Below are 57,451 nucleotides of genomic sequence, written 5' to 3'. Positions count from 1 at the left end.
TTGCTTCGACGCGATTTGCGACCATACCATCGATGATCTCGCTTGCCCTGCGGCGAAGGGCGGAGGCGTTCAGTCCGGCGCTTCGGGCAATCTCGTCCCAGTGGCGCGGAGCGACATCGGCTGGCTTGCGCCGTTTACCAGCGATCTTCTGGGCGTGATACTGATTAACGTGATCCCAGTGGAGCACCGAGGAGGCGTCATAAAGCGGAGCCATGGAGGTCTCATTGCCAATGAGAATGGAGTAGTTCTTGGCGTGCGCGTCAGTATTGGCGATGAGGATGTTGAAGATCACCTGGTCATGGAGTGCGAGAGCGTCGGTCGGCGGCAGGTGGTCACCTGTCAGCAGGAGGCCTGCCATGTCGAGGCCCGGAACGGTGCCCTGCTCGTATTTTTGCCCCGGATAGATGCCGCTAGCCTGAGCGAAGTCCTCTTGGTGCAGGCGGCGAAGGGTGCCATCAGAGCGCAGGGTGCGATCATAGCGGGCGACGGCCAGCGCGGTCCGGCCATCAGCTTCAAGTATGGTGCACTCAGCGACTGGCAGGCCGATCAGGCCAGCCAGCGTCAAGCAATATGCCTCGTTTTCCACGATGCCGGGCAAGCGGGGATTGTCGGGCTTTATGATGATGGTTGAGGGCGCTCCATTTTTCGGGATCGCGAGGAGATCTCTCGGTTGCGGCAGGCCAAGCCTTGGCTTCCCCTCATCGTCGAGTGCGGCCAGTGCGGTTTTCTTCTGACCGCCAGCGAGTGACAGGCGCACCCCATCTTCACCAGCCAAAAATGGTCGCTTTCCGAGATCCTCGAAGTGGCGTGCCAGAGCTTCGCTTTCCGTGGTCCTGCCGTAGTGATCCTGCAAGCTCGCGTAGCTCCAGTCCTTTCGGATACTCGGCTCACCAATCGAGATTGCGCCTGCGGTATCTCCGCCGATCTCGCGCAGGATGGCGAGCGCATCTGATGTCGCAAGCCCTAAGGCACGTGACAATGAGACAAGTTGCTCTTCCTCGGGCAGCAAGTTCGCCAACCAGGGCGTGATGATCTTGTGGGCAAAAAGGCCAGGTTGAAGCGGAAGCGTTAACGACAGTGGGAAGTTGCCGCGAGTCCCGAGCCATCGAGAATCATATTCGAAGGAGAGCTCTCCGCTTGCAGAGAGATTAATGCTCCCGATGGCAAATTTCTTGTAGAAGATGATGATCGTTTCGCTCCCCGCCATCAGTCATCCTCCAAGTCGTAGCCGTCCTGCCCAGGATCAGACGAAGTCGTCTTGGCGGACGAGAGCGTGTCGGCCTGGAAGAGAGTTGGAAGCTCGGTCCTGAGCGCAAGCGAAAGAGACACCAGAGTAGATAGTTTAAGGTCTCGTTTGCCGCGCTCGATGTGCGAGAGCGTCGGCACGGTGGAGCCAGAGAGGCGCGACAAATCCTCCAGGCTCAGGCCGAGGCTTCTTCGCCGCGACCTGATACGTGCCCCGATTTTTTCTGCCCATGCCAGAGTTTCAGTCGACTGCTTCATGTCGCCTCCTTATCATGTGGGATAAATAGGGGGCCATTCGGGCGATATCAAGACCATTTTATCGCGCAGGATAAAAATGCTGCTCCTGCGTCTATTATGTGTGAAATTTATCCTTCAGGATATAAAGACCTTTTCACACGCCCGGCTCGTATCCGCCGTTCCAGAGTACGGCGGATGCCGGTGCCAAGCGCGGGGTGACAGCGAAGAAGTTCCTCGTAAACCGCGATTGGCCGTAAGCGCTGTTCTTATGGCCCTGCAACAATCCGACCGAGATTTCCGAATGCAAAGTGAAGGTCATCAAGGCGCCGTTGTCTAATCGACCCCTTCGACGAAGGTTTCCACAAAGGATTTGATCTTTTCAATTACCAGGTCGGCTACGGTCTTGCGTTCACGTAGGGCACGCTAGGGAAACGATCACTTTCTGCAAGGACATCCTATTCTGGAGCAAGCGCCTGACCGAGAGGCTCCAGGCTTCAGGTGGATGCAGCGGTTGATTGGCGTAGGCCAATAGTAGCGATTTCACACCGATGCAGTACTGGAAATCCGCGAAGTTCTGATGTAGGTGTGTCGTAACGGCACATCTGACGACGATACCAACAACCAGCTAATCGCCCCCAGTTAACTGCGGGCGACTGGTGTTCGTCTGCTTGTGTCACATTCCAAAATAGCCAACGTTCACGCTGTCGCTCGCCTTGTTTTTAAGGAGAAATCGACATGCGAAGAAACGAGTTACACAAAAAAAAGTGGTACTGCGCGGATCCTCACTTTGGCCATGATGCCATTGTCGAGTTTTGCAATCGGCCATTCAAAAATGCTGACGAAGCGGATGAAATCATCCTGAGAAACCTTCATGAGCGGGTCGGACCTGAAGACCAATTGTGGTTGTTGGGAGATTTCGCCTTGGGCAGACGCAAGCTGGATAAAAAATGGCTTCGGGAGATGTTTGATCGACTACCGGGGGCTGAACAGCACCTGATTGTCGGCAACCATGATGACGAAATCATCCAATCTCTGCCGTGGGCAAGCGTTTCACATATCGCCGAGGTTCGGGACGGAGCACAGCGGCAGTTCAACACGCTTTTTCATTATCCCATGCACACATGGAACAATTCTCGGCGCGGGGCATACTGCCTGTTCGGTCATGTGCACGACAACTTTCTAGGCACGCGAAACTGCGTCAACGTCGGTCTTGATGTGTGGGATTTCTATCCAGTTTCCTTCGATGAAATTGAGAAGCGCTCCAAGACGCTCCCCGTCAATAAGCATTGGCACGAGGTCGAGCCAGGGACGACCATTTTCGGCGAACAGATTGACTATTACTGAGGGTGTGTGAGGGCAGAAGTCATGGGAAGAAGCAAGAAATCAGATGTCCTGAAAATCGAAGAACTGCTCGACGAACGGACCAAGGATTGGTCTGTCTGGGGCGTATATGGGCTACTCGAATCGCGGATGCGAGAACTCGGTGAAGACCTGCAGGACTTTAATACCAGCGTCGGTCGCAAAGGCTTTGAGGATCGGAACCTGTTGATTTCGTTGCTCGCCGACCGCATGTCGATGTCAGACGTCATCTTGGCTTGCCCGACCCGCGACGAGCGCGAGAAACGCGTAGAACGGAGTTTTAAACAGCATGCTCTGAAGTATCTGGAAGAGAATGCGGGGCATGTCGACCTCATGGAAATTTACGATATCATCAACGCACGGCTGGAGAGCCGAGGTGAGAAACCGTTGCCGGATCCTGATGCTGGGGCGGACCTCTTGCTGCGCAATGAGTGCTACAAAATCATTGTGCACTGTCAACGCCGGAGTAAAATCCAGCCACAGGGCGGCGCAAAAACCGGCCACTTTGGGTTTGGGCGTAACGCGCGGCACGAGGCGGCGGCCAGTCAGCCGCGCTTCCCAAATAGCTGGCGGTTGACTGGCCGCTTTGGCCCGTCAGGGCCAAATCTGGATAGGCTGGATCAGGCGTTGTTGTTGGACTTGCGCGCGCGGCTTTGAGCGAGACGATAGCTCTCGCCGTTCATCTCGAGAATGTTGACGTGGTGCGTCAGCCTGTCGAGGAGCGCGCCGGTCAGGCGCTCGGTGCCGAAGGTTTCGGTCCATTCGTCGAACGGCAGGTTGCTGGTGATCAGCGTGGCACCACGCTCGTAGCGCTGCGAGATCAGCTCGAACAGCAGCTCGGCGCCGGTCTTGGAGAGCGGCACGAAGCCCAGCTCGTCGATGATGAGCAGCTTGACGCTGGCCAGTTGCTTTTGCAGGCGCAGCAGACGGCGCTCGTCGCGGGCCTCCATCAATTCATTGACCAGCGCTGCGGCGGTGGTGAAGCGGACGGGCAACCCCTTCTGGCAGGCCGCCAACCCGAGGCCCAGGGCGATGTGCGTCTTGCCGGTGCCGCTTGGCCCGAGGGCGATGGTGTTCTCGCGCCGCTCGATCCATCCGCAGCGGGCCAATTCCAACACCTGCATCTTGTTGAGCTTCGGGATCGCCTTGAAGTCGAAGCTGTCCAGGCTCTTGGCGGCCGGGAACTTCGCGGCCTTGATGCGACGCTCGATCATCCGCCGTTCGCGGTCGATCATTTCCATTTCGACGAGGCGCGCCAGGAACTGGACGTGATCCAGCCCTTCAGTGGCGCATTGACGTGCCTGCTTCTCGTATTCGCGCAGGAAGGTGGGCAGCTTCAGCGTCTTCAGGTGATGGTTGAGCAGGATCTGCGGAGCCTCCGTCATCCCGTCGCCTCTGTCATCAGGGTCATGTAGCTGGCAGCCGAGGTCGTCCCAACATCGGCACGCGGCAGGTAGGGATAGCTGGCCAAGTCAAGCTTGGGCGGGCGCTTCTCGATCCGACAGAGCAGAATGTGCTTGACCGCATCGAAGCCCGTCGCGCGCAGGCGCAGGGCCTCCTTGACCGCGCCATGCAGGTCGTCGAGGCCGAATGTCTCCAGCAGTCTCAGGACTTGCACATACTCACGCCGTCCCATCTTCAGCATGTGTGCCTCCATGAGGCGGCGCAGGGTCTGGAACTCTTCGGGCAGATCCCACGCTGCCAAGGGCGCAGCCTGATCCAGGGCATTGATCTTGCGTTCGATCAGCGGGAGATAATGAATCGGATCGAAGACCACATCCTCGCGCGCGTAACACCGCGGATGCCGGGCGATCACGTCTCCACGGCAGCCGATCACGACCTGATCGACATAGCCGCGCACCCAGACATTCTGATGACCATAGGCGACGGGAACCGAGTAATCGTTGGTCTCGTAGCGCACGAGCGATTGCGAACTGACCTGGCCGCTGGCTTGCGCGCAAGCCTCGAATGGAGCCCCGGGCAGTGGCTTCATCGCCGCCAGATCGCGCTGCAGCCGTTCGCCAATCGTTTCCTTATGGCCACGCAGGATCTCGTTCTGGCGATTGCGGCACTGGGCCTCCAGATCCGCGTTGAACGCGTCCCAGCTGGCAAAACGCGGGACCGGCACCATGAAGTTCCGGCGGGCGTAACCAACGATGCCCTCGACTTTACCCTTGTCGTTTCCCTTGCCCGGCCGCCCGTAGCGGTCATGGAACAGGTAATGCGACTGCAGGGCACTGAACAGCGTGGCGCGCTGGCGCGTCCCGTCGGCCAGGATCTTCGAGACCAGGCAACGATCGTTGTCATAAAGGATGGAGTGCGGGACGCCGCTGAAGAAGGCAAAGGCGTGGACGTGGCCATCCATCCACGCCTCCGCCGTCGCCGCGGGATAGGCCCGCACAAAGCAGGCGTCGCTGTGCGGCAAATCCAAGACGAAGAAATGGGCCTTCTGCTCGACGCCATCGATGATCACCATGGCTTCGCCGAAATCCGCCTGGGCATCCCCGGGCGGGTGGGCGAGCGGCACGAACATCTCACGTCCACGCCGCTCGCGGTCCCGGATATAGTCCTTGATGATCGTGTAGCCGCCGGTGAAACCGTGCTCCTCGCGCAACCGGTCATATACCCGCTTGGCGGTATGGCGCTGCTTGCGGTGGGTCTCACGATCCCCGTCCAGCCACGCGTCGATAATCTCGGTGAACCCGTCCAGCTTCGGGCGCTTGATCGGCTTCTGGCGCCGGTAACCGGGCGGCGCTGAAAACGCCAGCATCTTGGCTACGCTGTCGCGCGAAACATTGAAATGACGCGCTGCTTCTCGCTGGCTCATGCCTTCGCCACACGCCAGGCGAACCTTCAAATACAAATCCACGGTATGCATCTCCACGCCCCCTCTTGCCGTCACAAGAAGAGCAAAATGGCCGGTTTTTACACCGCCCGCAGCAGGACTATCCCGCCGCTACCGTGGCCGAGTTTTGCACCGCCGTTCTCACCATCGCGCCCGGCATATCGGCGCTGACGAGAACGTCGAAACCTGCCTCCTCCACCGCCCGCTCGAAACTGCGCTGGATCTCGATCCTGTTCTTGCTTTCCGGCCAGCGATAGAGGCTCGACAGAAGCTGGCCTTCGATCTCCTCTGTTTCGATTGCGCCTTCCTCGAGACTGGTGATGTACCGCAAGACATCAAAGTCCGTTGCATACTGACTTCCTATCGCTTCGGAACCCGCAAAGGGCTGAACAACGGTTGGTTCCTGTGAGGCAGCGGTCAGCGGGACCGTGATGAAAAGGACTAGGGCGGCAAAGCGGCTTCGCAGTGACATTCGTTTCTGTCCTTTCTGTTCCCGACAACAGAGGATCTCCAATGATGACCGACTACTACCACAGCAGGGGGCGCGCGCGCCAGCTTGTGCCGGTGTCCCTCCAACGGAAAGACTATATGCGGACTGACCTGAGGTTTGTCTGTCGCCCGCCCGAACGGAAGGTTGGAGTCAAATAGGCGCTGTAGCCTCACCAGGAATGATACGCACGGTAAGACGATTGAGCGCAAGGCAACTAGCGACGGGCGCTCGCTCAAGTTCGATATAACCGTATGGATCGGTTCTCGAGATCCCGGCGAACCTTTACCAGCAAACGGTTCAGGGGGAGAATGACCCGGCCTTGCGCCGCGCATTGGCTGACTTGGTAGGGACTGCAACCGGCCTCCCCTCGACGGCTACGATGCGCGTTCTTGAAGGGGCCTTGACGCCAGATGAAACCTCAACGGCTGAAATACTTTTCGGCTCCAACCCGCTAACCAGATGAGGGCTGTTTCACTGATCTGTCCCAGTTCGCTTTTGGCGAAGTAATGAGTCTTCTTCAGATGGCAGTTGTGGTTGCACAAAAGCGCGCGGTAGGGAATTGACAGCAATCCCGCCGCGCGTTCCTAGCCGTTCTCTCCCCATTACTCCTACATTGCATAACGGAAATGTTGGAGACTCTGTGTTCAACACTTCGGATATTTTTCTCAACAAAATCGTTATGAAACTCAATAAATTTGCCACTACCTAAGGTGATGGGGGCACGGCAGGTTATAAAAAATAGGCCCTCGCCTGTTCTGTCAGCCCATAGCGCTCGATGTATTCAGCGAGGATCGCCATCAGCTTTTCATTTTTTTCCTACAGGCAGCTAGAGCCTCAGCATCGGTCATTTGTGCCTCCTGAAAAGTTTACGGTCGATGTGTGAATTCCGTTGCACTTGGCGTTGTGTCGCGCAATCATAGATAGAACCACAATCAACAATAACATGTGAGGGCAGCATGTTCGCAACGCTCATTTTGAATGCGTACAGTCAGGTTCAAGGCCTGATTGTTGAGGCACACGAGGACGGACAGATCAGCGTATCTGTCGGCGAACGAGTTTTCAAAGGCTGGCCGGTGACCAAGCCCAAAAGCTTGGCTCAGTCTGACAGGAAGCCGGAACTGGAGCACGCCTGAGCAAGGAGAGAACCTGGCTGTGAGGTGGCCGACCAAAGCACTCTTGCTGGTAGTAGTGTGTTGGCTTCCTGCAATAGCGGGCGCTGCAGGCTCAATGTCTGCCGTGCCTTGGGCTTCCCCAGCCGCGCCAAAAAGCTATGTTCAAAAGCTGCTCGACGTCACCAGCAACAGAGAGAGCCAGTACTTCAACGCGGCATGCTGCAAGGTTTGCCGGAAGGGCAAGGCGTGCGGGAACTCGTGCATAAATCGCAGTTACACATGCCGGAAAGGCAAAGGCTGCGCCTGTGATGGGTGAGGATTAGCGGCAGTACGTACAGAACGATCTGAATGTCATACGGCAGACGGCGGCAAAGTATCTCGACACCTTGGCCGAACAGGACTTTTTTGAAAAGCACCGATCCGGAAAGAGCAACTATTACATCAATGTCGCCCTTGTGAGGTTGTTTCTGGACGCGTCAGGTGGAGCCTGATGCGGTGACCAGGACAGTCAGCCTGGATAATTGACGCAGGAAACCAGACGGGGTCGATGATGATCAGCGTTTCGTCTGATCGAATGTTTGCTAGCCTTCTTGGCCGGGTCTTCGGGTTTCCACCTGCGGGCGAGGATGTACGTTGAAGTCACCAAACTCCACCTCGACCATACACCTTGATGGCCTCCTGGGATTACACCAAACGCGTCGGTGAAATTACACCACGGACTGAGACACTGCCCTGCTTGAGTCCAAAAATATCTATCGTCCCGTACTTCTCACTCCAACCGTGCGCGCAACTCCTTCGCACGAGCCGCTGCCACATGGCTGGCAGGAGCAACATCCACGAAGCGGTCGAGCAAGGCCAAGCTTTCTACTACCGAGCCCGACTTAGCCTCTACCACGGCGAGGTGGTAGAGTATGTCAGGGTTCATATTGCCCGAGCGCTTATTGGCCTCGCGCAGCAAAGGCAGGGCCTTGCGATCATCGCCTCTCAGGTGATGGATCCAGCCGATGTTGTCGAGTATACTAGCGTTTCCCGGTTTCAAGCTGTCGGCTTTCTCGGCCAGTTGCAGCGCCTCATCCAGACGGGTTTCACGCTGTACCATGACCCATGCGAGTTGATTGTAGCCAATGAATGATTTCGGGTGGAGCGCAATGAATCGGCGCAATGCGTCTTCGGCGATGGCCGGTTCATCGAGAAAATCGGCAAGCAAGCCCACCTTCATCAACGCGCCACCATCCTCAACGACTGCGACTGCTTTGCGGTAGGCTTCAAGAGCCTCGGTGTGGTAGCCAAGATTAAGCGCCACCTCGCCCAGCAGGTTCTGGGCGGAATAATAGCTTGGCGCTGCAAAGACGGCCTCGGCAAGCCTCGTGCGTGCTGAGGCCAGATTGCCGAGACGCACGTCCGCCAAGGCGGTGAAATAGCGAGCCTGCTGGATGTCGGCATCGGCCAGCAGCCTAGCGAACACGTCGCGCGAGGCCAAATCGTAGCCCCGCAGAAACCACAGCATACCAAGTGCCGCTCGCACTCGGTTCTCGCCATCACTCAGCGCCGCCCAATCGTCTTCGGGCACACCTTCAAAGCGGACGCCCGGCATCATATCGGCCGCCGCACGTGCGGTTTCGGCGGCCGCACCGGCACCTTCGGCGCGACTGCGGCTCAGCGCGTCGAACCAGGCCAAGCGGGCACGTGATTGGCTGTCGGCCGCAAGTACCTCGCGGGATGCTGCCCCCACCGGACTGCCTTGCGCTGCCGCAAGCGCAGCTTCGGCCAGCGCTTGGGCCGGACCGACGGAACCGGATGCCGACATACCCTGTATCTGCGCGAGGGCCGCGGCCGGATCTCCGGTCATGGCCTGTGCAAAGGCGCGTTGAATTCGGGACGGACCGGCGGCGGCGTCCAGCGCGGCGAGCGCCAGATCAGGACGGTTTCTCAACAGATGAATTTCGGCCACCACCGCCGCTGGATCGACCAGAGCCGCAGCATGGCCGGTGGCGGTCTCAAGCGCGGCCTCAAACCGGTTCCCGGCCACCTGAAGCCGGATCAGCTGGACCGCGGCACGCGTGTCGGGCCGGTCGGAGGCCAGGCAGCGCCGCAACAGGTCTTCAGCCTCGCCCAAGCGTTGCCACGCTTCATACACCTGCGCCAGTGCAATCAGCGACACGCAGTCGCTGCCATCCAAATCAAGCGCCTTCTGAAGCCAGTCGGCAGCGGTCTCGATCCGGTCGCCGGCGAAATCTGCAAGTCCCAGATTGCGCCAGAAAATTTTGCTTTCCGGTGCAAGCCGCACAGCTTCGGCAAAGCTGGCTCGCGCCAAGTCCATGTTGCCTTGCTGCGAAGCGATGATACCGGCAAGATTGTGCGCATAAGCGTGATCGGGTGCTCGCGCGATCGCCTGCGCCACGTAATCCGAGGCCGCATCGGCACCGTCGGTGCGCAGCGCCAACATCGCCTGTGCCAAAAGCGGCAGTGGGCTGTCGCCGGTCCGATCTGCCGCCGCGTCGAGTTCCAGCAATTCCGCTGCTTGATCGGTTTCCTGGTTGGCGGCTAGCGCCAGCGCATGGAGCCACAGAATGTGCGGATTTTCAGTCATGACCTGACGGATTTGCGGGGCAAGTTCAAGTATGCTGGCGTAATCTGCGCGCTCGGCCAACTCGCGGCCGAGGATTTCGATGGCTTTCTCAAAATTCTGTTGTGCGATCTGCAGCATGAGATCACGCGGCGACCGCATCAGGTCGAGGCCTTGCGCGCCAAATTTCTGGTTAATCAGATCGCCCGACCCGATCCCTGGCAGGACATCTTCGGAGAAGGTAGCCGCCTGAGGCGCAGTCGCGGCAAGCCAGACGGACAGGAAAGGAATGACGAAGCGCATGGAATTTTCCCTTTCTACCCAATTTTATGGGCAAAGGTAGCGGCAAGACTTGACAAGAAGGGGCGCCAGTAAACTGGCGCCCCGGATTTTTCATACTAAAGCGATGGCATGCCTACGCTTTTGGGCTCAGCTCTTGCGGCGGCGTGCACCAAACAGACCAAGCATCCCAAGACCGCCGAGCAACAGAGGCAAGGCTGCCGGCAGCGGGATGGCAGCGGTCACACCATTGACCGTCACCGTGTCCGTTGCTGACGTGCCGTCGGTGAAAAACGCCGTAACGCTCCAAGTGTTCGGGCCGAGGGCGATGTTGAAGGGCGAGTCTACGGTGAACGCTCCAATGCCGGAGACAGCGTTTGGATCGATAGGGGTGCCATCGGGCAGGGTAACGACGATCTTGTCGATGCCCACCAAGCTGCCCCCCGTTCCGTTGAAGATCGCTTCGAGCGTGCTCAGATCAGTGCCGTCCGACCAGACCCCGTTGCCTGCGGTAGCGATACCCTGCATCGTGGCGTCGTTGGCGCCGGGCAGGCTCACCGCATGAACGTTTTCCACGCCGGCGGCCAGTGCAGCGGCTGCATTGACGGAGGGATCTCCAGAGGTGGAGCCCCGTCCGACAGAACAACCATCTGTTGCGAGCGGCTCGCCGTTGCGCCGGCGCCGGTCAGTATGCCGGTCGCTTCGTCGATGCCGCTACCGATGAAGGTGCCGCCCGACGCATCGACGACATCAATGGCAGCGTTGATCGCTGTGATATTGCTGGCGGGAGTCAGCGGCGTAAGTCCGATCACCAAGTTCGCGTCGCTGTCGAATTCCACGATTGAAACGGATGACGTGGACGTGGGCAGTGACGCGACAAGCGCCTTGGCAGCGGCCCGCTGTGCAGCCGCACGAGAGCCACCCATGGAGCCTGAACTATCCAGCACCAGCACCAGATCGAGACCGTCGCCGGTCGTGCCAGTGATGCTGGCCGAGCCGGTCGGCGTAATGGCTGTATTCACAACCGCCGACGATCCATCGGCAGGGCTATTGAACTGAACGGAGCCTGCCGCGTTGGCGGCAGAACCGCCGAACAGGCCCACGGACAGCATCAGCGCCGCAATGAAAGCCCATGGCCGGGCCCCGAGCGACGCCATGCTGCGTCCGGAGTCGATAGTTGCAGTCGGGTTCATGAGATATCTCCTCTCCCCAGGCAGATTTTAATTATCAGTAAGCCACTCCACACAAATCATGACGGAAAGGCACTGCGCGTTGAATTCAATTATTTTTACGTAAGAATTGATACCACAATCAGGCATTCGCGGCAAGCGGTCGGGAGGGGCGGACATTCAACACATTGTTCTCAAGATGGCTACAATTAGGCGAAATTATGGTCGTATCTCAAACGAGACTAACACAAAACGTGTTCCGTCAAAATCAATTCCTCCTATGGGTGCATTCCGCGTAGCGCCTGATCGGTTCTGACCGGCGAACTTGAACGAATCGGCAACGGCAACACGCTGGTCGTCATGCGCATCGACCGACTGGCGCAGTCACTCTCGCATTTGTTGGAGGTGATAGACGTCTCGGGGCCAAGGGTTCCTTCTTTCGTCTATCATGTTGAATGCTACACTCGCAAAGGTCACCTGGGATGAGACCCAGAGCCGTTCCAACCAAAAAAAGCATGACGGTATTGCCTTCAAAGAAACAGCGCATGTCCCGCGCTATGAGTAACACGGCATTCGCCGCAGGGTTCATGGTCGGTATGGCGCGACCTGCCACCTGCCTTTGGCCATTGGAACAGCCAGTTCCGGCGGTTTCGCCGGTGGGCCAGGTCCGGAGTTTTCGAGAGTCTTTTCAAAGCTATGAGCGAAGACGTCGACCTCGAATATGCATTCACCTACGGAACGATAGTTCAGGTTCACCAGAAGGCGACCGGCTCAAAAGGGGGACTCAGACTCAGGCCATCGGGCGCTCGCGCGGCGGGCTGACAACGAAAATCGTGGCGTTGGTGGATGCGCTCGGCAATCTGGTCCGCTTCCTGCTGCTGCCGGGACAAGCGCATGACATGAAAGGTGTCGCACCGTTGATCAAAGGCGTTTCTTTTGACGCACTGCTCGCGGACAAGGCGTTCGATGCAGACTGGCTGCTGCAAGACCTCGACCAGCGCGGTGCAACCGCTGTGATCCCTCCCAAAGCCAACCGTAAAATACAGCGCAATCATGACGCGGAGATCTACACGTGGCGGCATCTGGTGGAGAATTACTTCGCAAAGATCAAAGAGTTCAGAGGGATAGCCACAAGATACGATAAAACGGATTGTAGCTACGCAGCGTGTTGGAACCTCGTAGCAGCACTCATAGCATCAAGATGATTGTCCATGGGCCCTAAATCAATATTAAAATTTTGCTATACCGCGCTCACCCAAGAACCCGAAATTTCTCGTGGGTTATGACCCCGAAGTTGTCTCACATTTGGCTTCGGAAGGTTTTCCATTCGTTCAGGATGGTTTCGCGAAAGAATTTCAGGATCGCATTGGCGAACTGCTTCTGCGTCGGATAGTGGCGATTGTGGGTCACGCATTGATGCATGACGGCCCATAACCGTTCGATTTGGTTCAGGTGGGGGCAATAGGGCGGTAGTTGGATCAGGTGGATGCAGCAGTCCGGCCGTGCCAGGAAGTCTCGAACGTCTGGCCCTTTGGGGTAAGCGGCGTTGTCCCAGATCACATGGATGAGGCGTTTGTCTGGGTTGCGCGCGGAATGGTGGCTTTCAGTTCGCTAACACGGTCGCCGGACATGCTGCGGAAGCGAAGATAGCAACCAATGACGCCACCGATCACGCGGATGGTGCCGGGGCTACCGCTCAGAGCGGCAGGAGAGGATCTACGACAAGATCACCCAGCGTCGACCGGTCGCCTCCGCAAGGCGCATGCCAGTGTCAGAGACTAAAGCTACAAGCCACCGCAGCTCATCATCCAATCTCTGGCACTCCTTCTGGACCGCATAGATTGCCTCTTTTGGCAAAGGTTGCCGTTCCTGTACTCCGGCCTTCCGGTCGAAGTAGACCCCGCCGAAGGGGTTGGTGATTGAGATGCCCATCTCGCTCGCGGCGAAGTTGGTGACAGAGCGGACGGTGCCAAGGATGCGAGTGATGCTACTGCCTGCGAGGCCACGCTCAATGAGTGCATCGCGGCACTGGTTAGCATCTTTTTTCGTATAGGACCGGAGGTGTTTATCGCCAGTAACGTCGATCACGTAACCACACGACCGCTCTGCGCCCCGATGGAAGGTCAATGGGCGGTCCTTGCCTTGGAGCTTGAGGTAGATGGAGACCGCCTCAGACATCGTTACAGCCTCGCTGAGAGGCCCCTGAGTTTCCGCTGTCTGTCTATAACCAACTGCCATGCGTAGACGTTGATGTTTTTTGAGCTTTCAGGTGATCTCTGAAATCTCTCGCATGTTCTCTGGTGACACAAGAGATAGGGAGGTCTTTCCCAAGTATGTTTAGGAGCTCACGCTCAATGCGGCGCACTCGATTTACTTGGCTTTTGCGTTTAACGGGATCGGGCTCATCCTTCTCGGCTAAGTATAAATCAAAGGCATTCTTGATAGTTGGCTCAGGAACAACCGCTCGGGTGCCTGACTGAAGCGCTTGAATTGTCATCGTGTCTTTCAATGTCAGTCTATCTTGCGCTGGCTACCCAGTTTCTGGGTCCATTGGATAACGTTGTAAGATCCTGTCCACTTCCTCTTGTCTCGCCATTCGCTCGCTCTCAGACCGGCCTGAGGAAAATGAATCAGCTTGAACCTCGGCGAATTGAGCTTCCAACGAAGCCGCAATTTCCAACTTCTCGGAAAGTTCCGATACTGGCGTCGAAGATGAAAGAAGTCGTTCCACATGTGCGTGATACGCGCTGTAGTTTTGCATGGCTTCGGCTTCAGAAGCGCCCAAGCTCTTTACAAACTCCTTTTTTCCGAGCACCGGCTGCAATTCCTGAGGGACTCTGCGCCGATACTTGTAATTTCCGCGCCCGTCGATGCGAACATACTTGGTCATGAATCTTCTAGTCATCGTCTTTGTGGACCCAATCGTGGACCTCACAAGAGCATACACCGTAACTAGACGTTTAATTTCAACGACTTAATGCGTGATGAGTGGTGCCCAGGAGAGGCACCAACCTATTGTTTTACAATGTTTTTATTTGTCCATCCTTGCGTGTATCCCCCTAAAAACATGGGTGCAACTGTCCGAACTTGTCTTGCCCTGCCCGTCTCCATCCACTAACTTAGGGTGGATATTTAGGGGGATGGAAAATGCGGGCAACGAACAGGCTTTCTTCTCAATTCGTGAAAACTGCCCCCGTCGGTAAATATTGCGATGGAGCCGGGCTTTGGCTGGTGAAGCGCGATGATGGCGGGGCGCAATGGGTTCAGCGTGTAACCGTTCACGGGCGACGGCGGGAAATGGGCTTGGGGGGCTATCCTGCGCTCGGGCTGGCGAACGCCCGCAAGCTGTCCGAACGCTGGCGCAATGTGGCATCGGCTGGCCGTGACCCGGTAAAGGAACGTGAAGCCGAAGAGCGGGCCGCGCGACGCGAAGACATAACGCTTGCGATATTAACCGCTGATGCATTTGAATCTCGCAAAGCGGAATTGAAAGGGGATGGAACAGCAGGCCGGTGGCTATCCCCCCTGACCATTCACGTTTTGCCCAAGCTTGGCCGCGTGCCCGTGACTGACCTCGATCAACGCGATATTCGCGACACCCTTGCACCGATCTGGCACACAAAAGCCGACACGGCACGCAAAGCAATGAACAGGCTTTCAATCGTAATGAAGCACGCGGCGGCGCTGGGCTTGGACGTAGATTTACAAGCAACAGAAAAAGCAAAGGCGCTTCTGGGGAAAACCCGACACGTCCCAAAGAACATTCCGGCGATGGCTTGGGCCGATGTGCCGGGCTTCTATGCCAGCCTTGAAGAGCCGACCCTAACCCATCTGGCTTTGCGCCTTTTGATGCTGACCGGCGTACGCTCAAACCCGCTGCGCACTATCCGGCTGGACCAGATCGAGGGCGACGTCTGGACCGTGCCAGCCGAAGCGATGAAGGGCCGCAAAGGCGCAACCGAAGCTTTCCGCGTGCCATTGTCGTGCGAAGCCCAGCGTATGATTGACCTTGCGCGCCCGCACGCCCGCAACGGCTTTCTGTTTTCGAACGCACGGCAAGGCGTGATTAGCGACATGACCCTTTCGCGGATGATGGAACGGCGCGGGCTGGACGCGCGACCGCATGGCTTTCGCACAAGCCTGCGGACATGGCTGGCCGAAACGACCGACGCCCCGCATGAAGTGGCGGAAACCATGCTGGGCCATTTGGTGGATGGCGGAGTGGTGCGCGCCTATCGCCGCACGGATTATCTGGAACAGCGCGCCAAGCTGATGGACCGCTGGGCCGACCATGTGACCGGCGGCGCTGGGCAGGTGGTGAAGCTGGCGGGGGCGCGCTGATGGCTCGGGACAAAACCGACAAAACTGACTTAACCCCTGCGACACCGACAGCGGAAGCCCCTAGCCGGGCAGAAATCGAAGCGGGCCTTGATAGGAATGTGGCGGGCATACTTACTCATAGCGCGGGGAAGAAGACTGTGCCGGGCCCGCATATCCTTTGGCCGCTTGGGCCGCACATTGTGAGCATAGGGCAGGCCGAAATCCTCACGCTGACCGAAGAAAAGGCGGCGGTGCTGGTTAATCTGGCCGAAACTAATCCCCACGCATTTGACGCTGCATCGTATTTGGCCGGAATGCTATTTGCCATAGGCCACATTCCTGGCGCGCCAGACTGCCCCATATCTTTGCGCAGTTTCGGCGCGCAAGCGCTGACTGGTGAAATCCAACGCCCACCCCAACCGGGCAGACCGCGTGCTGGCGATACCGCTTTACGACTTTGGAAATATTCGCTCTGTCGGTATATGGCAGAATGCACGCCCTTGCCCTTGGGCCGAAATCGCGAAGAAAAACACGACACTACGCTTGGATTCTCTGCTTGCGACGCCGTAGCAGAATCTTTCACGCGATGCGGACATCACGAAACTTATGGGCAGTTGGTTTCGCTTTGTTATGACGTGGGCCACGCCGACCTTAGAGCATTGGCCGAAGCGGTTGGAATGCTGGACTTTAGCGAAGAAGATTGACAGCCGCGCTCCATAAAGAAAAACCCCCACCATTTGTTCTGTATGACTGGGCTAAACAAATTGGGGCACCACTGCACTTATCGAACTCTAAAAGGACGAGGTGCAAGACATGCAAACCTATCTGACCCTGAACGAACTACGCGCCAAGCTTGGCAATCGCTCACGCTCGGCAATCTATTTGGATTTAGAGGCGGGCCGACTGCCCAAGCCAGTGAAACTTGGCGGAAAACTGTATTGGCCGCAAGACGATGTTGACGCCCATTTGCGCAATCTTCGCGAAGAGGCCGCTTAGGATGGGCGGCGGAAAAGAAGAAGCCCGGAACCTGCGCGAACAGGACCCGGGCCGGAATAAGCGCCATGCGATAGCGGCTCACATTCTTGCTATATCAGAAAACCACAACCTGCGCCAAGCCTCACGCCTTCGCTTGGCCTACGGTTTGACCGAAGCGCACGCCTTAGCTTTGGCATCTTTGATTTGGGGGGCAGCATGAAACCCACCGAAGGCCACGCCAAGCGTGCCGATCTGCCCCAGATGCACCATGCAGCCGAGATGGTCGTGGCGTGGGATGTTGCGGACGGGGTTGATTTGGGTGAAGCGCTCAAAGCCCTGCAATTAACCGCTGCGCTCAAGATGGCCAGTCATTGCGGCACCGCTCAGACGGCGGACGCGTTGCGCGAGCTGGCCCATCTCCTCGAACTTCACGGGGGTGCCGTATGACCGACGCACGCACAATGACCGAATCGCTGGGCGGCGACTGGTTTCGAAGCTACGGAACCGCCCCGTGCCCTGTATGCCAACAGGCAGGCCGCAAAGAGCAAAACGCCTTAACTTTGGCAGATGGCGACAACGGTCGGTTGATGGCAAATTGCAAGAAATCCGACTGCACCTTCCGGGACATAATGGCGATGGCGAGCTTGCGCGGCGTTGCCTATCGCGCCCCGGACCCGGCGACGATTGCCCAGCGCGAAACCGAACGGCGGGCCGACGCCCAGCGCCGGGCGGGGCAAGCCGAACGCATCTGGCAGGAAGCTCAACCCATCGCGGGCACGGCGGCGGAAACCTATTTAAGGGCACGGGGCATCACATGCGCATTGCCCCCGGCGCTACGCTTCCATCCCGCTTGCTGGCACGGGCCGACCGCCCAGCGCTATCCGGCGATGGTGGCGGCGGTGGAGGGCGGCAGCTTTGCGGTGCATCGCACCTATCTGCGCCCTGATGGTTCGGGCAAGGCCGGGCTGGAAGGCGGCGACAAGCTGATGCTTGGGGCAACCGCTGGCGGCGCTGTGCGGCTCACTGACGGGCCGGGGCGGCTGGTGGTGGCGGAAGGTATTGAAAGCGGCTTGTCGCTTGCCTGTGGCCTTCTGGATGGCCCCGCAACGATATGGGCCGGGCTTTCGACTTCTGGCCTTCGCGGGCTGCACCTTCCGGCTCGACTGGGGCGGCTGACCATTGCCTGCGATGGCGACACGCCGGGCCTGGCCGCCGCGCACGCCTTGGCCGAACGGGCATCTGCACTGGGCTGGCAAGTGTCCACCTGCGACCCCGGCGACGGGGCCGACTTTAACGACATTTTGACAGGAAAGGCTGTGGCAGCATGACCGCGCACCACGGAATGCCCGGCTTCCCCGCGAAGGTGGCCGTCCACGGAATGCCCAAAGGGCCGCAACTCCATATGAAAGAAACCGCCTTCACCCCTGAGGGGCCGCAACCGCTAGTGCGCGAAATCGCACCCGGTGCAGCCTATCCGGTGGCATCGCTCGGGCCGCTGCGCGACGCGGTGCGCGCGGTGCAGGGCGCGACCCAAGCCCCGGTGGCAATTCCGGCGCAGTCGGCTCTGGCCGTGGCATCGCTGGCGGTGCAGGGCTTTGCAGATGTGGAAACACTGGGCGGCACGCGCCCGTTGTCGCTTTACGCGCTGACCATTGCGCGAAGTGGTGAACGGAAATCAGCCTGTGACAAGCCCTTGATGGCCGGTCTGCGTGCGCATGAAATCGAAGCGGGCCAAGGCCAGCGTGACGCGCTTGGAAGTTGGGAGAACGCGCACGCGCTGTGGAAAAAGGACCGCGACCGAATCGTGACCGGCAAGGGCGAAAAGCGCGCGACGGCGGCGGCGGACCTTGAAGCGCTTGGACCGGAACCGGCGGCCCCGCCCAGCGCTGACAGGACCGTAACGGAACCAACCTTTGAAGGGCTGACCAAACTTTTCGCGCATGGAAGCCCCAGCCTCGGGCTTTTCAGTGATGAAGGCGGGCAATTCCTGGGCGGGCACGCCATGAACTCCGAAAACAGGCAAAAGACGCTGGCGGCGTTCAATGACCTCTGGCAGGGCAACCCTATACGGCGGACGCGGGCAGGCGACGGGCACGCAACGCTATACGGGCGGCGGCTGGCGGTGCACCTGATGGTGCAACCGACCGTGGCGCGGGGCTTCATGGCCGACCCCTTGGCGGCGGACACGGGCTTTCTGCCCCGTTTCCTGATGTGCGAACCGCCCAGCACCATCGGAACCCGGATGCAGGCGAACACCCGGCCTGATGCAGCGGCGCTGGCAGCCTTTGGCGGGCGGCTGCGCGCCATACTCGACGCGGCCATGCCAATGGACCCGGACACCCGCGAACTGCGCCCACGAACGCTGCAACTGGCACCTGACGCCCGCGCGCGGCTGGTGGCCTTTTCGGATGCTATCGAAGCGGCACAGGCCCCCGGTGGGGATCTGGACCATATCACGGGCACGGCATCCAAGGCGGCGGAACAGGCGGCGCGCATCGCGGGCGTGCTGACCCTCTGGCGCGATCTAGCCGCCCCCGAGGTGCAGCCGGGCGATATGGTCGACGCAATCAACCTGGCGCAATTCTACCTGTCCGAAGCTTCACGGCTGGCAAGCGCTGCGCTTGTCTCTGCTGAAATCGACCAGGCCGAAGCGTTGCGGCGCTGGCTGCTACAAGGCTGGCAGGAATCGGACGTGCTGGTGCGCGATGTGGTGCGGCTCGGGCCGAACGCGCTGCGCGAAAGCCCCAAGGCGCGGGCGGCGCTGGGCATCCTCGAAAAACACGGCTGGATTGTGCCGCTCGACCCCGGAACCGTGGTGCGCGGGGCTGCACGCAAGGAAGCGTGGCGCATCGTGAAAGGGTCGGGCGATGTGGTTTGACGCCTTCGCCAAGCTGGTGGAAATCGTGGCACCCCCTTGCGACATCCGCGACAACTGCGACACGGGGCGGCAATTCAGTAATTACTGTGACGTGTCAGTAATTACTGTGTCGCAGTTGTCGCAAGTGTCGCAACGCCCCCCGCGCCAGAAACCGAAACCCGCGCGCGCCGTCCGGGCCGGGGGCTTTCCCTGATGCAGGGAATTTTTACCGACTATTAAAAGGCAGGGACGGGCCGCATCGTGACCTTTGCGGACTGGGAAAAGAACGGGCAGAACGGGCGGCTCTGGAGCGGCATCACAAAACAATGGGAAGATCCATAATCGGCGCAAGCACCTTCTTTGCTTTCAAATATTCCGGTGGCGGTGCAAGAATGTTAGCAGGTTGAACAATCCGGTAGTTGGGGCAGGCTTTTGCAAATTGAGGAATTTATCACCCGCTGGAAGGCATCCGGCGGCAGCGAACGGGCGAACTTTCAGACCTTCGCGAACGAACTGACTGACATTCTGGGCGTGGCGCGCCCCGCACCCGCAACCGAAGCCATGCGCGATAACACCTATTGTTTCGAACATCCCGTGACCTTCATCCACACCACCACCCAATCGCGCGGCTTTATCGACCTTTACCGCGCTGGGCATTTTGTCATGGAAGCCAAGCAAGGCACAGGTGGCACTGGCCCCGAGGATGCGCCCCAGCCCGCCCTTATCCCCGATTTGCCCGCCCCCACCCGCAAAGGCCATGGCGCGCGCGGCACAAGGCGGTGGGATGACACCATGCTGCGCGCCCGCGCTCAAGCCGATGGCTACGCCCGCGCCGTGTCGCGCACCGATGGCTGGCCGCCCTTCCTGATGATTGTGGACGTGGGCCACGTCATCGAACTTTATTCCGATTTCTCGGGCCAAGGCCAAGGCTACACGCAATATCCCGATGGCAACCGCTATCGCATCACCTTGGACGATCTGCGCGATGAAAAGACCCGTGAACGCCTGCGCACAATCTGGACTGATCCGCACGCGCTCGACCCGTCCAAGATCAGCGCCCAAGTCACCCGCGAAGTCGCCGACCGTCTGGCCGCCCTTGGCCGATCCTTTGAGGGCCAAGGCCATGAGCCCGAACAGGTGGCCCGCTTCCTGATGCGCTGCCTGTTCACGATGTTTGCCGAGGATGTGGACCTTATCCCACACGGCTGTTTTTCCGACCTGCTGAAACGCCTGCGCGGGCATCCGGCCCATGCCGCGCCCGCGCTCAAGGCCCTGTGGGAAATCATGAATACTGGCGGCTTTTCCGCCGTTCTGACAACTGACCTCAAACGCTTCAACGGCGGCCTGTTCAAGGAAGCCGACGCACTGCCCCTGTCCGAAGTGCAACTGTCCCTGCTGATCGACGCCGCCACCTGCGATTGGCGCGACGTGGAACCCGCCATTTTCGGCACCCTGCTGGAACGCGCGCTAGACAAGCGGCAACGCCACAAGCTGGGCGCGCATTACACGCCGCGCGCCTATGTCGAACGCCTTGTCGTGCCCACCATCATCGACCCGCTGCGCAGCGATTGGCGCGATGTGCAGGCCGCTGCGGTAGCATTGGCGGCCCAAGGGCGCGAGGACAAAGCCCGCGATACCGTGCGCGCCTTCCATGCCCGACTGTGCGAGGTTCGCGTGCTGGACCCGGCCTGTGGCTCGGGCAATTTCCTTTACGTCGCCCTTGAACTGATGAAACGGCTCGAAGGCGAAGTGACCGCCCTTCTGGCCGATCTGGGCGAAGATCAAGACGCCCTGTCGCTGGCGGGCCATACCGTGGACCCGCACCAATTCCTTGGGCTTGAATTGAACCCGTGGGCGGCGGCGGTGGCCGAACTGGTGCTGTGGATCGGCTTTCTGCAATGGCACTTCCGCACCCATGGCAAGGCCAGCCCGGCCGAACCCGTGCTGCGCGACTTCCGCAATATCGAGAATCGCGACGCGGTGCTGACCTGCCAGGGCACGCGGCCCCGGCTGGATGATGCAGGCGCGCCCGTCACCCGCTGGGATGGCATCACCACCACGACCCACACCGTGACCGGCGAACAGGTGCCCGATGCAGCCGCGCGCACGCCCGTTCTGGATTACCTGAAACCCGCCCCCGCCACATGGCCGCAAGCCGATTTCATCGTGGGCAACCCGCCATTCATCGGGGCCAGCCGGATGCGCGACGCCTTGGGCGATGGCTACGCCGAGGCGCTTTGGAAAGCTTATCCGAAAATGCCGCATAGCGCCGATTTTGTCATGTTCTGGTGGGATAAGGCGGCGCTGGCCACGCGGGGCTGGAAACCGGCGACTGCAAAGACACGGGCCAAGGGCACGCGCCGCTTTGGGCTGATTACCACCAATTCCCTGCGCCAGACCTTCAACCGCAAGGTGCTGGAACCGCATCTGGCCGACCCGAAAACCGGGCTTTCGCTGACCTTCGCTATTCCCGACCACCCTTGGGTGGATGCAGGCGACGGGGCGGCGGTGCGCATTGCCATGACGGTGGCCGAACGTAGCAAGGCGACGGGGCGGCTGCTGACCGTGACCGAGGAAGTAAAAGGCCAGACCGAGGCCGAGGGCCGCACCGTGCGTTTTGATATCCAGAAGGGCAAGATTTTCGCCAATCTGCGCATCGGGGCGGATGTGGCGGGGGCTGTGCCATTGAAGGCGCATGAAGGCCTTTCATCTCGCGGCGTCATGTTGTTCGGGGCTGGATTCATAGTTTCACCAGAGCAAGCGCACACCCTTGGCCTTGGGAGCGTGCCGGGGCTTGAAAACCATATTCGCCACTATCGCAACGGGCGTGACCTCACTGCCAATTCGCGCGGCGCAATGGTCATCGACCTTTTCGGGCTGACTGAAAGCGAAGTGCGCAACCGATATCCTGCTGTCTATCAACACATTTCAGACAATGTTAAGCCGGAACGCGACGAAAACCGTGATCTGTCGATAAAGAAGAATTGGTGGGTTTTTGGCAGACCTAGAAGTGAAATCCGTCCTGCACTTGATGGGCTAAGCCGCTTCATTGTTACTGTAGAAACAACCAAACACCGCAACTTTCAATTTCTCGAAGGCTCGACATTACCGGACAATATGCTTGTCGCTATTGGCCTTGATGATGCAGCCGCACTGGCGGTGCTGTCATCTAGATTTCATGTAACTTGGGCGCTCAACGCGGGCGGGACTCTAGAAGATCGGCCCCGATACAATAAATCCGTGTGCTTCGACCCCTTTCCCTTCCCGGACCCCACCGAAACGCAGAAAACCCACCTGCGCAGCGTTGGCGAACAACTCGACGCGCACCGCAAGGCGCAACAGGCCGCCCACCCCAAGCTGACCCTGACCGCCATGTATAACGTGCTGGAAAAGCTGCGCGCGGGGCAGCGGATCGAAGGGCGCGATAAAGAAATCTATGACCAAGGCCTGATCGGCATCCTGCGCGACTTACACGATCAAATTGATACGGCGGTGGCCGCCGCCTACGGTTGGCCCGCCACCCTGACCGATGATGAAATCCTGCACCATCTGGTGGACCTGAACCGCGAAAGGGCAGCCGAGGAAGCACGCGGCCATATCCGCTGGCTGCGCCCCGACTACCAAAACCCCGCAGGCCATGCCGCCGTGGCCAAGGGCGTTCAATCCACAATGGACATTGGCCCCACCGTGACCACCGCCAAGACCCCATGGCCCAAAACCCTGCCCGAACAAATCGCCGCCGTGCGCGCCACCCTGTCCGACCTTGGCACCGCCACCCCCGAACAAGTGGCCCGCACCTTCCAACGGGGCCGCGCCGGATCGGTGCAACCCCTGTTGGAAAGCCTTGCCGCCCTTGGCCAAGCCCGCATCATCGAAGGCGGGCGCTTTGCCGCCTGACATGCCATAGCGCCCAGCGCACAGATATGTTATACTATAACACATGAGGTGCGCGATGCTAGGTAAACGACTGGCAAGACTGGAAGCAAAGCGCCCAGCGCTGGGCGTATCCCCGCCCCTTGATCTGATAGGGCTCGCCCCTGATGTGGTGGCGCGCGTAATGCAAGCCAAAGCGGATGGCACCTTTCCGCGTAGCCTTTGCGATGCTGACCTCGAAGCGCTGGTGGCTTTGGCGGATGAAGAGGGGGCGATATGACCCGTAAAAGCGGACGCAATACGGATGGCACCTTTGGCCCCGGCAATTCCGGCAAGCCCAAGGGCACGCGTCACAAGGCGACACAAGCGGCGCTGGCGCTTCTGGACGGTGAAGCCGAAGCCCTGACCCGCCAAGCCGTGACAATGGCGCTGGGCGGCGATGCAACGGCGCTGCGCTTGTGCCTTGAACGCATCGCCCCGCCCCGGCGCGACGCCCCGGTGACGTTCGACCTGCCAACGATGGGAACCGCCTGCGATGCTGCAAAGGCCGCTGGTGCGGTGCTGGGCGCAGTGGCCGAAGGGGAATTGACGCCCGGCGAAGGCGCATCGCTGATGGCGCTAGTGGAAGGCTTCCGGCGCACGCTGGAAACAACCGAACTCGAAGCCCGCGTGGCGGCGCTGGAAGGGGCCAGCGATGGCGCTTGAACGGCGACTGGCGCGGCTGGAAGGGGCAAGGGGCGCTGCGTGGACCGTGGCTTGCACTCCCCGCCCTAACTTTTTTGAGGATGACTGCTGACGCAGCATGCCATTGCCCTCGAAGCACTGCGCACCTAGAGTTAGGAGACAAAGGCAAAATCACGCTGCTGAGGAAGTCGCATGCAAACTTTGAACTCTTTTTTGCCATTTATCGGCATCTTGGCACTGATTTGGGCACTAGGGGCGCTAGTATTTGCGATTTTCCCTGGCAATCGGGTGCGCCGAGTTAAGATTGCTGGAATCACCTTTGCAATATTTGTCGTCGCCATTATGGCTAGCCCAGGAGTTGAACGCGCAGCGGAAAACCAAGAGATGACAGATGCGGGGGTGTCTTCTCGCGAAGAGCTTGCGGCGGTGCGGGCGCAACAAGAATCTGATGATGCGGCTGCGGCTGAAGCGGTGGCTGCGGCTGAATCGGCGGCGGCAGTCGTTTCATATGTTGAACTTGTTGAGAGCCAGATTGCTATCGTTCGCGAGCTTTCAGCGCAGGAATTTACAGATAGTATTGATACGATAGCTTCATATCTCTTTTTGATAAATGGATGGGCGCAACTGATCGAAGAAGGGAGGGACTTCGAACTCACACCCGAACAAGAACAAGTGCGTCAGGAATTGCTTCAAACGCTGAGCAGAAATCAGGTTGCTGTTTTCCCTGTCGTTCGGGATGCGTATGGGCCTTTGCTGAGGCAGAGGTTGTGGGAGCACGACGGACATGCGAGCACGATCGGGGCAGGATATCGCCGAATCGAAATCGTGAACGCTTTGTTTGCCGCAAATCGCAACATCGCAGATTTTCACGAGACAGTCAGAGATACACTATTGGAGCTTCGCTTTACGCGGGTTGACTACAAGTGGTTCAGGGAAGATCGCGAATTCTCATACTATACGCTAGAGCCGCCTTCAGATGGCACGGTAGGGCGATGGCAGGGCGCACGCTTTCAGCCAGTAGATTGACTCATGTAACTTATGGGCAAACTGGCGCTACTATTGGGTTTGATGAAAGCCAAGTGAAGGAGACATGGCGCTTGAACGGCGACTGGCGCGGCTGGAAGGGGCAAGGGGCGCTCGACCTGACGCTGACAAGGCTGCGCGCTTCACGGCTCTGGTGACGGCGCTCGACCGGCTGGCGGCGCGCAAGGCTTCGGGGGATGAAACCGCGCAAGCCGAAATCGACATGCTGGCGGGGGCCGCGCGATGAGGGCGACACTTCGCACCCGGCTGGACCGGCTCGAAGCCAAGCATGGCGGCGCTGATGCTGGCCCTACCGTGATTTTCCTTTGCGACGCCACAACGGGCGAACCGGGCGGGGCGCTGGTGATGGGTGGCGGCGGGCTTGTGCGCGAACCGGGCGAATCTGCGGACACCTTCACCGCTCGGGCATCGGATGGCGTATCAGGTGCAGTTTACCTTCCCGACAATGGCCGCGACGCGCTGGCGACCGGCAAAGGGTGTATAATTAGGGGGATAAGCCAACACCTAATGTCGTCTTTATCTATATAATTCAAATACTTACAAGAATTATATGGTGCCCAGGAGAGGACTCGAACCTCCACGGCCTTGCGGCCACTGGCACCTGAAGCCAGCGCGTCTACCATTCCGCCACCTGGGCAGGTGTCGTGAGGCAGGCGTTTAGACGTCGACCGATCCGGTGTCAACGGCGATTTTAGGCGATCTGTCGCAACTGCCTTATCATCTTGTCCAGCGCGGTGTTGGGGGATAGGAAAGGGAGTGAACGCGCGCATTCCGGAGGCCCCACATGTCCAAGCTTGTCACCATCTATGGCGGATCAGGTTTCGTCGGCCGCTACATCGCCCGCCGCATGGCGCAGGCGGGATGGCGGGTGCGGGTCGCGGTGCGACGGCCCAACGAGGCGATGCACGTGAAACCCTATGGCAATGTCGGCCAGGTCGAGCCGGTATTCTGCAACATCCGTGACGATGACAGCGTGCGTGCGGTGATGCACGGGGCAGATGCGGTGGTGAACTGCGTGGGCACATTTGACCGCAAGGGGCGCAACAATTTCCAGGCCGTGCAGGCCGAGGGTGCCACGCGCATCGCGCGTCTTGCCGCAGAGGAGGGGGTGAGCCAACTCGTGCATCTGTCGGCCATCGGGGCAGACGCGCAATCGGACAGTGAATATGCGCAAAGCAAGGCGGCCGGGGAGGCCGGAATTCTCGAGCATTTCCCGCAGGCCGTGATCCTGCGCCCGTCGGTCATCTTTGGCCCCGAGGATCAGTTCTTCAATCGCTTCGCGGCGATGACGCGCTTTGGCCCAGTGTTGCCCGTGGTGGGCGGCGACACGAAGTTTCAGCCGGTCTATGCCGATGACGTGGCCCATGCCGCGGCATTGGGTGCCGAGGGCCGTGCCGGCCCGGGCATCTACGAGCTTGGTGGGCCGGAGGTGGCGACGTTCCGCGACCTGATGAAGGTGATGCTGAAGATCATCCGTAGGCGCCGCCTGATCTTGAATATTCCTTTTGGCATCGCCGCCGCGATGGCCTGGGTGATGGAACTGGTGCAAACGGTGACATTTGGCCTGATCCCGCCACAGATCACTCGTGACCAGGTGCGCAGCCTGCGGGTGGATAACGTGGCGAGCGAGGGGGCCAAGGGTTTCGCTGATCTGGGCATCGAGCCTGCGGCGATCGAGGCGGTGCTGCCCGATTACCTCTGGCGGTTTCGACCTGCCGGGCAATACGAGGCGATCAAGGAATCGGCCAAGAACCTTCGGGTTCTCTGACCATCAGCTATAGGCAATTCCCAGCAGGATCACGCCAAGCACCAGCCGGTAGATTACATACGGTGTGAAGCTGACGCTCTGCAAAAGGCGCATCATCAGGCCAAGCGCGGCGAGGGCTGCCAGAAATGCGAATGTGGCGGCGGTCGCGGCGCTGATGAGGACGGTGGATTCGGCCTCCAGCGCTGCTTCGGCGCCAAGCAGAATACCGCTTGCGGCAATGGTGGGAATCGACATCAGCATTGAGATGCGTGCGGCCTCTTGCCGTCGATATCCCAGAAAGCGCGCGCCGGTGATGGTGATGCCCGAGCGCGACGTGCCCGGGATGAGCGCGATGGCCTGCCAGAGGCCAATGATGATCGCGTCCGAAATCGTCCAGTCCTGGGTGGTTTTAGTGCGTCTGCCGATCTGGTCGGACCAATAAAGAAGCAGGCCGAAGATGATGGTTGTCCAGCCGATCACCGTGATGGAGCGCATGTACTCGTCATAGCCCGAGAGTTTGAGCAAGAGACCGCAGGCCACGACCGGGATCGTCGCGATCAGCAGGAGGAGCGCCAAACGCGCGCCGGGGGTGTCAGCCCGGCCCGAAAGCGCCCGCGGCAGGCCGATCAAAGCGCTCCGCACGTCGGACCAGAAATAGAGGATCACGGCGAAGAGCGTGCCGACATGCACCGCCACGTCGATGACCAGACCCTGATCGGCCATGCCGGTGAGTTTCGGCAAAAGGATGAGATGACCGGAGGAGGAGATCGGCAGAAACTCGGTGATTCCCTGAATGATGGCGACGAGGAAGATATGAAATAACGTCATTCTTGGAGGCCCTGCTTACTACGCGTGCAGCTATAAACCTTTGTGTTTGTGGCGCAATCGGCAATACGGGTCCGAATCGGACCTAGTATTCATGAAATTTTTACTTTTATGAAAACCGCCCGGCGAATAATTTGCATATAGGTCACATGTTCTGACTTTTAATCCCATGAGCGTTGGAGTAGAGACGTGCGGTGCAAAGACTTCGGGAGGGCACGTTGTGGCTAAGCAACCCATGCTGAAATTCGTGAGTGTCGGGCGGGACATGCCTGAGAAACGGAATGCAGAGGCGCGTCGGCAGGATTTCCATGAGATCTATGCCGAGTATGCTGATGCCAAGGCCAAGGAACAGGCCGGGCGGTGCAGCCAATGTGGCGTGCCCTATTGTCAGACCCATTGCCCACTGCACAACAATATCCCCGACTGGCTGCGCCTCACTGCTGAAGGGCGGCTTAAGGAAGCCTATGAAATCAGTCAGTTGACCAATACTTTCCCCGAGATTTGCGGGCGTATCTGCCCGCAGGACCGGCTGTGCGAGGGCAATTGCGTGATCGAGCAATCGGGGCATGGGACGGTCACGATTGGCGCGGTGGAGAAGTACATCACCGACACGGCCTGGGAAGAAGGTTGGGTCGAGCCAATCAAACCGTCGGCGGAACGTATTGAATCTGTTGGGATAATCGGTGCCGGTCCGGGCGGCCTTGCGGCTGCTGACGTGCTGCGGCGGGCGGGCGTTCAGGTAACGGTCTATGACCGCTATGACCGGGGTGGCGGGCTGATGACCTATGGCATTCCCGGCTTCAAGCTGGAGAAGGACGTGGTGATGCGCCGGGTTGATCAACTGGAGCAGGGTGGCGTCGAATTTGTGCTGAACTGTGACGTTGGCACGGACATCACGTTCGAGGAAATTCGTAACAAACACAACGCGGTAATGATCGCGACCGGGGTCTACAAGAGCCGTGATCTGCAAGGGCCGGGATCGGGTGCGGACGGCATCGTGCGGGCGATTGATTACCTGACGGCGAGCAACCGCGTCGGCTTTGGCGACACGGTGCCGGAATATGAGAGCGGCGAGTTGAACGCGACCGGCAAGCGAATTGTTGTGGTTGGCGGTGGCGATACCGCTATGGATTGTGTGCGCACGGCGGTCCGGCAGGGGGCCAAATCGGTGACCTGCCTCTATCGCCGTGACCGTGAGAACATGCCCGGCAGCCAGCGTGAGGTGGCCAATGCCGAGGAAGAAGGCGTTAAGTTTGAATGGCTTAGCGCGCCGATTGGCTTTGCCGGTGACCCGGTGACGAGCGTGAAGGTGCAGAAGATGCGCCTTGGCGCGCCGGATGCGACGGGCCGTCAGAGCCCCGAACCCATCGAAGGCGCCGAGCATGACGAGCCTGCCGATCTGGTGATCAAGGCGCTTGGCTTTGAGGCCGAAAACCTGCCAACCCTTTGGGATCAAAAGGAATTGGAGGTCACCCGCTGGGGCACCGTCAAGGCGGAATTCACCACCGGGCAGACCGCGATGGAGGGTGTTTACGCCGTCGGTGACATCGTGCGGGGCGCATCCCTCGTGGTGTGGGCGATCCGGGACGGGCGCGATTCTGCGGCGGCGATTCTCGACTATCTGGGCGATGCGCAGGCGGTTGCGGCGGAATAGCGGTAAAGCGCCGGTATTACGTCGGTATTCCGGCGGTGCCCCGGCGGAACGCTTTGAGTCGATAAGACAGACAATCTGACCCACCAGGTAAAGGAAGGGTGAAGACCGATGACAGGAGCATTGACAGGACATTGCCTGTGCGGCGCGGTGACACTCACCGTGCTGTCGCATGCCGGTGCCGTCAGTGCCTGTCACTGTGCTATGTGTCGCCGCTGGAGCGGTGCCGCGATGTGGGTTCTGGAGGCTCCTGTGGAATCGGTCGAGGTCGCAGGGCCCGTGCAGCACTATCGTTCATCGTCTTTTGCCGAACGCGCCTGGTGCTCTGCGTGTGGCACGCAACTTTGGATCAAGGATGATGACGGTCCATATGAATTGATGCCGGGGCTGTTCGACGACGCGCGGGGCCTGCCCCTGTCGCACGAGATTTACATCGACCAAGCATTTACCAGCGTAACGCTGGCGGGCGGACACAAGCGCGTGACGCGGGTCGACTACGAGGCGTCCGAGCGCGCCGTGCCGAACCGGTTGTGATGAGGAATAAAACGGATGCGCTGCGGCGCAGGATGAGGAGTGATCGCGATGTCAAACTTCGATAGCACATGGGCAGCACGTGAGGCGGCCAAGCGCGACTGGATGGCCGAGAATGGCATGTATGCCCATGAGGAAGAGCATTCCTCTTGCGGTGTCGGCCTTGTCGTGTCGGTGGATGGCAAGCCGTCGCGCCGGGTGGTCGAGGCGGGGATCAATGCGCTCAAGGCGATCTGGCACCGGGGTGCTGTCGATGCCGATGGCAAGACCGGCGATGGCGCGGGTATCCATGTGCAGATCCCGGTGTCGTTCATCTATGATCAGATCCGCCGCACCGGGCACGAGCCGGATGAAAGCCGTCTGGTCGCGGTCGGGCAGGTGTTTCTGCCGCGCACCAATTTCGGCGCGCAGGAGCAGTGCCGGACCATCGTGGAAACCGAAGTGCTGCGCATGGGGCACACGATCTATGGCTGGCGGCACGTGCCGGTCGATATCACCTGCCTGGGCGAAAAGGCCAATGCGACCCGGCCCGAGATCGAGCAGATCCTGATTTCCGATGCGAAGGGGATGGAGGAAGAGGAGTTCGAGCGCGAGCTTTACGTGATCCGCCGCCGGATCGAAAAGGCCGTGATGGCCGCCGGGATCAACGGTCTCTATATTGCGAGCCTGTCGTGCCGGAGCATCATCTACAAGGGCATGATGCTGGCCGAGCAGGTAGCCGTCTTTTACCCCGACCTGACGGACGAGCGGTTCAAGAGCGCCTTCGCGATCTATCACCAGCGTTATTCGACCAACACATTCCCGCAATGGTGGCTGGCGCAGCCGTTCCGCATGCTGGCGCATAACGGTGAGATCAACACGCTCAAGGGCAACACCAACTGGATGAAGAGCCACGAAATCCGCATGGCGTCGTCGGCGTTTGGCGAGCGGGCCGAGGATATCAAGCCGATCATCCCGCAAGGTTCCTCGGACAGTGCGGCACTCGATGCCGTGTTCGAGGTGCTGGTGCGGGCCGGGCGCAATGCGCCGATGGCGAAAACCATGCTGGTGCCCGAATCGTGGTCCAAACAGCGCGAGGAACTGCCGCAGGCGTGGCGCGACATGTATTCCTACTGCAACTCGGTGATGGAGCCGTGGGACGGACCCGCAGCCCTTGCCATGACCGATGGCCGCTGGGTCTGTGCCGGGCTGGACCGCAACGGGCTGCGCCCGATGCGCTATGTGGTAACGGGCGACGGGCTGCTGATTGCCGGGTCTGAGGCCGGAATGGTGCCGATTGACGAGACCAAGGTGAAGGAAAAGGGCGCGCTTGGCCCCGGTCAGTTGCTGGCCGTGGATATGGCAGAAGGCAAGCTCTATCACGACGCGGAAATGAAGGACAAACTGGCCAATGCGCAGCCGTTTGGCGAGTGGGTCGGCAAGATCAACGAGCTGGATGAAAAGCTCGCCGCCGTGACCGAGGTGCCGATCTACAAGGCGGGCGAGTTGCGCAAGCGTCAGATCGCCGCCGGGTATACCATCGAGGAGCTGGAGCAGATCCTTGCCCCGATGGCCGAGGACGCCAAGGAGGCGATTGCCAGCATGGGCGACGACACGCCGAGTGCCGTGCTCTCCAAGCAGTATCGCCCGCTGAGCCATTATTTCCGGCAGAATTTCAGCCAGGTGACGAACCCGCCGATTGACAGTTTGCGCGAATACCGGGTGATGAGCCTCAAGACGCGGTTCGGCAACCTCAAGAACGTGCTGGACGAGAGCAGCGCGCAGACCGAGATTCTGGTGTTGGAAAGCCCGTTTGTCGGCAATGCGCAATGGGACGAGATGATCCGGCAGTTCAATGCCGATGTGGCGGTGATCGACTGCACCTTTGGCGCGGGCAAGAACGCGCTGCAAAAGGGGCTGGAGCGGATCCGGGCCGAGGCGGAGGATGCCGTGCGTTCGGGCACCGGGCACTTAATCCTGACTGATCAGAACCTTGGCGAAGCCCGTGTCGGCATGCCGATGATTCTGGCGACGAGTGCGGTGCATAGTCATCTGACGCAGAAGGGGCTGCGGACCTTCTGTAGCCTCAACGTGCGCTCTGCCGAGTGCATCGACCCGCATTATTTCGCCGTGCTGATCGGCGCGGGGGCGACCGTGGTCAACGCCTATCTGGCCGAGGACAGCATCAGTGACCGGATCGACCGGGGTCTGATCGAAGGCAGCCTGACCGAGGCGGTGGCGCGCTATCGTTCGGCGATTGATCAGGGTCTGCTCAAGATCATGTCGAAGATGGGGATATCCGTCATTTCGTCCTATCGTGGCGGTTTGAATTTCGAGGCGGTGGGGCTGTCTCGCGCCATGTGCGCCGAGTACTTCCCGGGGCTGACGAGCCGGATTTCGGGCATCGGTGTGTCGGGCATTCAGGCCAAGCTGGAAGATGTGCATGGCCGGGCCTTCAAGGGCGGGCAGGATATCCTGCCCATCGGCGGCTTTTACAAGGCGCGCAAATCGGGTGAGACCCATGCCTGGGGCGCGCAGACCATGCACATGATGCAGATGGCCTGCAACAAGGCGAGTTATGAGTTGTGGAAGCGCTATTCGGCGGCGATGCAGAACAACCCGCCGACGCATCTGCGCGACCTGATGGCGATCAAGCCGATGGGTGAGGCGGTGCCTCTGGAAGAGGTCGAAAGCGTGACCGCGATTCGCAAGCGGTTCGTGACGCCGGGGATGTCGCTGGGGGCGCTGTCGCCTGAGGCGCACAAGACGCTGAACGTGGCGATGAACCGGATCGGCGCGCGCAGTGATAGTGGCGAGGGCGGTGAAGACCCGGCGCATTTCACGCCCGAGGCGAATGGTGACAACCCCTCTGCCAAGATCAAGCAGGTGGCGAGCGGCCGCTTTGGTGTGACGGCGGAATATCTGAACCATTGCGAGGAGTTGGAGATCAAGGTCGCGCAAGGCGCCAAGCCCGGTGAAGGCGGGCAGTTGCCGGGGATGAAGGTGACCAAGCTGATCGCGCGGCTGCGGCATTCGACGGAAGGTGTGACGCTGATTTCCCCGCCGCCGCATCACGATATCTACAGCATCGAGGATCTGGCGCAGCTGATCTATGACCTCAAGCAGATCAACCCCACCGTGAAGGTGACGGTCAAGCTGGTGGCGCAGTCGGGTGTCGGCACGATTGCCGCCGGTGTGGCCAAGGCCAAGGCGGATGTGATCCTGATCTCGGGGCATAATGGCGGCACCGGGGCCTCGCCCGCCACCTCGATCAAATATGCCGGGCTGCCGTGGGAGATGGGCCTCACCGAGGCGCATCAGGTGCTGAGCATGAACAACCTGCGCGAGCGGATCACGCTGCGCACCGATGGCGGGTTGCGCACCGGGCGCGATATCGTCATGGCGGCGATGATGGGGGCCGAGGAATACGGCATCGGCACCGCTGCGCTGATTTCCATGGGCTGTATCATGGTGCGGCAGTGTCAGAGCAACACCTGCCCCGTCGGGGTCTGCACGCAGGACGAGGACTTGCGTGCCAAGTTCACCGGCAATGCCGAAAAGGTGGTGAACCTCATCACCTTTTACGCGCAGGAGGTGCGGGAATTGCTGGCGAGCATCGGGGCGCGCAGTCTTGATGAGGTGATCGGGCGGGCGGATCTGCTGACGCAGGTCAGCCGTGGCTCGGCGCATCTCGATGATCTTGATCTTAACCCGATGCTGATCACCGTGGATGGGGCGAAGGACATTCGCTATGACCGCAACCGCCCGCGCAACGAGGTGCCCGACACGCTGGATGCAGAAATCGTGCGCGATGCGCAGCGGTTCCTGAATGACGGCGAGAAGATGCAGCTGCATTATGCGGTGCAGAACACCGACCGAACGGTGGGCACGCGGGTCTCGAGCCATATCGTGCGGAAATTCGGGATGCGCAATTCGCTGCAACCCGATCACTTGACGGTGAAGCTGACCGGCAGTGCCGGGCAGTCACTGGGCGCGTTCGCGGCACCGGGGCTGAAGATCGAGGTCAGTGGCGACGCCAATGACTATGTCGGCAAGGGCCTGTCGGGCGGCACAATCGTGGTGCGCCCGCCGATGGCGAGCCCGCTGGTGGCGGCCGAGAACACGATCATCGGCAATACGGTGCTCTATGGGGCGACAGCGGGCTATCTCTTTGCCGCCGGGCGTGCCGGGGAACGGTTCGCGGTGCGCAACTCGGGCGCGCATGTTGTGATCGAGGGCTGCGGCTCCAACGGCTGTGAATACATGACCGGGGGGGCTGCGGTGATCCTGGGCGAGATCGGGGCCAATTTCGGCGCGGGCATGACCGGCGGCATGGCCTATGTCTATGATCCCGACGACCGCGCGGAAACGCTGGTCAATGGCGAGACATTGGTGAGTTGCCCCGTATCAGAGCCGCATTGGGAGGCCGAACTCAAGGGTCTGATCGAGCGGCACGTGGCCGAGACCGGATCGCAGCGCGGGCAGGATATCCTGCAATACTGGGATCTCGAAAAGGACCGCTTCGTGCAGTTCTGCCCGAAGGAAATGCTCGACAAGCTGGAGCATCCGCTGGGCACGCGCCCGGAGGCCGTTCCGGCGGAATGAGGCGGAGGCGTTGCGCCTGACAGGCAGGGCCGGGTTTTCCGTCCTTGCCTGCTGCGTTACTCTTGGCTGTGCAGGCACGTGCCGGGGCTGATCCGCCCCGTCTTATCGTGCCGCGCCAAGCCCAGAGGAGAACGATCCCGTGTCTGACCTGCTGATCATTGCCTTCGAGACATCCGACGGGGCCTTTGAGCTTGACGCGCATCTGCGTGGATTGCGCCGCCTGCAAAAGCTGGAGACGCAAGACATAAAGGTGGCGACCCGTGACGAGACCGGCGCGGTGGAGCTTCATGGGCCTGCCAATGTGCCAGCGATGCAGGTGGTCGGCGGCACGATCTGGGGTCTGGTCCTGGGGGCGGCCTTTCTGGTGCCGGTCGCGGGCGCGGTGGCCGGCGCCGCAACGGGCGCGGTGGTGGGACAGTTTCGCGATCCCGGCGTGGACAGCGCATTCCTGAAAGAGATCGCCGACAAATTGCCAAAGGGTGGTTCGGCCCTCTGCCTGCTGGTGCGCGATATGGATACCGATGCTCTGCTGGAGGAGATCGCCGCCTTTCCCCCGAAGGGCCATTTGATCCAGTCGCCGCTTGACGGGGAAGAGGAGGACCGGCTCCGGGGTTTGATTGAGACCGATAAAACCGAGTGATGAAGATCGAATGGGCATGCGCCCAGAGGCTATTGCGGCAGAATAGGGTCTGATTTGGGCTGGATCCTTTCAAGGGATCCGGTTCGTTTTCTTTTCAAGAAAACGGGCCTTAGCGTGCCAAAGCTGTTTTGCCGCGCGCATCGGGCGGCTATAGCTAGGCCATGGCACGGGCGCGCACATCATCCCGATCAACGCGAAAGGATCGCATCCGACCGCTGCGCTGGTTGCGGCGATGGGTGGCGTATTACGTGCTGCTCTCGGCGCTGATCGTGACCGGCGTGATCGCGGCGCACCGGGTGATCGAGCCGCCGCGCACCTATTTCATGGGACAGGAAGAGCGGCGGTTGGGGCAGATCGGCCATGAGTGGGTGCCGATGGCGCGGATCGCGCCGGTGATGGCACGCTCGCTGGTGGCGGCGGAGGATGCCAATTTCTGCCAGCACTGGGGCTTTGACATGGGGGCCATTCGCACCGCGATTGCCGAAGGCTCGGGGCGTGGGGCCTCGACGCTGAGCCAGCAGGTGGTGAAGAATGTCTATCTCTGGCACGGGCGCAACTGGGCGCGCAAGGCGCTGGAGGCGGTGCTGACCCCGGTGGTCGAGACGCTGTGGCCGAAGCGGCGGATCGTCGAGGTCTATCTGAATGTCGCGGAGTTTGACGCGGGCGTGTTCGGCGTCGAGGCGGCGGCGGGGCATTATTTCGGCGTGAGCGCCGCCGATCTGAGCGCGGTGCAGTCGGCACGCCTGGCCGCCGTGCTGCCCGACCCCAAGGATCGCTCGGCCAAATCGCCCGGACCGGGGCTGCGCAAGCGGGCGGCCAGCATCATGGACGGGGCGGCGACGATTGACCGGGACGGGCGCGCGGCCTGTTTCGAGGATTGAAAATCCGGCCCAAAGGGGGCATTGAGGGGCGGTTCCCGTTTTCCAAGGTAGTCTGACGATGGCCAAGCTCTATCACGTCCCGCTCTCACCGTTTTGCCGCAAGGTGCGGCTGAGCCTTGCGGAGAAGAAGATCGAATGCGAACTGGCCGAGGAACGCTATTGGGAACAGGACCCGGATTTCCTGCGGCGTAACCCGGCGGGCAAGGTGCCGGTGCTGAAGATCGACGGCAAGACCATGGCCGAAAGCGCGGCGATCTGCGAATATCTGGAAGAGAAATATTCCGAACCGGCACTGATGCCGAAAAGCGCCGAATCGCGCTATGAGGTGCGGCGGTTGGTGGCGTGGTTCGATGACAAGTTTCATCACGAGGTGACGTCAAAGCTGCTCTATGAGCGGGTCAACAAGAAGGTGATGAAACAGGGCTTTCCCGACAGTCGCCACGTCAAGGATGGGGCGCGAGCGATCAAGTATCACCTCGATTACATGGCCTGGCTGCTGGATCACCGGCGCTGGTTGGCGGGGGATGTGATGACGCTGGCGGATTTCGCCGCCGCCGCGCATCTGTCGGCGCTGGATTATATCTCGGATGTGGACTGGCATCGCAGCGAGGCGGTCAAGGACTGGTATGCCAAGATCAAGTCGCGCCCGGCGTTTCGCGGGATCCTGGCGGATCAGGTTTCGGGGTTTCCGCCGCCGGCGCATTATGCCGATCTGGACTTCTAGTTCAGGTTCAGGGGCGCTGCCCCTCTTGGCCTTCGGCCAATTCACCCCGGGATATTTCTTGGCAAGATGAAGAATGGGCTGAAACAGAGACTGGTTGCGCAGGCGCGGGCCGAGGGGTTCGATGCCTGCCGGCTGTGTCGCCCGTGGGATGTGGGCCATGTGCCGGAGCGGCTGGCGGCGTTTCTGGAGCAGGGCTATCACGGGCAGATGGGCTGGCTCGAGGAGCGCGCGCATTGGCGCGGGGCGCCGGAGGTGCTCTGGCCTGAGGCGCGCACGGTGATCGTGCTGGGTGAAAGCTATACACCCGAAGAGGACCCGCTGGCGGGGCTGGCGCAGCGGGATCGGGGCAATGTCTCGGTCTATGCGCGCGGGCGCGATTATCACGATACGGTCAAGAAGCGGCTGAAGCGGCTGGCGCGCTGGCTGATCAGTGAGGCGGGTGGCGAGGTGAAGGTGTTTGTCGACACGGCCCCCGTGCCCGAGAAGCCGCTGGGTGAGGCGGCGGGGCTCGGGTGGCAGGGCAAGCATACCAATCTGGTGAGCCGTGATCTGGGCAGCTGGTTCTTTATCGGGTCGGTGTTCACGACGCTGGATTTAGAGACTGATCCGGCGGAAATCGACCATTGCGGGTCGTGTCGGGCCTGTCTCGATATCTGCCCGACGGATGCCTTTCCGGCGCCCTACCAACTGGATGCGCGGCGCTGCATTTCCTATCTGACGATCGAGCATAAAGGGCCGGTCGATGAGGCGTTGCGGCCGTTGCTGGGCAATCGGATCTATGGCTGTGACGATTGCCTGGCGGTCTGCCCGTGGAACAAGTTCGCGGTCGAGGCGCGGGAGGTGAAGTATCACGCGCGCGACGATCTGGTGGCGCCGAAGCTGGCGGATCTGGCGGCGCTGGACGATGCCGGGTTTCGGGCGCGGTTTTCGGGCAGTCCGATCAAGCGAATCGGGCGTGATCGGTTTCTGCGCAATGTGCTTTATGCGATCGGCAATTCGGGGGATGCGTCCCTGTGTGCGGTGGCGCAGGGGCATTGCGAAGACGCGGACGAGGCGGTGGCCGATGCGGCGCGTTGGGCGGTCAAGCGACTGGATCGTGACGCAAACGGGCTGGAATAGCGCGGGAAACCCGGTACACCGCTGGCAAGGCGGAACGGGAGTGCGGACGCATGGCATTGGCTCTGGGCGTGGATACGGGCGGCACCTATACGGATGCCGTGCTCATTCGGGATGAGCGCGAGGTGGTGGCGAGCGCCAAGGCGCTGACCACGCGGCATGATCTGGCGGTGGGGATCGGCGCGGCGGTGGAGGCGGTGCTGGCGGCGAGCGGTGTGGATGTGGCCGAGATCGGGCTGGCGTCGCTGTCGACGACGCTGGCGACGAATGCGCTGGTCGAGGGGCAGGGCGGGCGCGCGGGGCTGGTCTATATCGGGTTTCGAGCGGCGGATTTGCAGGCGCATGGGCTGGCCGAGGCACTGGGTGGCGATCCGGCGCTGGTGATCGCGGGCGGGCACAGCCATGCGGGGAGCGAGGCCGCGCTGCTGGATCGAGAGGCGCTTTTGGCATGGTTAGAGACTGATACAGGCGCGTCGGCCTATGCGGTGGCGTCGCTCTTTGCCACCCGTAACCCCGCGCATGAGCTGGCGGTGGCGGAGATGATCCGCGAGGTCACGGGCAAGCCGGTGAGCCTGTCACATCACCTGTCGGCCAAGCTCAATGGGCCGAAGCGGGCGCTGACGGCGCTCTTGAATGCGCGGTTGATTGCGATGATCGCGCGGTTGATCGACCGGGCGGAGGGCAAGCTGCGCGACCTGGGTGTCACTGCACCCTTGATGGTGGTTCGTGGCGATGGGGCCTTGATCAGTGCCGATCAGGCGCGGGAACGTCCCATAGAGACGATCCTGAGCGGGCCTGCGGCGAGTATTGTGTGCGCGCGCTGGATGACCGGGGCGGATCATGCGCTGGTGTCTGATATCGGCGGGACGACGACGGACGTGGCGGTGCTGACCGGCGGGCGGCCCGCGATTGATCCGCAAGGCGCACGGGTAGGGCCGTGGCGCACCATGGTCGAGGCGGTGGCGATGCGCACCTTCGGTCTGGGCGGCGACAGCGAGGTGCATGTGCAGGATGCCGGGCTTACGGGTGGCGTGACCCTTGGCCCGCGCCGGGTGGTGCCGGTGAGCCTGATGGCGCTGGAGGCGGGCGCGGCGGTGCATGCCGCGCTGGAGGATCAGTTGCGCGCGAGCGCGCCGGGAGAGCATGACGCGCGGTTTGTGCGGGCCGTGCCGGGGATCGAGGCCGGAGGGCTGGGCGAGCGGGAAACCACGCTTTTGGGCCGTATCAGAGACGATATCATGCCGGTGGACAAGGTGTTGCGGTCGCGGATGGACCATGCCGCACTGGCGCGGCTGGTGCGGCGGGGGCTGGTGCAGGTAGCGGGCGTCACGCCGTCGGATGCGAGCCATGTTCTGGGGCAGCAAGCGGGATGGGATGCCGAGGCCGCGCGGATGGCGCTGGAGGTGGTGGCGCGCAAGCGGACGGGATCGGGCAATCGGCTGGCGCAGGGGGCGGAGCAACTGGCGCGGATGATCGTGGACCGATTGACGTATCAGACAAGTTTGGCCTTGTTAGAGACTGCTTTTGCCGAAGATGACGTGGAGTTTGGCCTGCCGCCCGAGGCCCTGGCAGCGCATGTTTTGATGCAGAAGGGGCTGGACCGGCATCATGGGCTGGTGCGTCTCGACAGCGGGCTGGGCGTGCCGGTGGTGGGGCTTGGGGCCTCGGCGGCATGTTATTACCCGGCGGTGGGTGCGCGGCTGGGCTGTGACATGATTCTGCCGGAGCATGCCGGGGTGGCCAATGCCATCGGGGCCGTGGTCGGGCGGGTGACGATCCGGCGGGGCGGCACGGTGACCTCGCCATCCGAGGGCAAATACCGGGTGCATCTGGAGAGCGGGCCGGAGGATTATGCAGGCTCTGATACGGCGATGGACGCGTTGGAGGCGGCGCTGAGCGCCGAGGCGCGGGCGGAGGCCGAGGCGGCGGGGGCGGTGGATATCCATGTCACCGCGCGACGCGAGGTGAAGGAGGCGCAGGCCGAGGCGCGGCGGGTGTTTCTGGAGGCCGAGATCGTGGTTGAGGCGAGTGGGCGACCGCGTATCGCGGGCTGAGGGCGCGGTTCAGCCGCCCAGGCGCAGACCGGAACGCCAGACGCGCCGGTCGAAGATGACCTTGGCGAGTGCGATCAGCGCAAGCAGGCAAAGAATGGTCTTGGAGAGTGTCCCCATCGTGCCCTGAATCAGCAGCGCATGCACGACGGTGCCGGTCACGATCACCATTACGGTGGCGGTATGGGCAAGCCGCCAGCTGCGCAGGCGCCACGGCCAGCGACGGCGGACGAGGCCCAGGAGTGCGGCGAGGAACACCATCCACATGGCGATCACGCCCCAAGCGGAGAACGAGGTGGGCGAGGTGAATGTCAGGGCATCGACGACATCGGGCGGGCTGGTGATCCAGAGGCCCGCGACATGGGCGATCACCATGATCAGGAGAAGCGTGCCGACGATTCGATGCAGGCGGCGTCGCCGGGTTTGCGAGAGGCCGGGAAGGTAGCCGCCGATCAGCAGCGGCTGGAGCAGGATGAGAACAAGGCCCACGACCCCGGCGAACCCGGCCGCGATATAGACCGGGCTGCGCCATGCCAGAAGCGGGCTCTGACCGGCGGCGATGAGCGGGATCGCGGTGGCAAGGCCAAGCCCGCCCCAGATCATGAGGGTCCGGATATGCGGCATGCCTTGCAATCCGCCGGATCAGGCGGGTTGCAGGACGAAATGCGCCTCGAGGCTGGTGTCGCTTGCGCTTGGCATCACGGGGCGGAGGAACACCGTCTCGAAGTCGCCACTGTCATAGGCGAGATGGCCGTGCGGCTGGCCGAAGGCGGGCACGATCTGCGGCATTTCGAGCCGGAATTGGCCGTTTTCATCGGTGAGCGTCGCGCCGTGGCTGTGCGGGTCGCGTTCGTGGCCTTCGGTGGTGTGGGCCCAGATCTGGATGCGCTGACCGGAGAGCGGCGCGCCGTCACCGGCGCGGCGCACGGTGCCGGTCATCCAGAAGCCGCCGCCGCCGATCCGGTCGACGATGGGCGCATCGGGGAGGTAGTTGTTGGCGCCGCCGCGCACGGTGCGGGTGGGGTCGAGCCCCGCCGCGCGGGCGGGCACGATCAGGCCGGAGGCCGCGCCCCCGGCGATGGCACATCCGGCGGCGACAAAGGCGCGGCGGGTGAAGAAACTGGTCGGCATGTCGCGTCCTTTCTTGGGTTTGAGACGTACGTGGCATGTCTGTTGCGCAATATAGTGCATCACGCCGCGATTCCGATAGGTTGTCTCACAGGGTGGCGCATGGGCGTCATTTCGCCGGAAATCTGCTCAACCTAAGGGATGTCGGGATTTTTCTGGACAGGTCTTGCGGCTGCCGCTTAGGCTGATCTCCAAAGCTATTTTGAAGTCCTTTGCAAACAGCCGCTTTGTCGCTGACTGGTTGGAGCCCGTGCCTGATTTTGTGAAATCAGTCTTGTCGGAAATGGCGCGGTTCATTGCGCCGCTAAATGCTGCTGTAGAGACCGAAGAGGCGCTTGCGCAGTATCTGCTGAAATTCGGATACGATGTCGATTTCTCGGCCTTGAGCGGATCGGTGCAGAGCCTCGCCCCGCTGGCAAATACAACCTCCTCGAAAAGATCGAGAAGGCAGACGCCCCCGAGGCCCAGCTCGACAAGGACATTGCGGCCGCCGAGGCTCGTGGCGCCTGCCAAGGCGTGAAGGGCCGCTTTTGCCTTTTTGGTATGGGTCCTTCGCAGACGCAGCTAAGGTCCGGTTTCCGCCGCTCCTGCTTGAGCGACGTGAACGGCCCAAACCGGTCACTCGCCGCCTGACCCAAAGCCGCATCGCGCCGCATTTGGAGTGATCGAGCTGCAAAAGCACAAATGTGACTTTACCGCGTAGCGATACTGGAATTGTCCTATTGCCGCCCTGTGATATCGATCGTGCCCTTAACTTTGGCGCCGCTTTCCGTTGCCATCCCCTTGGCTACGACATCAGCCTGAACCTGTGAGGTCGATGCAAGCTTTAGATCGTCGCACTTCACACTGCCAGTGTGGCTGCCTTCAACCGCGATTTTCGTTGCCGACATTGCCCCGTCAACCGAACCGCTCAGCTGAACGGTGATCATCTCAGCGGTGACATCCCCAACCACGCGACCTTTGATGTCGACACTGCCCTCGCTTGATCTGATGTTGCCTTCGATCATCAGATCTTCTTCAATAATTGAGCTCGGCACATTGAAACCCTTTGGCTGAGATATTGGCGACCATAGAATGAAAACTGTGATTTGAACACCGTCGTCGAAGGTGGCCTCGAGCGAGTGCAAGCGCAGGAAGTCACCGTGTGCGTATGTGATGCAGCGTCGGCCCCTCACGGGGCCTGATCAAGGGCGAGGACGGCCCAGAGCTGCCTTCTACCTACCACGCCGATGCCGCGCCGCAGCTTCACCAGACCGGCCATTCGTCCATGGCGCAGCATTTTTGGAGGATGAAGGTCAGTAGAGCGGACAAAACCGACTCTCATGCACACCGAAGCTTGACCTGTCTATGGCTTCACACTTTAGGAATGCCACAACAGCGAAGAATCGGTGTGAATGGACAAGGCGGCGGATGGTGCGGATTTCTGAACTTGCGGAGAGCGTGGGCCTGTCGCGCGCGACGCTGCTCTATTACGAGAAGCTCGGGCTGCTGAAGGGCAAGCGCCAGGCGAATGGCTATCGCGTCTATTCCGATGCCGACCGGCAGCGGCTGCGTTTGATGCAGCAGCTTCAGGCGGGCGGGCTCAGCCTGCAGGAGTGCCAGGCCTGCCTCGATGGCAAGCTCGACCATGACATGCTTGGCCAGCGCCTCGCCGTGCTGGACGCGGAGATCGCCGAGAAGACGCGTTCGCGCGACCTTCTGGCGGCTCTGCTCGGACAGTCCAGCCTCAAGGACTGGCACGAAGAGCTCGAGCGCGTCGCGCCCGATATGCACCGCGCCTGGCTCATGTCGCAGGGATTTTCGAGCGCGGAGGCCGGGCTGGTCGCGCTGGTATCCAAGGACATGAACGCCCACGACGCCTACAGGGCGGGCTTCATGGAGGTCTTTGCCGGTCTCGATTGGTGGGGCCCGGGAACGGCCGAGGCGACACGCCGGGCGCTCGGCATTATGCCCTTTGCACCCGAAACGATCCTCGAGATCGGCTGCGGCCCCGGCATGGCGACGATGACGCTGGCCGAAGCGAGCACGGCCCGGATTACCGCCATCGACACGGCCGAGGTCGCGCTGGAAAAACTGCGCGCGCGGATCGCGGCGGGCGGTTTCACCGACCGGATCGAGGTGCAGAACGTAGACATGGCCGCACTTCCGACCCCCGAGCTCCCCTGGGACGTGATCTGGTCCGAGGGCAGCGCCTATATCTTCGGCGTGGAAAAGGCGCTTGCCGACTGGCGCACGCTCCTGCGCCCCGGCGGCGCGCTCGTGTTCTCCGACATGGTCTGGCGGACAGACACGCCCGACGACGAGATCCGCGCCTTCTGGGACGCAGAATATCCCGCGATGAAGACGTCCGCGACCCGTGTCGCGCAGGCCAAGCGCGCGGGCTACCGCGTTCTCGGCCATTTCGACATCGGGCCGGAGGGGATGGAGACCTACTATCGGCCGCTGGCCGCGCGGCTCGAGGCTTTGGAGCCGCGTCTCGCGGGGAGCCGTGTCCTGGACGACCTTCGCCGCGAGATCGCCGTACTCGAGGCCGAGCGCGGGCAGTTCGGCTACGAGATGTTCGTGCTGGAGCGGGCCTGAGCCCGCCTGGCACCAGAGAGGATTGAGACATGGATTATGTCGAGGATTTCACCCCGCACACCGAGGCCATCGCAGAGCTCTTCGCGTCGACCTTCACCGCCTCTGAAGGCGCGGAGGAAGGCGAGTTGATCCGCGCCCTTACGCGCCGCCTGATCGCCGAGACACCCGCCGAGGATCTGCGCGTGTTCACCGCCTGGGAGGACGGCATGCTCGTCGGCGGCATCTTCTTTACGCGCCTCACATACGAGGGCGATGCGCGCACGGTCTTCATGATGGCTCCCGTGGCGGTGGCGACGGCGCATCAGGGCAAGGGCACAGGGCAGCGGCTGATCGCCCAAGGTCTCGACGCACTCAGGCAGGGGGGCGTCGACATGGCGGTCACCTATGGCGATCCGGCTTTCTACGGACGCGCCGGGTTCAAACCCGTGTTGGAGGCCGATCTTCCCGCGCCGCAACCGCTCCAGCAGCCAGAGGGCTGGATTGCTCAATCCCTGACGGCCGAGCCGTTGACGCCCGTGAGCGGTCCGGTCCGCTGTGTCGCTGCCTTCAACGATCCGGCGCTCTGGTAGGCCGATGGTCCGCGACTACTCCGCCTTCCTGCCGGGTGGCATACCACGACGGAGAGAGCCCACGGCACTGGAAAGCCTCGGCTGGGGCCCGGTTTTCGCCCGGCAGATCGACGCCGACGCGCTGACCGCGACGCCGCCGGTGCGCGTGGTCGCCGTGCATCGAAGCGGTTTGCAGGTGGCGGGCGACGGCATCGACGAGACCATCCCGCCGGGGCCTGAGGCCACGGTGGGCGACTGGCTGCTGTTAGATCGCGCGCGTCCACGTTCAAGCCAGGTGTTGGAGCGCAAGAGCCTGATCAAGCGTCGCGCGCCGGGCACGGGGCGCGAAGTGCAACTGATCGCAGCGAACATCGACACGGTTTTCGTGGTCACCTCCTGCAACACCGATTTCAACATCGCCCGGCTGGAGCGCTACGTCGCGCTGGCCTTCGATGCCGATATCGAGCCGGTGATCGTGCTCACCAAGGCGGATCTCGCGAAGGATCCCGCGTCCTATGTCACAGCGGCGCAGGCGATATCGGAACGGGTGCTCGTGGTGGCGCTCGATGCCCGCGGCGAAGAGCCTGTGCAGGCGCTCGCCGACTGGTGCAGGCCCGGACGCACAGTTGCCTTCATCGGATCGTCAGGCGTCGGCAAGTCCACCCTGACGAACGCGCTTCTTGGTGCGCAGGCCATCGCCACGCAAGGCATCCGCGAGGACGACGCGAAGGGCCGGCACACGACGACACGCCGCGAACTGCACGCGACCCCCGGCGGGTGCCTTGTGCTCGACACGCCGGGCATGCGCGAACTGCAATTGACCGACGCTGCGGAGGGCATCGCCGACGTCTTCGAGGATATCAAGGCGCTGGCCGCAGACTGCCGCTTCACCGACTGCCAGCACGAGACCGAGCCAGGCTGCGCCGTGAGGACCGCCATGGAGGACGGCAGCCTCGACCCGGCTCGCATAACGCGTTGGCGCAAGCTTCAGGCCGAAGACGCCTTCAACTCCGCCAGCCTCGCCGAACGCCGCGAGAAAGACCGCGCGTTTGGGAAGCTGGTGCGCAGCGCGATGAAGGCGAAATCGGACCGAACGCGATAAGTGCCGGGTCCCGTCAGCCCGGTCCACTTCGGCCCAGAGCCGATCTTCGAAGACAGCATTGCGAAGGGCTCCTTTGCGACTTTTAGTACCTGCAGTACTCTCTCATCGAGGCCGATGAGTCTCACTCAAGTCTGATGCTCGAGTTACGGCTCGCGGTTCCGCCACGCTACCGGAAGGCGGTCTACCCAAACCTTGACCAAGGGTTGGCCAAGAGTGGACTTGCTCCGATTCAGAACATCGCGTGGAGCGCTTAAAACCGCGTTGTTCACGACCGGGGGCGCTTAATGTTCATGCTTTTCGCCGTCGCCGTTGCGTTGCTCCGCACGTTTCTGCTCAATGAGAGGGCCCTTCTACCAGTAGGTCGTCGGCTGTCGGTCACTGCGACCGAATAAGCCAATCGAAGACCACGATAAGGCACGGCGGTAACGCCGCAGTGCCTGCGGGCCGCACACATTATGCCTGCGCACGACAGGCCTTCTGCGGCCCACACACTCCGGCTACCGTTCAATATCTGCGCCGCCCTCTGCCGTGCGCCGCGCCACGAAATCGTCCATCTCTTCCAACCGGGCAGTGTCGAGCGGCGGCGGCTCGTGCGCCGCTACGGTCTGGGAAAAGATCTGATGCGCGCGGTCTGCGGCGGTCAGGGCGCCTCGTTCGCTCCAGCTTTCATAGTTGGACCAATCTGACAGAAGGGGCGAATAGAAAGCCGTCTCGAAACGGTCGAGCGTGTGTTGCGTTCCGAAAAAATGCCCACCATGCCCGACGTCGGCGATCGCTGTCTGACGTCAGCGCCTATGGGACAGATTTGAGGTTTTCGTAACGGAGATGCGGTCATCGGGCCGATTCGCCACCATTATTGTGGTGGTTTTCGGGAAAGAGGAGATGACCATGACGTATTACATAGGACTTGATGTTTCAGTTGAGAGTACGGCCGTGTGCGTGATCGACGCAGATGGTTGCGTCAAGAGAGAGTTTTCTGCGCGGAGCCATCCTGAGGATCTCGCAAATGCGCTGGATCCGTTTTCTGATCAGATTGCTGGGATCGGTCTCGAAGCTGGGCCCATGTCGGGCTTCCTTGTTGAGGGCCTCAAGCAAAGAGGCTTGCACAGCGTTCTGATGGAGACGCGCAGGGTTCATGCCGCTTTATCCGCCATTCCGGTCAAGACGGATCGGCGGGATGCCCGTGGCATCGCCGAGCTTCTTCGAATGGGCTGGTTTCAGCCTGTGCATTTGAAGACCCCTGCCGCCCGGGATCTGCGGGTGATGCTGTCGGCGCGGGACAGTTTGGGTCGTCGCGTCCGTGAACTCGACAATTCGGTTCGCGGCCTTCTTAGAGGGTTTGGTTTGAGGGTTCCCACAGGAGCGCGAGGCCGATTTTGTGAATTGGTTCGCGACCTGATCGCAGGCAACTTGCTGCTGGAAGCGGCAATCTCCCCGCTCCTATCAGCACGGGATGCGATGGCAGCGGAATTTGCCAAATTGGACAAGCTGGTTCGGGATCAGTCTCGCAACGATGACGTCTGCCGTCGCCTTATGACCATTCCCGGCGTTGGTGCCGTGGTGGCGATGACGTTCCGAGCGGCTATCGACGACCCGAAACGATTTCGTTCATCAAAGTCGGTGGGGGCCTGCTTTGGCCTGACGCCACGACGATACCAATCTGGCGAAACTGATCGGGTTACATCGATCACCAAGGCTGGCGATGCAAGTGTGCGGACTGCGCTTTATGAAGCCGCGCATGTGATGCTGGTTAGAACCACCAGATGGACCCCACTCAGGGCATGGGCGATGCGCGTTGCTGCTCGACGGGGCGCAAAGCGCGCCAAGATTGCCCTTGCGCGGAAACTGGCTGTCATCATGCATCGGATGTGGATAGACGGCACAGAGTTCAAAACCGCCTGACAGACAAACAACACCAGAGCTTCCGCAAGGAAGGCGGCCCTGAAGGGACGTGGTGAGGGAAAAGCCGACAGAAATCCTGACTTGAATATGAAGTCGCAACGGAGATGGGCTTTCCTGAGCCAAAGCCAACCGCATCATGTGAGTGCAATGCGCAGATCACGGACAGAAGCATGCACCTTCAGGCGCTAATTCCTTGCATAACCAGGCCCGATTACAGAAGGATTTCTGGTTCATCGCAGCCACCAAGGAGCGAAGATGAACAAGAAATCCGGAACATCGAAGGACGCGGCTGACAAGCTGGTCAAAGGGATCAAGCGCAAGACGCGCAAGCATTACTCGGCGGAAGAGAAGATCAGGATCGTGCTGGCGGGCCTGCGCGGCGAGGAGAGCATTGCCGCGCTGTGCCGACGCGAGGGTATCAGCGAGAGCCTGTATTACACTTGGTCGAAGGAATTCCTCGAGGCGGGCAAGCAACGCCTGGCCGGGGATACCGCCCGCCAGGCGACATCGCCTGAGGTCAAGGAGCTGCGCTCGGAATCGACCGCGCTCAAGGAAGTCGTCGCCGACCTGACCCTGGAAAACCGTCTGCTCAAAAAAAGCATGATCGGGGATGGGGAGTGCGAGGCATGAGGTATCCTGCATCGGAAAAGCTGGAGATCATCCGCACCGTCGAAGCCTCGCATCTGTCCGCCCGTCAGACGCTGGCCATGCTCGGCATTCCACGCACGACCTATTACCGCTGGTATGACCGCTGGTCCGAGGGTGGGCTTGACGCGCTCGAGGACACGGCACCCCATCCGGGGTCTGTGTGGAACCGCCTTCCGGAAGAGACCCGGGCGGACATTATCGAGTTCGCGCTCGAACATGAGGATCTGACGTCCCGCGAGCTGGCCGTAAAATACTCCGACGAGAAGCAGTATTTTGTCTCAGAATCATCGGTTTATCGCATCCTGAAGGCGGAAGACCTGGTCACGGCACCTGCGCATATCGTGATGAAGGCGTCCAATGAGTTCAAGGACCAGACCACACGGCCCAACGAACTTTGGCAAACTGACTTTACCTATCTGAAGGTCCTGGGCTGGGGCTGGTTCTACCTGTCGACCATCCTGGACGATTACAGCCGCCACATCATCGCCTGGAAGCTCTGCACCACGATGAAAGCCGAAGACGTGACCGCCACGCTCGATTTGGCGCTGGAGGCTTCAGGATGTGACTGCGCGGCCGTTGTCGCCAAGCCAAGACTTCTTAGCGACAACGGCGCGTCTTACATCGCGGGGGACTTGGCAGATTACCTCGATGACAAAGGCATGGATCATGTCCGCGGCGCACCCTACCACCCCCAGACACAGGGCAAGATCGAGCGGTGGCACCAGACCATGAAGAACCGTGTTCTGCTCGAGCATTACTTCCTGCCCGGAGACCTCGAGCGCCAGATCGGCACCTTTGTCGAACATTACAACAACCATCGCTACCACGAGAGCCTTGGAAACCTGACGCCCGCCGACGTCTACTTCGGGCGCGCAGAGAAGATCCTGAAACAGCGAGAGGAGATCAAACGGAAAACCATGCTCAAGCGGCGCTTGCGCCACGAAACTGAAAACGCATAAACTTAATCAAGGATGAGCCAGAGCCTCCAAACGAAAGCACGCTCTGATGTCCCAAATTATCTGACGACGCACATACCAGAACTGAACTCTCAAGGGTTGGTATGCTGTCTCTCGCGAGGATCGTCAAAGCGGCCCACAACTTTGCAAACTCCGCTTTCTGCGCATTGCTGACCTTGGTGCATAGCGCAGCATCGACGTAATGGTCTTTGGGGGGTGAACGACCGCTTATTCCTCAGGGGGGCGAGCCTTTCGCAGTTGCAGAGAATGGCCGGAATCCGCCAGCTTGTGAAGATCGTCACTCCCGGCCCAGATGTATGTGTCGGCTGCTGTTCGCAATCGAGAATTTGGCACGATTTCGGAAATCGCTCATATGTATCCGGCCTGTTGATCGGCTCGCGGGCCGTGGCCTTGATGGGGTTACGCACGCGCCTTGGTCTCATTAGCGGCAAGGTCTATAATGACCCAATGGGCCGTCAGACTCTGGGGGCGTATCTTCTCCGTTCCATGCTGTCCTCTCTATCGCGAACTCCTTTGTGACCGTGGAAGGCGTCAGATCACTTCCATGGTCGCGTCTTTTGGCGCGTCGAACCGGGCGCCGTGCCGCAGAAGGCTCCAGGCGGTTCGAGCGAGTTTGTTGGCAAGTGCGATGGCCGCTTTGTTTCGTGGCATACGGGCGACCGCTTCGGTCAGCCACGGGCCGAAACTGAAGTCGGACCATCGGTGTACTGGCGTAGCTGGATCGCAGTTCGTCGATATTCCTGGCGAACTCTTCAGATTCAGCTTTCAACCGCCCAACCTCGGCCTCCATATCGATGATCGGCGAGTATTTCTGCTCGATCGCCTGCCGTTTCTCCTTTTCCTCCGCGAGGATCCGGTCGCGGTCTTCGGCGGCCCGGGTCTTCTCCTGAGTGAGCTCGCGACCGAGGCTATTTGCCCGCCGTCGTGCGACCAGGAATAGAATGAGAAAAAGTGGAAAACCGATCAGGAATATCAGGACGGCGATCGGTAAAGCTATATTGGGGTCCAAGTCTGGCATCAGGCACCTCTTTCGCGAACTTGGAAATGAGGCACATAACATCCAGTCAAATCAAGCCCGAGGCCGCGATTGAAGATTACGTGCGCTCCCTGCGGTCGCCAAGCCGGCTTCCAACGCTGCGCTGAAGCTCAAGTTCTTCCCGCGGAGAAGGAGGCTTCTGTCTCGGTTGATGGGCAATGCACATCAACCGAGACAGAAAGGCAAAGCTCGTTCGTTTTGCAGACGCTGTCCTACGCGCCCTGCGCGAAGCAGTCCCAAAAACCGCGAAGGCCAAGATTTCGCGCTAACCATTTGAGATACATAGAAAACGCGGTCTCACCCCGACCTCATCACGCGAAAAACTATGTGCGCGGCGAAAAACTACGCGCGCGCCTACATGCGATCAGGCGTCGAGGTTCTCGACGTTGAGGGCGTTGGCCTGGATGAACTCACGGCGTGGCTCGACCACGTCGCCCATCAGCTTGGTGAAGAGATCATCGGCCTCGGCCACGTCGTCGATCTTGACCTGCAGAAGCGTGCGGGCGTCCGGGTCGAGCGTGGTTTCCCAAAGCTGATTGGGGTTCATCTCTCCGAGGCCCTTATAGCGTTGCAGCGTCAGGCCCTTTTCGCCCTCTTTCAGGATCGCGTCGAGCAGGTCGAGCGGGCCGAAGATGGGCTGTGAGCGGTCCTTGCGCAGCAATGTCGCGCGTTCGCGGTAGACGGCGCGCAGCTGTTCGGTCTGCTGGGCGAGGCGGCGGGCGTCGCCGCCGCGCAGCACCGGGCCGTCAAGCGTGCGCATTTCCTCGACCCCGCGCACCACGCGGGTCAGGCGGAGGCCCTGATCCTGCGTCGGGCGGCCCTGCCAGCCGCGCTCGTACTCGTTGGAAATCATGTCGAGCCGGGCGGCGACGGTATCGGCGACGCCTTGCAGGTCACTGTCGACGCGCCCGGGCAGGAACGCCTCGGCGATGGCCGCCTGTTCGAGGATGTGGCGAGGGTAATGCGTCGGGAACGCCTCGAGGCTGCGCTTGGCCTGCCGCGCCTCTTCGACCACGCGCACCAGATCGGGACCGGCGATTTCCTCGCCCGAGCCGAGGCGCAGCGCGGCATCGGAGGTGCCCTGGTCGATCAGGTAATCCTCGAGCGAGGGGTGATCCTTGAGATAGACCTCGGACTTGCCGCGCATCACTTTGTAGAGCGGCGGCTGTGCGATATAGAGATATCCACCCTCGATCAGTTCGGGCATTTGCCGGTAGAAGAATGTGAGCAGCAGCGTGCGGATATGCGCGCCGTCGACATCGGCATCGGTCATGATCACGATCTTGTGGTAGCGCAGTTTCGAGATGTCGAATTCGTCGCGGCCGATGCCGGTGCCAAGCGCCATCACGAGATTGCCGATTTCCTGTGACCCGAGCATCCGGTCAAAGCGCGCCCGCTCGACGTTTAGGATCTTGCCGCGCAGGGGCAGCACCGCCTGCGTGCCCCGGTCGCGCCCGGTCTGGGCAGAGCCGCCGGCGCTATCGCCCTCGACGAGGAACAGTTCGGTCTTGGAGGGGTCCTTGCTTGAGCAATCCTTGAGCTTGCCAGCAAGGAAATTGACATCCATCGGGTTCTTGCGCCGGGTGAGTTCGCGGGCCTTGCGGGCGGCCTCGCGGGCATGGGCGGCCTCGATGATCTTGGAGACGATGACCTTGGCCACCTGCGGATTTTCCTCGAACCATTCGGCGAGTTTTTCGTTCATCAGGCCTTCGACCGCCGGGCGCACCTCGGAGCTGACGAGCTTGTCCTTGGTCTGGGACGAGAATTTCGGATCGGGCACCTTGACCGAGAGCACGCAAGTCAGCCCCTCGCGGGCATCGTCACCGGTGAAGCTGACCTTTTCCTTCTTGGCGATGCCGGTGGTCTGGGCATAGGCGTTGATGGTGCGGGTCAGCGCACCGCGAAAGCCCGCCATATGGGTGCCGCCGTCGCGCTGCGGGATGTTGTTGGTGAAGGGCAGCACCGTCTCGTGATAGCTGTCGTTCCACCACATCGCCACCTCGATGCCGATCTCGTCCCGCTCGCCGGTGATAAAGATCGGCTCGGGCATGGCCGGGGTCTTGTGACGGTCGAGATACTTGACGAATTCCTTGACCCCGCCTTCGTAGAACAGCTCTGATTCAAGGTGTTCGGCGGGGCGCTCGTCACGCAGGATGATGCGCACGCCGGAATTGAGGAAGGCCAGTTCGCGCAGGCGCTTTTCCAGCGTCTCGAAGCTGTATTCAAGGTTCGAGAACGTCTCAAGCGAGGCAAGAAAGCGCACCTCGGTGCCCTTACGCCCCTCGGCGTCCCCCACGACGCGCAGCGGCTCGGTGGTAAAGCCGCCCTCGAAGCGGGCGACGTGTTCCTTGCCGTTGCGCCAGATCCGCAATTCGAGCCATTCCGACAGCGCGTTGACGACAGAGACGCCGACGCCGTGCAGACCGCCCGAGACCTTGTAGGAATTGCTGTCGAATTTGCCGCCCGCATGCAGCTGGGTCATGATGACCTCGGCGGCCGAGACGCCTTCGCCCTCATGCATGTCCACCGGGATGCCACGGCCATTGTCGCTGACCGAGACGCTCGAATCGGCGTGGATCGTGACGTTGACCGCGTCGGCGTGACCGGCGAGTGCCTCGTCGATGCCGTTATCCACGACCTCGTAGACCATGTGATGCAGACCGGAGCCGTCGTCGGTATCCCCGATATACATTCCGGGGCGTTTGCGGACAGCCTCCAACCCTTTGAGAACCTTGATGGAATCGGCCCCGTATTCTTCGGGCGCGACAGCGGGTTCGGACATGCGTGTGTTCCTTCGTATTTTTGTGATTTTATACGTTTTATTGGGGGGAATGTCACGCCCAACCGCTATATTTTGCGTATGTCATGGGATCACGTGAACGGGATCACGAGCCCCACCAGAATCAGCAGCATGCCAGAGCCGAAATTGAGCCGGTTAATCGCCTTGGGGCTCTGCAAGAGACGGCGCGCGCGGTCAAGAAAGAAGGCGAGCGCGAGGTTGCCCAGCATCGGCACGATGGCCGAAACCGCGAGGATCGCGGCGATGTCGGGCACGGTGACGGTCGAGAGATCGAAGAAGCCCGGCAGGAAACCCATGTAGAAGAGGATCGCCTTGGGATTGCCGATCACCGCCGCCATGCCGACCGAGAACCCGGCCCAGAGGCCGGGACGGGTCATGCGGCTGTCGGCGCTTGGCGGACGCGAGGGCGCGCGGATCAGCAAGAGCCCCATCACGATGAACACCCCCGCCGCGATCCAGCGCAGCAGTTCCAGCGCGTCGCCATAGACCGACAGCACCCACGCAAGCCCGAGGATCGCGCAGAGCGGCCAGATCAGATCGCCCAATGCGACGCCCACCGCCAGCGGCCAGGCCCCGGCCATGCCCCCGGAAAGCGACCGCGCGGTCAGCGCCACCCAGACCGGGCCGGGCACCGCCCAGAGGCCCGCCATGGCGGCGGCGTAGAGCATCAGATCGAAAAGGCTGACGGTCATGGGGTGTCGGGCAAGGTGAGGCTGCCATCGGGGGAGAGCGGCCAGAACGGGTTCATCGCCAGTTCCCAGACATGGCCGTCGGGATCGGAGAAATAGCCGGAATAGCCGCCCCAGAACACCTTTTCCGGGGCTTTGAGCGCAGTCGCCCCGGCAGCAAGGGCGGTGGCATAGGCGCCATCCACCTCGGCCTCGGTCATGAAGTTCTGCGCCAGCGTCATTGCGCCGGTGCCGAGCGTGGCATTCGGGCGGCCCTGATCGGAGGCGAGGTCGGATGTGCCGAACAGCCCCAGAACCAGCCCGTTCATCTGGTAGAAGGCAACCTTGTCCAGCGATTCTGCCGGGGCCCAGCCAAGGGCGGCGTAAAAGCTGCGCGCACGGTCGAGATCTGCGACGCCAAGGGTGATGAGGGTGACGCGTTGCGGGGTCATGGGGCCTCTGATGTGATCCGGCTGGTGCCGTCGGTGTCGGTGACGTGAACGTGCTGCGCGCGCGGGCCAAGTTCGGCGAAGAGTTCTGGCCCGGTGCCGGTCATCCAGGCTTGGGCGCCGAGGCCGCAGATTTCGTCATAGAGCGCCGCGCGGCGGGTGGCGTCAAGATGGGCCGCGACCTCATCCAGCAACAAAATCGGCGGCGCGCCGAAATCGCGGGCGAGCGCGCGGGCATTGGCAAGGATGAGCGAGACCAGCAGCGCCTTCTGCTCGCCGGTGGAGCAGTCGGCGGCGGGCACGCCCTTGGCGGCATAGACCCCGTAGAGATCGGCGCGGTGCGGACCCACGAGGGTGCGCCCGGCGATCAGATCGCGAAACCGGCTCTCGGCCAGTGCCTCGCGCAGGTCATCGGCCCCCTCGGGCATCTCGCCCTCGGTCTGGGTCAGCTCCAGTTCGGCGGTGGGAAAGGCGGTTTCGGCCTGCATCTGCGCGCCCGCGATGAGCGCAAGTGCGTGCTTGCGATTGGCGTGGATCTGCGCGCCCGCCTCGGCCATCTGACGCTCCAGCGCCAGATACCAATGCGCGTCGCGCACCTGGTCCTTGAGCAGGCGGTTGCGTTCGCGCATCGCCTTTTCATAGGCCAGCGCCGCATCGCCGTGATCGGGCAGGAAGCTCATCGTCATCCGGTCGAGAAAGCGCCTGCGCCCCTCGGTTCCTTCGATCCAAAGCCGGTCCATCGACGGGATCAGCCAGAGCACACGGGCGATCCGGCCAAGCGCCAGTTGGGTGGCGGATTTCTCGTCAATGCGCACCTGCCGCGCCGCGCCCTCCTCCGACAGGATTTCGACTTCGTGGACACTTTGCAGCGAGTGCAGGAGGCCGGTGATCTTCCAGCCAAGGGATTCAGGCCGCCGCGCCATGTCCTGCGCCGCAGCGCGCCGCAGCCCGCGTCCGGGCGACAGGAGCGAGACTGCCTCGATCAGGTTGGTCTTGCCCGCGCCATTGGGGCCGTGGATCGCAACGGGACGCGCATCGAGCGTGAGCCGCCCGGATTTATGCGAGCGGAAATGCGAAAGGGTCAATTCCGACAGGTAGAGGCCGGGCATTCACCGCCCTTTCATCTTTCCGAAAATACTCCCGCCGGAGGCTCCGACAGATGTCACACCCGCATCGGCATGACGACATAGACCGCCGTCGTGTCATTGCCTTCGCGCATCAGCGTGGGATCGCCCGAGGAGTTGAACAGGAACACGGCGTTCTCGCGGTCGACCTGGCTGGCGATTTCCAGCAGGTACTTGGCGTTGAAGCCGATTTCCAGCCGCTCGTCGCCGTAAGCCACGGCCAGCTCTTCCTCGGCGGCGCCGCTGTCGGGGGCGTTGACCGAGAGGATCAGCCGATCCTCGTCGAGCGCCAGTTTCACCGCGCGCGAGCGTTCGGAACTGACGGTCGCCACACGGTCCACGGCTTGCGCGAATTCGGCAGCGTCCACTTCCATCCGGCGGGTGTTGCCCTGCGGAATGACGCGGGTGTAGTCGGGGAAGGTGCCGTCGATTACCTTGGATGTGAGCGTGATGTCGGGGGTGGCGAAGCGTATCTTGGTCTCGGAGACCGAGACTGCGATCTTCATCTCGTCATCTTCCAGCAGCTTGCGCAATTCGCCCACCGTCTTGCGCGGCACGATCACGCCGGGCATGTCCGACGCACCCTCGGGCAGGTCGGCGTCGATCCGGGCGAGGCGGTGGCCGTCGGTGGCGACGCAGCGCAGAACCTTGCCGCCATCGACCTCGGAGACATGCATGTAGACGCCGTTGAGGTAATAGCGGGTTTCCTCGGTGGAAATGGCGAATTTCGACTTGTCGAAGAGCCGTCGCAGCACCGGCGCGGGGGCCGAGAAGTTGCTGGCATATTCCGATGAGGCCATCACCGGGAAGTCTTCCTTGGGCAGGGTCGCGAGATTGAAGTTCGACCGGCCGGCCTGAACCGTGAGGCGACCGGCGCTGCCGTCATCGGCCAGCGTGACGAGCGCGCCGTCGGGCAGTTTGCGCACGATTTCATGCAGCATCACCGCCGAGACGGTGGTGGCACCGGCGCGTTCGACCTGTGCGGTGGCCTTGTCGACCACCTCGATGTCAAGATCGGTGGCACGGAAATGCACCGCGTCGCCTTCGGCCTCGATCAGCACATTGGCGAGGATCGGGATGGTGTTGCGCCGCTCGACCACGGATTGTGCCTGCGCCACGGCCTTGAGCAACGTGCCGCGTTCGATGCTGAGTTTCATGCCCTCGCTCCTGTCAGGTGCCGGTCTTGCGCCGGGAGGGGCACGGTAGCAATATTCCCCTGCGGCTCAAGCGCTTTATCGTGTTTTCGGCTGGAAATCCGGCAGCGTCAAGGGCCACAGCCCCCGCGGCATGCCGCGCGGGGGGCGTTTGCGGCGGTAAAGCCGCGCTCAGCCTTCGAGCGTGCGGCGCAAAAGCTCCAGATCGTCGGCGATCTGCGCGTCCTGAATGCGCAACTCCTCGATGCGCTTGACCCCGTGCATCACGGTGGTGTGGTCGCGTCCGCCGAACCGGCGACCGATCTCGGGCAGCGAGCGCGAGGTCATCTGCTTGCACAGGTACATCGCCACCTGACGCGGCCGGGCGAAGGCGCGCAGGCGCTTGGGCCCGATCATGTCGGAAAGGCGGATGTTGTAGTGATCGGAAACCTTGCGCTGAATCTCCTCGACCGAGACCTTGCGCTCGGAGGCGCGCAGCACGTCGGCAAGGCAGTCCTGCGTCAGTTCCAGGGTGATCGGCTGGCGCACCAGCGAGGCAAAGGCGAAAAGCCGGGTCAGCGCGCCTTCGAGCACGCGGACATTGGTGCTGATCCGGTGGGCGAGGAATTCGAGCACGCCGTCGTTGAGCATGAGGTCGGGATATTGCTCGCGGTGGCGGTCCAGCTTGGATTGCAGGATGCCGAGGCGCAGTTCGTAATCGGTGGGATGCAGATCGACGACCAGGCCGCATTGCAGGCGCGACTTGATCCGGTCTTCGAGATTGGCGATCTCGCCGGGGGCGCAATCGGCAGAAATCACGATCTGCTTGTTCTGATCGACCAGCGCGTTGAAGGTGTGAAAGAATTCCTCCTGCGTGCTGTCCTTGCCGGCGATGAACTGCACGTCATCGACCATCAGCACGTCGACCGAGCGGAACAGCTCCTTGAAATCCATCATCTTGCGGTCGCGCAGGGCCTGCACGAAACGGTACATGAACTGTTCCGCCGAGAGATAGAGCACGTTCATGTCGGGGCGCGCGGTGGTCAGGTCCCAGGCGATGGCATGCATCAGGTGGGTCTTGCCCAGTCCGACGCCACCATAGAGAAACAGCGGGTTGAAGGTGGTGGGCCCGCCTTCGGCGACGCGCTTGGCGGCGGCATGGGCCAGCTCATTGGGCTTGCCGACGACGAAGGTTTCGAAGCGGAATCGATCGTCCAGCGGGGCGGAGGGCAGGGCACCGTCGGTCCGGACCGGCTGTACGGCGGCGGCGGTCCTTGGCGCGTCGGGCTGTGACGGGCGGGCCGCGCAATTGGCGGCGACACGGAAATTCAGGCGGCGCACCTTCGGGTCGATGCTGGAGATCTGATAGAGGATCAGATCACCGTAATGCTGCGAGACATAATTGCCGAGAAAGCTGGTGGGCACCTGAAACGTCGCAATGCCGCCTGACACTTCGGCCAGTTCCAGTGGTTCGATCCAGTTTCGGTAATTGCTCTGCCCGACAGAGTCCTGGATTTTCTGCTTCAGCCGGCCCCATTGTTCTTGCGTCAT

Annotated in this window: 52 protein-coding genes, 1 tRNA gene and 2 pseudogenes (1 of these 55 cut by a window edge); 30 read left to right on the top strand and 25 right to left on the bottom strand. The window is 61.3% G+C overall.

Annotated features, from left to right (window positions below):
* Positions 1–1,207: the 5' portion of a type II toxin-antitoxin system HipA family toxin gene (locus tag PVU19_RS00270; protein ID WP_050664517.1), read on the bottom strand. 119 nt of this gene lie to the left of the window's left edge; only the first 1,207 of its 1,326 coding nucleotides appear in the window; it begins with the start codon at positions 1,205–1,207; the stop codon falls past the left edge of the window.
* Complete coding sequence (locus PVU19_RS00265; RefSeq protein ID WP_050664516.1) at positions 1,207–1,503, bottom strand: helix-turn-helix domain-containing protein; 297 nt, start codon at positions 1,501–1,503, stop codon at positions 1,207–1,209. The genes PVU19_RS00270 and PVU19_RS00265 overlap by 1 nt, the downstream gene beginning before the upstream one ends.
* 714 nt (positions 1,504–2,217) lie before the next feature.
* On the opposite strand from PVU19_RS00265, the gene PVU19_RS00260 reads away from it, so the two are divergent.
* Entirely contained in the window at positions 2,218–2,826 is a 609-nt protein-coding gene (locus tag PVU19_RS00260) for a metallophosphoesterase (protein ID WP_274789842.1), read from the top strand.
* A gap of 21 nt (positions 2,827–2,847) precedes the next feature.
* On the top strand, positions 2,848–3,498 hold the full coding sequence (locus PVU19_RS00255) for a hypothetical protein (protein ID WP_274789841.1): 651 nt from the start codon (positions 2,848–2,850) through the stop codon (positions 3,496–3,498).
* Here the strand turns inward: PVU19_RS00255 and istB are convergent.
* The 3 genes from istB to PVU19_RS00240 all read right to left on the bottom strand — a co-directional run bounded on the left by istB (position 3,462) and on the right by PVU19_RS00240 (position 6,158).
* Entirely contained in the window at positions 3,462–4,226 is a 765-nt protein-coding gene (gene istB, locus PVU19_RS00250; protein WP_274789796.1) for an IS21-like element helper ATPase IstB, read from the bottom strand. The two genes, PVU19_RS00255 and istB, sit on opposite strands and share 37 nt — an antisense overlap.
* Positions 4,223–5,719, bottom strand: a complete 1,497-nt coding sequence (istA, locus tag PVU19_RS00245; RefSeq protein WP_420833234.1) for an IS21 family transposase — start codon at positions 5,717–5,719, stop codon at positions 4,223–4,225. The genes istB and istA overlap by 4 nt, the downstream gene beginning before the upstream one ends.
* A 67-nt stretch (positions 5,720–5,786) precedes the next feature.
* On the bottom strand, positions 5,787–6,158 hold the full coding sequence (locus PVU19_RS00240; RefSeq protein WP_050664123.1) for a hypothetical protein: 372 nt from the start codon (positions 6,156–6,158) through the stop codon (positions 5,787–5,789).
* Between the two features lie 974 nt (positions 6,159–7,132).
* Here PVU19_RS00240 and PVU19_RS00235 point away from each other — a divergent pair.
* Both PVU19_RS00235 and PVU19_RS19365 read left to right on the top strand, forming a co-directional pair.
* Positions 7,133–7,309: a hypothetical protein gene (locus PVU19_RS00235; protein WP_160316386.1), complete on the top strand. Its 177-nt coding sequence runs from the start codon at positions 7,133–7,135 to the stop codon at positions 7,307–7,309.
* Positions 7,310–7,674: 365 nt separating this feature from the next.
* A complete protein-coding gene (locus tag PVU19_RS19365; protein WP_420833238.1) occupies positions 7,675–7,779 on the top strand; it encodes a hypothetical protein in 105 nt (34 codons plus the stop codon).
* Positions 7,780–8,057: 278 nt separating this feature from the next.
* On the opposite strand, the gene PVU19_RS00230 is transcribed toward PVU19_RS19365, so the two are convergent.
* The 3 genes from PVU19_RS00230 to PVU19_RS00220 form a co-directional block, all read right to left on the bottom strand.
* The gene (locus tag PVU19_RS00230) at positions 8,058–10,157 is read right to left on the bottom strand and encodes a tetratricopeptide repeat protein (protein ID WP_050664124.1); all 2,100 of its coding nucleotides are present in this window, start codon (positions 10,155–10,157) and stop codon (positions 8,058–8,060) included.
* A gap of 126 nt (positions 10,158–10,283) precedes the next feature.
* The gene (locus PVU19_RS00225) at positions 10,284–10,709 is read right to left on the bottom strand and encodes a PEP-CTERM sorting domain-containing protein (protein ID WP_050664125.1); all 426 of its coding nucleotides are present in this window, start codon (positions 10,707–10,709) and stop codon (positions 10,284–10,286) included.
* Entirely contained in the window at positions 10,688–11,326 is a 639-nt protein-coding gene (locus PVU19_RS00220; RefSeq protein ID WP_082237921.1) for a VWA domain-containing protein, read from the bottom strand. Before PVU19_RS00220 ends, PVU19_RS00225 begins: the two co-directional genes overlap by 22 nt.
* A 285-nt stretch (positions 11,327–11,611) precedes the next feature.
* Here PVU19_RS00220 and PVU19_RS00215 point away from each other — a divergent pair.
* Both PVU19_RS00215 and PVU19_RS00210 read left to right on the top strand, forming a co-directional pair.
* Positions 11,612–11,745 (top strand): annotated as a pseudogene (locus tag PVU19_RS00215) (recombinase family protein); the annotation flags it as partial.
* Positions 11,746–11,899: 154 nt separating this feature from the next.
* Positions 11,900–12,507: pseudogene (locus PVU19_RS00210) on the top strand (IS5 family transposase); the annotation flags it as partial.
* 94 nt (positions 12,508–12,601) lie between these two features.
* On the opposite strand, the gene PVU19_RS00205 reads toward PVU19_RS00210, so the two are convergent.
* The 3 genes from PVU19_RS00205 to PVU19_RS00195 all read right to left on the bottom strand — a co-directional run bounded on the left by PVU19_RS00205 (position 12,602) and on the right by PVU19_RS00195 (position 14,192).
* Complete coding sequence (locus PVU19_RS00205; protein ID WP_420833275.1) at positions 12,602–12,868, bottom strand: transposase; 267 nt, start codon at positions 12,866–12,868, stop codon at positions 12,602–12,604.
* A gap of 150 nt (positions 12,869–13,018) precedes the next feature.
* A complete protein-coding gene (locus tag PVU19_RS00200) occupies positions 13,019–13,480 on the bottom strand; it encodes a hypothetical protein (RefSeq protein ID WP_200901886.1) in 462 nt (153 codons plus the stop codon).
* Positions 13,481–13,832: 352 nt separating this feature from the next.
* Positions 13,833–14,192, bottom strand: coding sequence for a DUF6538 domain-containing protein (locus PVU19_RS00195; RefSeq protein WP_152911700.1), 360 nt, complete (start codon positions 14,190–14,192; stop codon positions 13,833–13,835).
* Positions 14,193–14,449: 257 nt separating this feature from the next.
* Here PVU19_RS00195 and PVU19_RS00190 point away from each other — a divergent pair, with 257 nt between their 5' ends.
* The 10 genes from PVU19_RS00190 (at position 14,450) to PVU19_RS00145 (ending at position 25,281) form a co-directional block, all read left to right on the top strand.
* On the top strand, positions 14,450–15,643 hold the full coding sequence (locus PVU19_RS00190; RefSeq protein ID WP_082237924.1) for a tyrosine-type recombinase/integrase: 1,194 nt from the start codon (positions 14,450–14,452) through the stop codon (positions 15,641–15,643).
* The gene (locus PVU19_RS00185; RefSeq protein ID WP_152911701.1) at positions 15,643–16,326 is read left to right on the top strand and encodes a hypothetical protein; all 684 of its coding nucleotides are present in this window, start codon (positions 15,643–15,645) and stop codon (positions 16,324–16,326) included. The genes PVU19_RS00190 and PVU19_RS00185 overlap by 1 nt, the downstream gene beginning before the upstream one ends.
* 109 nt (positions 16,327–16,435) lie before the next feature.
* The gene (locus tag PVU19_RS00180) at positions 16,436–16,618 is read left to right on the top strand and encodes a helix-turn-helix transcriptional regulator (protein WP_050664129.1); all 183 of its coding nucleotides are present in this window, start codon (positions 16,436–16,438) and stop codon (positions 16,616–16,618) included.
* 195 nt (positions 16,619–16,813) lie between these two features.
* Positions 16,814–17,044, top strand: a complete 231-nt coding sequence (locus tag PVU19_RS00175) for a hypothetical protein (protein WP_050664130.1) — start codon at positions 16,814–16,816, stop codon at positions 17,042–17,044.
* Positions 17,041–17,925 (top strand): DUF7146 domain-containing protein, encoded by an 885-nt coding sequence (locus tag PVU19_RS00170; RefSeq protein WP_050664131.1) that lies wholly within the window; start codon positions 17,041–17,043, stop codon positions 17,923–17,925. The genes PVU19_RS00175 and PVU19_RS00170 overlap by 4 nt, the downstream gene beginning before the upstream one ends.
* A gap of 74 nt (positions 17,926–17,999) precedes the next feature.
* The gene (locus PVU19_RS00165; protein WP_160316388.1) at positions 18,000–19,475 is read left to right on the top strand and encodes a YfjI family protein; all 1,476 of its coding nucleotides are present in this window, start codon (positions 18,000–18,002) and stop codon (positions 19,473–19,475) included.
* A 411-nt stretch (positions 19,476–19,886) separates the two neighbouring features.
* Positions 19,887–23,351, top strand: a complete 3,465-nt coding sequence (locus PVU19_RS00160; RefSeq protein WP_050664133.1) for a class I SAM-dependent DNA methyltransferase — start codon at positions 19,887–19,889, stop codon at positions 23,349–23,351.
* Between the two features lie 252 nt (positions 23,352–23,603).
* Positions 23,604–24,032, top strand: coding sequence for a DUF5681 domain-containing protein (locus tag PVU19_RS00155; RefSeq protein ID WP_274789840.1), 429 nt, complete (start codon positions 23,604–23,606; stop codon positions 24,030–24,032).
* Positions 24,033–24,203: 171 nt separating this feature from the next.
* Positions 24,204–25,037 (top strand): hypothetical protein, encoded by an 834-nt coding sequence (locus tag PVU19_RS00150; protein WP_050661300.1) that lies wholly within the window; start codon positions 24,204–24,206, stop codon positions 25,035–25,037.
* Between the two features lie 64 nt (positions 25,038–25,101).
* Positions 25,102–25,281: a hypothetical protein gene (locus PVU19_RS00145; RefSeq protein WP_050661301.1), complete on the top strand. Its 180-nt coding sequence runs from the start codon at positions 25,102–25,104 to the stop codon at positions 25,279–25,281.
* A 325-nt stretch (positions 25,282–25,606) separates the two neighbouring features.
* On the opposite strand, the gene PVU19_RS00140 is transcribed toward PVU19_RS00145, so the two are convergent.
* Positions 25,607–25,692 (bottom strand) — tRNA-Leu (locus tag PVU19_RS00140).
* Between the two features lie 147 nt (positions 25,693–25,839).
* On the opposite strand from PVU19_RS00140, the gene PVU19_RS00135 reads away from it, so the two are divergent.
* Positions 25,840–26,823 (top strand): complex I NDUFA9 subunit family protein, encoded by a 984-nt coding sequence (locus PVU19_RS00135; RefSeq protein WP_050661302.1) that lies wholly within the window; start codon positions 25,840–25,842, stop codon positions 26,821–26,823.
* A gap of 3 nt (positions 26,824–26,826) precedes the next feature.
* Here the strand turns inward: PVU19_RS00135 and PVU19_RS00130 are convergent, their stop codons facing one another.
* On the bottom strand, positions 26,827–27,630 hold the full coding sequence (locus tag PVU19_RS00130; protein WP_050661303.1) for an undecaprenyl-diphosphate phosphatase: 804 nt from the start codon (positions 27,628–27,630) through the stop codon (positions 26,827–26,829).
* A gap of 217 nt (positions 27,631–27,847) precedes the next feature.
* Between PVU19_RS00130 and PVU19_RS00125 the strand changes: the two genes are divergently transcribed.
* The 8 genes from PVU19_RS00125 (at position 27,848) to PVU19_RS00090 (ending at position 39,808) form a co-directional block, all read left to right on the top strand.
* Positions 27,848–29,281: an NAD(P)-dependent oxidoreductase gene (locus PVU19_RS00125; protein ID WP_200901838.1), complete on the top strand. Its 1,434-nt coding sequence runs from the start codon at positions 27,848–27,850 to the stop codon at positions 29,279–29,281.
* Between the two features lie 108 nt (positions 29,282–29,389).
* Positions 29,390–29,812, top strand: coding sequence for a GFA family protein (locus PVU19_RS00120; protein WP_050661305.1), 423 nt, complete (start codon positions 29,390–29,392; stop codon positions 29,810–29,812).
* 48 nt (positions 29,813–29,860) lie between these two features.
* Entirely contained in the window at positions 29,861–34,393 is a 4,533-nt protein-coding gene (gene gltB / locus PVU19_RS00115; protein WP_050661420.1) for a glutamate synthase large subunit, read from the top strand.
* Between the two features lie 139 nt (positions 34,394–34,532).
* The gene (locus tag PVU19_RS00110; protein ID WP_050661306.1) at positions 34,533–35,033 is read left to right on the top strand and encodes a DUF1269 domain-containing protein; all 501 of its coding nucleotides are present in this window, start codon (positions 34,533–34,535) and stop codon (positions 35,031–35,033) included.
* Positions 35,034–35,194: 161 nt separating this feature from the next.
* Positions 35,195–35,914, top strand: a complete 720-nt coding sequence (mtgA, locus tag PVU19_RS00105; RefSeq protein WP_050661307.1) for a monofunctional biosynthetic peptidoglycan transglycosylase — start codon at positions 35,195–35,197, stop codon at positions 35,912–35,914.
* 58 nt (positions 35,915–35,972) lie between these two features.
* Entirely contained in the window at positions 35,973–36,638 is a 666-nt protein-coding gene (fzlA, locus tag PVU19_RS00100) for an FtsZ-binding protein FzlA (protein ID WP_050661308.1), read from the top strand.
* 66 nt (positions 36,639–36,704) lie between these two features.
* Positions 36,705–37,757: a tRNA epoxyqueuosine(34) reductase QueG gene (queG, locus tag PVU19_RS00095; RefSeq protein WP_050661309.1), complete on the top strand. Its 1,053-nt coding sequence runs from the start codon at positions 36,705–36,707 to the stop codon at positions 37,755–37,757.
* 50 nt (positions 37,758–37,807) lie between these two features.
* Positions 37,808–39,808, top strand: coding sequence for a hydantoinase/oxoprolinase N-terminal domain-containing protein (locus tag PVU19_RS00090; protein WP_050661310.1), 2,001 nt, complete (start codon positions 37,808–37,810; stop codon positions 39,806–39,808).
* 9 nt (positions 39,809–39,817) lie between these two features.
* Here the strand turns inward: PVU19_RS00090 and PVU19_RS00085 are convergent, their stop codons facing one another.
* The 4 genes from PVU19_RS00085 to PVU19_RS00070 form a co-directional block, all read right to left on the bottom strand.
* Positions 39,818–40,429, bottom strand: a complete 612-nt coding sequence (locus tag PVU19_RS00085; protein WP_050661421.1) for a ferric reductase-like transmembrane domain-containing protein — start codon at positions 40,427–40,429, stop codon at positions 39,818–39,820.
* An 18-nt stretch (positions 40,430–40,447) separates the two neighbouring features.
* Positions 40,448–40,936, bottom strand: a complete 489-nt coding sequence (locus PVU19_RS00080) for a peptidase associated/transthyretin-like domain-containing protein (protein ID WP_050661311.1) — start codon at positions 40,934–40,936, stop codon at positions 40,448–40,450.
* A 126-nt stretch (positions 40,937–41,062) separates the two neighbouring features.
* A complete protein-coding gene (locus tag PVU19_RS00075) occupies positions 41,063–41,446 on the bottom strand; it encodes a hypothetical protein (RefSeq protein ID WP_152911573.1) in 384 nt (127 codons plus the stop codon).
* A 206-nt stretch (positions 41,447–41,652) separates the two neighbouring features.
* Positions 41,653–41,940 carry a bactofilin family protein gene (locus PVU19_RS00070; RefSeq protein ID WP_235575658.1) on the bottom strand — a complete coding sequence of 96 codons (288 nt, stop codon included), beginning with the start codon at positions 41,938–41,940 and terminating at the stop codon, positions 41,653–41,655.
* Between the two features lie 406 nt (positions 41,941–42,346).
* Between PVU19_RS00070 and PVU19_RS00065 the strand changes: the two genes are divergently transcribed.
* The 3 genes from PVU19_RS00065 to rsgA are packed head-to-tail and all read left to right on the top strand — an operon-like array spanning position 42,347 to position 45,163.
* The gene (locus PVU19_RS00065; RefSeq protein ID WP_200901839.1) at positions 42,347–43,513 is read left to right on the top strand and encodes a MerR family transcriptional regulator; all 1,167 of its coding nucleotides are present in this window, start codon (positions 42,347–42,349) and stop codon (positions 43,511–43,513) included.
* A gap of 29 nt (positions 43,514–43,542) precedes the next feature.
* The gene (locus PVU19_RS00060) at positions 43,543–44,082 is read left to right on the top strand and encodes a GNAT family N-acetyltransferase (protein ID WP_050661314.1); all 540 of its coding nucleotides are present in this window, start codon (positions 43,543–43,545) and stop codon (positions 44,080–44,082) included.
* A gap of 4 nt (positions 44,083–44,086) precedes the next feature.
* A complete protein-coding gene (gene rsgA / locus PVU19_RS00055; protein ID WP_050661315.1) occupies positions 44,087–45,163 on the top strand; it encodes a ribosome small subunit-dependent GTPase A in 1,077 nt (358 codons plus the stop codon).
* Between the two features lie 497 nt (positions 45,164–45,660).
* Here the strand turns inward: rsgA and PVU19_RS00050 are convergent, their stop codons facing one another.
* Entirely contained in the window at positions 45,661–45,936 is a 276-nt protein-coding gene (locus PVU19_RS00050) for a trimethylamine methyltransferase family protein (protein WP_082237361.1), read from the bottom strand.
* Positions 45,937–46,051: 115 nt separating this feature from the next.
* Between PVU19_RS00050 and PVU19_RS00045 the strand changes: the two genes are divergently transcribed.
* Both PVU19_RS00045 and PVU19_RS00040 read left to right on the top strand, forming a co-directional pair.
* Positions 46,052–47,065 (top strand): IS110 family RNA-guided transposase, encoded by a 1,014-nt coding sequence (locus tag PVU19_RS00045; RefSeq protein WP_050661423.1) that lies wholly within the window; start codon positions 46,052–46,054, stop codon positions 47,063–47,065.
* Between the two features lie 255 nt (positions 47,066–47,320).
* A protein-coding gene (locus PVU19_RS00040) for an IS3 family transposase (RefSeq protein WP_420833237.1) occupies positions 47,321–48,672 on the top strand; the annotation gives its coding sequence in 2 pieces (ribosomal slippage) (positions 47,321–47,656 and positions 47,659–48,672; 1,350 coding nt in all).
* A gap of 439 nt (positions 48,673–49,111) precedes the next feature.
* Here PVU19_RS00040 and PVU19_RS19360 read toward each other — a convergent pair.
* From PVU19_RS19360 to dnaA, 7 genes are all read right to left on the bottom strand, one after another.
* A complete protein-coding gene (locus PVU19_RS19360; RefSeq protein WP_050661318.1) occupies positions 49,112–49,708 on the bottom strand; it encodes a hypothetical protein in 597 nt (198 codons plus the stop codon).
* Between the two features lie 382 nt (positions 49,709–50,090).
* Positions 50,091–52,508, bottom strand: a complete 2,418-nt coding sequence (gene gyrB, locus PVU19_RS00030) for a DNA topoisomerase (ATP-hydrolyzing) subunit B (RefSeq protein ID WP_050661319.1) — start codon at positions 52,506–52,508, stop codon at positions 50,091–50,093.
* Between the two features lie 89 nt (positions 52,509–52,597).
* On the bottom strand, positions 52,598–53,218 hold the full coding sequence (locus PVU19_RS00025; protein WP_050661320.1) for a LysE family translocator: 621 nt from the start codon (positions 53,216–53,218) through the stop codon (positions 52,598–52,600).
* On the bottom strand, positions 53,215–53,646 hold the full coding sequence (locus PVU19_RS00020; RefSeq protein WP_050661321.1) for a VOC family protein: 432 nt from the start codon (positions 53,644–53,646) through the stop codon (positions 53,215–53,217). Before PVU19_RS00020 ends, PVU19_RS00025 begins: the two co-directional genes overlap by 4 nt.
* Positions 53,643–54,752, bottom strand: coding sequence for a DNA replication/repair protein RecF (gene recF / locus PVU19_RS00015; RefSeq protein WP_050661322.1), 1,110 nt, complete (start codon positions 54,750–54,752; stop codon positions 53,643–53,645). Before recF ends, PVU19_RS00020 begins: the two co-directional genes overlap by 4 nt.
* Before the next feature lie 53 nt (positions 54,753–54,805).
* Complete coding sequence (dnaN, locus tag PVU19_RS00010) at positions 54,806–55,924, bottom strand: DNA polymerase III subunit beta (protein WP_050661323.1); 1,119 nt, start codon at positions 55,922–55,924, stop codon at positions 54,806–54,808.
* A gap of 168 nt (positions 55,925–56,092) precedes the next feature.
* Positions 56,093–57,451, bottom strand: a complete 1,359-nt coding sequence (gene dnaA / locus PVU19_RS00005; protein WP_050661324.1) for a chromosomal replication initiator protein DnaA — start codon at positions 57,449–57,451, stop codon at positions 56,093–56,095.

It is taken from the genome of Roseovarius tolerans (assembly GCF_028885395.1).
Taxonomy (GTDB): Bacteria; Pseudomonadota; Alphaproteobacteria; order Rhodobacterales; family Rhodobacteraceae; genus Roseovarius; species Roseovarius tolerans.
This window is presented reverse-complemented; position numbering and strand designations above follow the sequence as displayed.

Coding starts and splice junctions, on each gene's coding strand:
- PVU19_RS00020 (WP_050661321.1), bottom strand. CDS start 53,646: ATGACCCCGCAACGCGTCACCCTCATCACCCTTGGCGTCGCAGATCTC.
- dnaN (WP_050661323.1), bottom strand. CDS start 55,924: ATGAAACTCAGCATCGAACGCGGCACGTTGCTCAAGGCCGTGGCGCAG.
- PVU19_RS00175 (WP_050664130.1), top strand. CDS start 16,814: ATGAAACCCACCGAAGGCCACGCCAAGCGTGCCGATCTGCCCCAGATG.
- mtgA (WP_050661307.1), top strand. CDS start 35,195: ATGGCACGGGCGCGCACATCATCCCGATCAACGCGAAAGGATCGCATC.
- PVU19_RS00230 (WP_050664124.1), bottom strand. CDS start 10,157: ATGCGCTTCGTCATTCCTTTCCTGTCCGTCTGGCTTGCCGCGACTGCG.
- PVU19_RS00060 (WP_050661314.1), top strand. CDS start 43,543: ATGGATTATGTCGAGGATTTCACCCCGCACACCGAGGCCATCGCAGAG.
- gltB (WP_050661420.1), top strand. CDS start 29,861: ATGTCAAACTTCGATAGCACATGGGCAGCACGTGAGGCGGCCAAGCGC.
- queG (WP_050661309.1), top strand. CDS start 36,705: ATGAAGAATGGGCTGAAACAGAGACTGGTTGCGCAGGCGCGGGCCGAG.
- gyrB (WP_050661319.1), bottom strand. CDS start 52,508: ATGTCCGAACCCGCTGTCGCGCCCGAAGAATACGGGGCCGATTCCATC.
- dnaA (WP_050661324.1), bottom strand. CDS start 57,451: ATGACGCAAGAACAATGGGGCCGGCTGAAGCAGAAAATCCAGGACTCT.
- fzlA (WP_050661308.1), top strand. CDS start 35,973: ATGGCCAAGCTCTATCACGTCCCGCTCTCACCGTTTTGCCGCAAGGTG.
- PVU19_RS00045 (WP_050661423.1), top strand. CDS start 46,052: ATGACGTATTACATAGGACTTGATGTTTCAGTTGAGAGTACGGCCGTG.
- istA (WP_420833234.1), bottom strand. CDS start 5,719: ATGCATACCGTGGATTTGTATTTGAAGGTTCGCCTGGCGTGTGGCGAA.
- PVU19_RS00165 (WP_160316388.1), top strand. CDS start 18,000: ATGAAAGAAACCGCCTTCACCCCTGAGGGGCCGCAACCGCTAGTGCGC.
- PVU19_RS00220 (WP_082237921.1), bottom strand. CDS start 11,326: ATGAACCCGACTGCAACTATCGACTCCGGACGCAGCATGGCGTCGCTC.
- PVU19_RS00260 (WP_274789842.1), top strand. CDS start 2,218: ATGCGAAGAAACGAGTTACACAAAAAAAAGTGGTACTGCGCGGATCCT.
- PVU19_RS00090 (WP_050661310.1), top strand. CDS start 37,808: ATGGCATTGGCTCTGGGCGTGGATACGGGCGGCACCTATACGGATGCC.
- PVU19_RS00190 (WP_082237924.1), top strand. CDS start 14,450: ATGCGGGCAACGAACAGGCTTTCTTCTCAATTCGTGAAAACTGCCCCC.
- PVU19_RS00255 (WP_274789841.1), top strand. CDS start 2,848: ATGGGAAGAAGCAAGAAATCAGATGTCCTGAAAATCGAAGAACTGCTC.
- PVU19_RS00195 (WP_152911700.1), bottom strand. CDS start 14,192: ATGACCAAGTATGTTCGCATCGACGGGCGCGGAAATTACAAGTATCGG.
- istB (WP_274789796.1), bottom strand. CDS start 4,226: ATGACGGAGGCTCCGCAGATCCTGCTCAACCATCACCTGAAGACGCTG.
- PVU19_RS00200 (WP_200901886.1), bottom strand. CDS start 13,480: ATGTCTGAGGCGGTCTCCATCTACCTCAAGCTCCAAGGCAAGGACCGC.
- recF (WP_050661322.1), bottom strand. CDS start 54,752: ATGCCCGGCCTCTACCTGTCGGAATTGACCCTTTCGCATTTCCGCTCG.
- PVU19_RS00070 (WP_235575658.1), bottom strand. CDS start 41,940: ATGATCGAAGGCAACATCAGATCAAGCGAGGGCAGTGTCGACATCAAA.
- PVU19_RS00185 (WP_152911701.1), top strand. CDS start 15,643: ATGGCTCGGGACAAAACCGACAAAACTGACTTAACCCCTGCGACACCG.
- PVU19_RS00180 (WP_050664129.1), top strand. CDS start 16,436: ATGCAAACCTATCTGACCCTGAACGAACTACGCGCCAAGCTTGGCAAT.
- PVU19_RS00150 (WP_050661300.1), top strand. CDS start 24,204: ATGCAAACTTTGAACTCTTTTTTGCCATTTATCGGCATCTTGGCACTG.
- PVU19_RS00080 (WP_050661311.1), bottom strand. CDS start 40,936: ATGCCGACCAGTTTCTTCACCCGCCGCGCCTTTGTCGCCGCCGGATGT.
- PVU19_RS00085 (WP_050661421.1), bottom strand. CDS start 40,429: ATGCCGCATATCCGGACCCTCATGATCTGGGGCGGGCTTGGCCTTGCC.
- rsgA (WP_050661315.1), top strand. CDS start 44,087: ATGGTCCGCGACTACTCCGCCTTCCTGCCGGGTGGCATACCACGACGG.
- PVU19_RS19360 (WP_050661318.1), bottom strand. CDS start 49,708: ATGCCAGACTTGGACCCCAATATAGCTTTACCGATCGCCGTCCTGATA.
- PVU19_RS00170 (WP_050664131.1), top strand. CDS start 17,041: ATGACCGACGCACGCACAATGACCGAATCGCTGGGCGGCGACTGGTTT.
- PVU19_RS00120 (WP_050661305.1), top strand. CDS start 29,390: ATGACAGGAGCATTGACAGGACATTGCCTGTGCGGCGCGGTGACACTC.
- PVU19_RS00130 (WP_050661303.1), bottom strand. CDS start 27,630: ATGACGTTATTTCATATCTTCCTCGTCGCCATCATTCAGGGAATCACC.
- PVU19_RS00235 (WP_160316386.1), top strand. CDS start 7,133: ATGTTCGCAACGCTCATTTTGAATGCGTACAGTCAGGTTCAAGGCCTG.
- PVU19_RS00025 (WP_050661320.1), bottom strand. CDS start 53,218: ATGACCGTCAGCCTTTTCGATCTGATGCTCTACGCCGCCGCCATGGCG.
- PVU19_RS00135 (WP_050661302.1), top strand. CDS start 25,840: ATGTCCAAGCTTGTCACCATCTATGGCGGATCAGGTTTCGTCGGCCGC.
- PVU19_RS00155 (WP_274789840.1), top strand. CDS start 23,604: ATGACCCGTAAAAGCGGACGCAATACGGATGGCACCTTTGGCCCCGGC.
- PVU19_RS00265 (WP_050664516.1), bottom strand. CDS start 1,503: ATGAAGCAGTCGACTGAAACTCTGGCATGGGCAGAAAAAATCGGGGCA.
- PVU19_RS00240 (WP_050664123.1), bottom strand. CDS start 6,158: ATGTCACTGCGAAGCCGCTTTGCCGCCCTAGTCCTTTTCATCACGGTC.
- PVU19_RS00145 (WP_050661301.1), top strand. CDS start 25,102: ATGGCGCTTGAACGGCGACTGGCGCGGCTGGAAGGGGCAAGGGGCGCT.